The following is a 57,005-nucleotide window of genomic DNA, read 5'->3' as shown; positions in this document are numbered from 1 at the left end:
GCACCAGCATCAACAGCGCGGGCAGCAGCGCCGCCAGCACGCCCAGGCCCACACTGGGCGCAGCGATAGCCGAGCCATTTTCCGGCGTGACGGTGAATTGCTCCAACAGGGCTTCGTCGGGGCGCGTTGTCATGCGGGGCGTGATGAAAGCCCCGTATAGCGGGCCGCCCAGCACCATCGCGGGCAGCGCGGCCAGAAAGCCGTAGATCATCGTGGGGCCCACGGTGGTCTTCAGGGTAGCGATGGCCGTCAGCGGGCCGGGATGCGGCGGCACCATGCCGTGCATGGCGGCCAGCGCGGCAATAACGGGCACGCCCACATAGACGTAAGCCGAGCCCTTGAAGCGTTCCTGGCTTTCCAGCTTGCGCGCCACGCTGAAGATCAGCGGCAGCATGACGACCAGGCCCACTTCGAAGAACATGGGAATGCCGATGACGAAAGCCACCAGCGTCATCGCCCAGGGAATCAAGCGCACCGAGGTGCGCCGCAGGATGGCATTGGCCAGGCGTTCCGTCGTGCCGGAATCCGCCAGGATCTTGCCCAGCATCGCACCCAGCGCGATCACCACGCCCACCGCGCCCAGCGTTTTGCCGGCGCCGTCGGTCAGGTTTTTAACGATGGCAACCGGCGACATGCCCGTTGCAAAACCCACACCGATCGAAACGATCAATAGCGCCAGCAGCGGATGCATGCGAATGCGCGAGACGATGAGGGCGACCAGCACCAAGACGCTCACCAGGGCGGTGAGCAGCAATTGAATGTCAAACGAAGACATGGATTAACCCAGTAAAGACGAGAGAGGTCGCGAACCTTCTGGGTGCCATGATAAGGGATCGGCAAGCCGCGCGCCTCGCGCCTTGCCGCCCCCTCGCGCTCAGTCCGGCTTGATTCCCGCCGCCTTGATGACCGCCACATTGCGCGCCAGTTCGCTGTCGACCTTGGCGCGGAAGGCCGCCGGGTCCTGGTAGGTGGCGTCGAAACCCAGCTCTTGCAGCTTGGCGCGGGTATCGGGTTCGGCCATCACCGCCTGAATCTCCTTGGACATCCGATTGACGATGGGCGCGGGCGTGCCCTTGGGCATGACGACGCCAAACCAGGTTTCGAAGTCATAGCCCGACACGCCGCTTTCCGCGACGGTGGGCACCTCGGGCACCAGCTTCGATCGCGCGCTGCCCGTCAACGCCACCGCTCGCGCCTTGCCTGCCTTAATCTGCGGCAGGCTGGCCACCAGCGTGTCGATCGACAGCGGGATCTGGTTGCCGATCAGATCCGTCATGGCCGGCGCACTGCCGCGATAGGGCACGTGCAGCAGCTTGGCGCCGGTGCGTTGGGCCAGGGATTCCCCGGCGATATGCGGCGTGGAGCCATTGCCAAACGATCCAAAACTAAGTGCCTGCGCGGCCGACTTGCTGGTGATGTCCGCCACCGTGCCGATCCCGGTTTGCGGATTGGTCAGGATGACAAACGGCGTGCTGCCCGCGACGGCCACGTATTCGTAGCTTTTGACCGGGTCGTAGTTCAGGTTCGAATACAGCAGCGAATTCAGCGTGAAGGTAGGCGCGCCGGTAATCATCAGCGTGTAGCCGTCGGGCGCCGCGCGCGCCACGGCCACCGCGCCGATGCTGGTGTTGGCGCCCGGCTTGTTCTCGATCACCACCGTCTGGCCCAGGCGCGCACCGAGTTTGACCGCGAACAGGCGCCCGATCACATCGGTGGACCCGCCGGGCGGAAACGGCACCACCAGGGTGATGGGCTTGGACGGATACGTGTCGGCCGTGGCCAACATCGGCGTGGCGGCCAGAACGCACAGGGCCAGCGCGCGCGATATCGTTTTGTTCATGGATTTCCCCTTGTGTTGTTGGATGGGTCAGTTAGGCAGCGCCGGCGCGCGGCGCCAATGCTGTGTGGCGGATTCGAACGCGTGCGCCAGTTGCAGCAGCGCGTGTTCCTGGCGATAGCGTCCGACGATCTGGATGCCTACCGGCAAGCCGTCTTCGGTAAATCCGCAAGGCACCGAAATGGCGGGGTGGCCGGTCAGCGACAGGTAGTAGCCGGACCGCATCCAGTCGATGTAGTTGTGCATCGGCGTGTCGTCGATATGGCTCACCGTTTCTTCTTGCACCGGAAAGGGCACCACCTGGCTGACCGGGCCGATCAGAAATTCATGCGTCTGCATGAAGGCGTGCATGCGCGCGAACAGTGCGGCGCGGTCGCGTTCGGCCTGCACCACGGTGGCCGGCGCTTGGGTCAGCCCCAGTTCGATGTTCCAGATCACCGTGTCCTTGAGCCGATGCCGATGCTGGCGCAACGCGGCCTCGTAGCCGACGGCGAAGACCTGGGCGCGCAGCGCCTGGAAGGCATCGTTGGCGCCGGTGAAGTCCGGGCAGGCCTGCTCGACCTTGGCACCCAGATCCGCGAAGACCGGCAACTGGCTTTCCAGCACTTGCAACACGTCGCGCTGAACGGGCAGATCACCCCACGTGGGCGCGTACGCGATGCGCACGTCCTTGAAATCGCGCTCCAGGCTGGCCAGGAAGCGCGCGGGGTCCTGATCGACGGTCAAGGGGTCGCGCGCATCCGGACCGGCCGTGGCAGCCAGGAGCAGGGCCACATCGGCCACCGTGCGCGCCATGGGGCCCGCTACCGTTAACGCGTTGTAAGGGCTGGCCGTGGGCCACTGGGGCACGCGGCCGGGCGACGGGCGCAGGCCGACCACGTTGCAGAACGACGCGGGGTTGCGCAGCGAACCCCCCATGTCAGTGCCATCGGCCAACGGCGTCATGCGCGCGGCCAGGGCCGCCGCCGCGCCGCCACTGCTGCCGCCCGCCGTCATGCGCAAGTCGTAAGGGTTGCGGGTGGCGCCGAACACCGCGTTGAAGGTCTGCGAGCCCGCGCCAAACTCCGGCAGATTGCTCTTGCCCAGCGTGATGGCCCCGGCGGCGCGTTCCCGCGTGACGATCAGGCTATCGCGCTCGGGTACGAAATCGCGATACAGCGGCGAGCCGTAAGTGGTGCGCATGCCGGCCGTCAGAAACGAATCCTTGTGCACGATCGGCAAGCCGTGCAGCAATCCCAGCGCGCCCCCATGGGCCTGGTGTTCGTCGGCCAGCGCGGCACGCGCCATGGCTCCTTCAGCGTCCAGGGTCACGATGGCGTTGACCCGCGGGTTGCACGCATCGATACGCGCCAGGTGGGCCGCCATGACGTCACGCGCGCTGGCATTGCCGGCGACGATCTCGGCACGCAGCGCGACGGCGCTCAGGTCACAGAGCGATGAAGAATGCGTCATGGGTAGGGAAAACCGCGAAAATGGTGGGGCATCATGTGTATTGCCATGCGATACAAAGTATTGAATAATCAACTTTATAGTGGCTATTGGGCCCCCGGACAATTCGGGGAAACTAGCGTCGGACCCGTCTTTGGTCCTCGCCAGGCCCGTGCGCCATCACCGGTTCTCACCCGCGTCCCGCGCGTTCTTCCCGCGTACTCCCTCCGCTTTCAGCCATGACGACACGCACCGCTTCCCCGACCGACACCGCCACGCCCGACGCGGACGACCCGCTGTTTGTCGCGTCGCTGGAAAAAGGAATGCGCGTGCTGGACGCCTTTCGCGACGCCACGGATTCCCTCGGGTTGACCGATATCGCCACGTTGACCGGCTTGGGAAAAAGCGCCGCTCAGCGCTTCGTGCACACCTGGGAGCGCCTGGGCTATCTGGCCAAGGACCCGGTATCGCGGCGCTATCGCCTGGGTCCGCGCGTGGTGGAGCTGGGCTACTTCTTCCTGCGCAACGACCGGCTGGTATCGATGGCGGCGCCGCATCTGGTCGCGCTGCGCGACCGCTGTGGGCTGGCCGTGCACATGAGCGTGCTGGTCGCCACCGACATGATTTATCTGCTGCGCCTGCCCAGTCGGCAACTGACACTGGCCGAGATGCTGCCGGGGCGCCGCATGCCCGCCTGGTGCAACAGCGGCGGGCGCATGCTGCTGACCCAGCAGGACGACGACGCCATCTTGCAGGCATTGCACCAGGCGCCGCCGCGCGCGTTCACGCCGCGCACGGTGACAGACCCGGCCGCCTTGCTGGGTTTGATCCGCCAGGCGCGCGACGACGGCTATGCGCTGACTGAAGACCAGGTACTGCAAAACCAGGTTGGGGCGGCCGTGCTGTTACGCGATGCGCGTGACGTGCCGCTGGCCGCGATCAGCGTCAGCGCGCCGCGCCACGACTACCCCGGCGATCGCCTGCTGCGCGATATCGTGCCGCAACTGTTCCGCACCGCCCACGCGATCCAGCACGCGTGAACAGAATTTCCGCGGCCGCTTTGCATTCTTTCAATTTTTTGTGCATAATTCGGCCCCTCTACCTGTTCCCCGATAGCTCAGTCGGTAGAGCGACGGACTGTTAATCCGCAGGTCGCTGGTTCGAGCCCAGCTCGGGGAGCCAAAATTTCAGCAGTGCATGCCGTATCCGCACCGCTTGCAGTACCCCTAAAAAAGCCCGCAACTTGTTTGCGGGCTTTTTGCATTGGGGCGCGCCGTCTGCGTGCCTGCGCCAAGAGCGCGTAGGATAATCGCGCATCCCTGTCGACGGCCTCGTCTTGCCCCTCCATGCGATCCACGCGATCCCTGCCTGCCCTGGTTTCCCTGCGCGCTTTTGAAGCGGCCGCGCGCCGCTTGAGCTTTTCGCTGGCCGCGCAGGAACTGTTCGTCACGCAAAGCGCGGTCAGCCATCACATCCAGCGGCTGGAAAGCGAGCTGGGCGTGGCGCTGTTTGAGCGGCGCACGCGAGCCGTCGCGTTGACGCCGGCGGGGCAGGCCTATTTTGAACACGTGCACGCGGCCTTCGGGCTCTTGCGGCAGGGCACGGACAAGCTGCGCGCACCCGCCGCCGCGCGCGTAACGCTGAAGGTGGGCTTGCTGGCCTCGTTCGCCACGCGTTGGCTGGCGCCGCGCCTGCCGGCCTTTGCCGCCGCGCATCCCGAGATTGAATTGCAGCTGCTGCCCGACATCGGCCTGGCCGACGTGGCGGGCGGCGACGTGGACGTGGCCATCCGCTATGGCCGTGGCTCCTGGCCCGGCGTGGCCTCGCGCCTGCTCATGACCGAACAACTGTCGGTTGTTGGCGCGCCCGAGCGCATCGCCGGACGCAAGCGGCCGCGCACACCCGAAGACCTGTTGCGCCATCCGCTGCTGACCTCGCACGCCAAACAGCCTTTTGAATGGGATGCCTGGGCGCGCCGCTTTGGCATGGACCTGGGCCGCGCCCAGACGGTGCGCCTGCACGACTACAACATCGTGGTGGAAGCCGCGTTGGCCGGGCAGGGGCTGGCCATGGGTCGGCACCGACTGATCGCGCCGCACCTGGCCAGCGGCGCGCTGGTGCAAGCGCTGCCCGGCGCGATGTTGGAAGATCCGCGCATCGGCTGGTGGTTTGTCGCGCCACGTGGCGCGTTGCAGCCCGCTGCTGCCGCGTTGCGCGACTGGCTGGCGGACGCGGCGCAAAGGGACTAGCCGGCTTCCCCCACGACACATTAGTTTTACTCATGTGTCGTCGACAAGAATTGATTGGTCAGGCGGCGGCGCGGCCGATAGCATCAAGCCCTGCGTTACGCTTTTAAAGCGGCCTCGGCGTCCATCGGTTTTGGGCTCTCCGCTTTTGACACTCTGACATTTCACAGGACATCCGCTATGACCCGTACGATCTCCGGCCGTGTGGCCGAACTGGGCTACACCCTGGAAGCCGCCGCCGCGCCCGCCGCCAACTATGTGCCTTTCGTCCTTGAGGGCAATCTGCTGACCATCTCGGGCCAAATTTCACGCAAAGGTGGCAAGCCGCAATACCTGGGCCAGCTGGGCAACCAGGTGTCGGATGCCGACGGTGTCGAAGCGGCGCGTTTGTCTGCCCTGGGGCTGTTGGCGCAGATCGCCGCCGCCACCGGCGACCGCCTGGACCGCGTGGCTCGCGTCGTGCGTCTGGGTGTGTTCGTGGCCAGCACGCCGGATTTCAACCGCCAAAGCGCCATCGCCAACGGCGCCTCCGACCTGATGGTCGAGGTGTTCGGTGATGCCGGCCGCCATGCGCGCAGCGCGGTAGGCGTGGCATCCCTCCCGCAGGGCGTGTCGGTGGAAATCGAAGCCGTCGTCGCACTGACTCCCGCCTGAGTTCCACGCCGGGTCTTGGCCCTTTTGCCAGCGCCTTGCCGCGCGACACGCCCTGGCTGCGTGCCGCGCGCACCTCAACGGAATCGATCATGTCTGCCCCCCTGACCGCCGCCCCTCTGACCGCCGCCACCATCCAGACCCTGCGCGCCCAGACGCCCGGCGCCCAAACCAGCGTCCATTTCAATCACGCCGGTTCGTCGCTGCCGTCCTCCGGCACGCTAGAGGCGATCCACGCGCATCTGCAACGCGAGGCCATGCTTGGCCCCATGGAAGCCGGCGTGGCGTCCCGCGCGTTGACCGAAAACGCGCGCACGCTTGCCGCCCAGCTGCTGAACGCGCAGCCCGATGAAATTGCATTGACCACCGGCAATTCCGCCGGTTGGGGCGCGGCCTTCGCGGCGCTTGCCCCCTGGCGGCCCGGCGACCGCATCCTGGTTGGCCGCCACGAATGGGGGGGCAACCTGGCCGCCATGCGCCTGCACGCCGAACGCGCGGGCGCCGTGTTGGAAACCATCGCGTCGGATGACAGCGGTTGCGTGGACCCCGACGCGCTGGCCGACATGGTGGACGACCGGGTGCGCCTGATCGCGCTGACCTGGATGCCCGCCAATGGCGGCCTCATCAACCCGGCCGCCGCCATCGGCCGCGTGGCACGCCGGCATGGCATTCCTTACTTCGTGGACGCCGCGCAGGCCGTCGGGCAATTGCCCATCGATGTCGCCGAGGTGGGTTGTGACGTCTTGAGCGGCGTGGGACGCAAGGCGTTGCGCGGCCCGCGCGGCACGGGCCTGCTGTATGTGCGGCGCGGCTTCCTGGACCAGTTGACGCCCGCCTTCGTCGACACCTATTCCGCGCCGCTGGACGCCGACGGCCGCCCCGTGCTGCGCGCCGACGCCGGCCGCCTGGAATCGGCCGAAAACTCATTGGCGCTGCGTTGCGGCCTGGCCAATGCGCTGCAAGAGGCACTGGCACTGGGCTTGGGCTCGATCCGCGCCACGCTGGATGCCACCGCCCAGCGCGTGCGCACCGAACTAGCCGCCATCCCGGGGCTGACGGTGCTGGACCAGGGGCGCGAAAAATCAAGCCTGATCTCGTTCAACCTGCAAGGGCGAAACGCCGCCGACGTTCAGCGCGCGCTGGCGGCCGTGGGGGTAACGATCGGCAGCAATGGCGTACCGTACACGCCGCTGGATATGCAGGCGCGCGGCCTGACCCACATTGCCCGGGTATCGGTCAGCCCGTTGACCAGCGACAACGAGATTGATCGCTTGCTGGACGCCCTGCGCGACGTGGCGCGCGCGGCGCCGTAGCGCCTGGGGCTGGGCCAGGACCTGGACCTGGACCTGGACTTGGATACCCCACGATTACCCCTCACCCTTCAACCCGCCACGCGCCGCATGAACGGCGACCACTTAGTGAATACAAGCAGGTTGCCCACCATCACCAGCGCCAATCCCAGCAGCGCGGGCGGCGTCCACTGGTAGCCCTCGGCCACCGTGGACACGCCCAGCGCCACCACCGGAAACAGCACCGTGCAGTACGCGGCGCGCGCGGGCCCCATGCGCCCCACCAGCGTCAGGTACGCCGTAAAGCCGATCACCGACCCCGGGATCGCCAGGTAAAGCAGGGCGCCGACGTACTGCTCGGACGTGTCGAACTGGAACGGCAGGCCGGCCAACAAGCAGCCCGCCAGCAGGATCGCCGCCCCGTAGCACATGCTGTAGGCGTTGCCGGTCAACGGCCGCACGCCCGCGCGTTGTTGCAGCGACGACAGCATGTTGCCCGTTGAAAAGCAGAACGTGCCCAACAGCGCAAAGCCCAATCCCAACAGCGTTTCGTGGCTGGCCTCCTGGCCGGCAAGCTCGGGCCAGAACAGCAGCACCAGCCCGGAAAAGCCGACGGCGCCGGCCAACATCACGCGCGGCGCGATACGGGTGCCGAACCACAGACGGGCGTTCAACGCGTTCCACAAGGTTGCCGCCGAAAACACCACCGACACCAGGCCGCTGGGGATCCACTGCGTCGCCGTGTAGAAGCACAGAAAATTCAAGCAGAACAGGCACAGCCCCTGGCCCACGCACAGCCAATGCCCACGCCGATCCAATTTTTGTAGCTTGCGGGTCAGCAGCAGGATGGCAAACAGCACCAGCGCCGCCAGCGCGAAGCGGTAGAAGATCGATACCGGAATGGCCACCGCACCCAGTTGCAGCTTGATGGCGATCCAGGTGGTGCCCCAGATAACGACGGTCAGGAAATAGAGGAAGAGATTCACGGTGCAACCAGCAAGGGAAAAGGGGCGCGATGAAGGCGGAGACGACGCGGGCGGCAGTGGCCGCTTGCCTGGCCGCCAGTGTGCGCCGCAGGCGGACGACACGATTGCCGGATCTTGCGGTTTTTATGCCGCCTCGCGCGCGGCGCGCGCGAGATCGCAGTAGCATTTCGCCTCTATGGGAATCGTCGCTTCGGCCCCGGCCGACTTCTCCGTCTTTCGCACCTTGTCGCGTTCCACCGCCACGCTGGAACGCGCCGCCGGCTTGGGCGAAGGCATCGCCATTTCGCAATGGGCCCGCAGCGCACGCGAGACGCTGGGCTACGACACCCCCGGCCACCACACGCTGTCGCTCTACCTGCATGGCGGCGACAAATCGTTTCGTGTGGGCCGCGACACGCTGCACGGCGGCGCGGGCAAATTCTGCGTACTGCCGGCCGAACACTATTCGCGCTGGTGCATGAACGACACCGTGCATTTCCTGCACCTGTACATTGCCCCCGAACGCCTGGCCCGCGAAGCCGTCATGCGCCTGGATTGCGAGCCGCGCACGCTGGAATTGCGCGACCGCACCTACATCCAGGACGAATCGCTGATCGACGTCTGCCGGCAGCTGCTGGGCACCGACTGGGCGCAGCCCGCCGACCGCCTGGCCGCCAGCAGCGCGGCCGAAACGGTGTTGCACCATCTGCTGCAACAAGGCGTGGCGCGCAAGACGGTGCAGCCTTCGCGCGGCGGCCTGGCCCCGGCCGTACGCCGGCGCATCATGGATTACGTCGACGCGCACCTGCATGCCCCCTTGACGCTGGACGAGCTGGCGGGCGTGGCCGCCTTGTCCACCTACCATTTCGCCCGCATGTTCCACACCTCGTTCGGCGAACCGCCGCATGCCTGGGTGCGCGCGCGGCGGCTTGCGCACGCGCGTGGGCTGCTGGCAGCGGGCAAGGGCGACCTGGCCGGCGTTGCCCAGGCCAGCGGCTTTGGCAACGCCAGCCACTTGTCCCGCGTGTTTCGCGAGGCCGTGGGCGTCACCCCGGGCCAATACCGGCACGCCCGACGTCAGCACTGAACAGGCGTTGCCCCGGCCCCCGCGCGCGGGCGAAGTTCGCCACGTTCGCCAAATGCGCAGGTCTACAATGTCGCATCGCCCTTTGCGGCCTTACGCTGCGGCCCGTCCGCGCTGCCTACCAACGCGATGCCGCCTTCGACCTCTCGCGCTTTTGACCTGCCGACCGGCTCTGCCAGCCCCCGCCCGTTGCGCGCGCACTGGCTGGCCGAACTCATCCGCCTGCGCGAAACCCATTGGGGTCCGCTGGACGACGCCGATGCCGTGCGCCGCGTGCGGCAGCTGGACACCGATCTGCCTTCGCGCATCCTGGCCCGCGCCGACCTGCTGGCGCAGCGCGAGAATCTTGGCCCGCTGGTAGATGGCTGGCGCCGCAGCGCACAGGCCATCCTGGCGGCGTTGTTCGTGCTGGCCCTGATGTCGGGCATCGCCGTGGCGCTGGGCGCGCTGGGCGACGGCTCGCGCCCGGTCAACGTGCTGTGGGCGCTGGGCGCATTGCTGGGCTTGCATGCGTTGACCTTTCTGCTGTGGCTGGGCAGTTTTCTGCTCAAGCCCACCGCCGCCACCGGGCTGGGGCGGCTATGGCTGTGGGCCACCCGCAAGCTGGCGCGCGGCCCCGACAGCGCGCTGGTGCCGCAGGCCTTTCTGAATCTGCTGGCGCGCGCGGGCGCCTTGCGCTGGCTGTTCGGCGCGGTCAGCCATCTGCTGTGGTTGACCGCGCTATGCGCCGCGCTGGCCGCCTTGCTGGTGGTGCTGTCCACCGCCAGTTACCGCTTTGTCTGGGCCACCACGCTGCTGGCGCCCGACACCTTCGTCTGGCTGACGCAAGCCATCGGCTGGTTGCCGGCGCACCTGGGCTTTGCGATGCCGGACGCGGCGGTCATCCGCGCCAGCGACGGCAGCCAGACGCTGTCCGCCGACGCGCAGGTGCAATGGTCGTTGTGGCTGATCGGCGTCGTGGTGGTTTACGGCATCCTGCCCCGGCTGCTAGCCGCCGCGCTTTGCGTGGCCGCCACGCTGCGTGCGCTGCGCCGCTTGCGCATCGACCCCTTGCTGGCAGGCTTTTCGCCGTTGCGAGACCGCCTGGAGCCCGCCGCGCAGTCCACCGGCATCGACCGTCCGGTGGATGCGCTGCACCAGCCGCGCGTGCAATCCGCGCCGCTGTCCGGCCTGGCGGGGCAGCCCGTGCTGTTGGGGCTGGAGCTGCCGGGCGACCTGGCCTGGCCGCCCGCCAACCTGCCTGACACCGTGCAGATGGCGGGCAACCTGGACACGCGCGAAGAGCGCAACCGCGTGCTGGACGCGCTGGCGCAAGCGGCCGCTTCGCGTTTGCTGATTGCCTGCGATGCGCGTCAAACGCCGGATCGCGGCACCTTGTCGCTGATCGCCGAGCTGTCCGCCCACGCAGGTCATACGGCCGTCTGGCTCATTGCTTCGCGTGCAGGCGGTGATCAAGAGGGCGGTGATGGCAAACACGATACCGACGGCGGCGGGATCGGCCGCGGCGACGCCAGCCGCAGCAGCAGCAGCAGCAGCAGCAGCAGCAATCACAACACCCGCGCCGCGCTGTGGCGCGAGCGCCTGCTGGCGTTGGGCCTGCCTGCCGACGCCATCCTGCAAACGCCCAACGCGCCGCTAACGTGGCTACAGGCCGACCATGGCTGACGACATCATCAAGATCGCGCTGGTCGGCCACACCAACACCGGCAAGACATCGCTGCTGCGCACCCTGACGCGCGACACGACTTTTGGCGAAGTGGCCGACAGTCCCGGCACAACCCGCCACGTAGAAGGCGCGCGGCTGCGGCTGGACGGCCGCGCCGTGCTGGAATGGTTCGACACCCCCGGCATGGAAGACAGCATCGCGCTGCTGGAATACCTGGAACGCCTGGACCAACCAGCCGAACGGCTGGACGGCCCGGCGCGCATCCGGCGCTTTCTGGATACGCCCGAGGCGCACGGCCGCTTCGAGCAGGAAGCGCGCGTGCTGACGAAGATGCTGGAGTGCGACGCGGCGTTGTACGTGATCGACGCGCGCGACCCCGTGCTGGGCAAGCATCGCGACGAACTCTCCATCCTTGCGGCTTGCGGGCGGCCCCTGCTGCCCGTGCTTAATTTTGTGAACGCCCCCGCGCATCGCGCCAACGAATGGCGCGGCGCCATGGCGCGGCTGGGCCTGCACGCGGTGGTGGAGTTCGACACGGTAGCCCCGCCGCTGGACGGCGAGCAGCAGCTGTACGCCAAGCTGGGCGTGCTGCTGGACCGCCATGCCGGTGCGCTGGCGCGCCTGTCCGACAGCCTGTCCGCGCAACGCCGCGAACGTCACGCCGCCGCCTACGAACTGCTGGCCGATCTGCTGATCGACGTGGCGGCGCTGCGCCTGGCCAGCCTTAGCGACGACACCGCGTTAGCCGCCGCCTCGGCGCAGTTGCGCGACCACGTGCGCCAACGCGAACAAACCTGCGTGAACGCGCTGCTGGCGCTCTACAACTTTCGCGCGGCCGACTTCACCGACGACGCACTGCCTTTGCAAGGCGAACGTTGGGGCATGGACCTGTTCCACCCGCAGGCGCTCAAGGACATGGGCGTGCAGGTGGGCATGGGCGCCGCGGCCGGCGCCATGGCAGGCGCGGCCGTCGACCTGCTTAGCGCGGGCCTGAGCCTGGGCACCGGCATGCTGATCGGCGCGGCGGCGGGCGGCTTGTGGCAAGGCGTTGAAAAGCTGGGCAAGCGCGTGGCCGGCAAGCTGCGCGGTTGGCGCGAGATCAGCGTTGACGACGCCGTACTGCGCTTGCTGGCGCTGCGCCAGCGCCAGTTGATCGATGCGTTGGAGCGTCGCGGACACGCCGCACGAGAACCATTGAAACTAGCCCTTCCGGATGATGACGCCTGGCGCAAAGGCCCCTTGCCGGAGGCCCTGAAAGAAGCGCGCAGCCGCCCGGAATGGTCGGCACTGGGTAAACACTACGAAGACAGCGACCGGCGCAAACGCACTGTCCATGAGCTGGCTCGAACGCTTGCCGCCTCTGCCGCATCGCCCGGCCCGGCCATCGAATAGCCCGTCATTGCGCAGCGCGCAATGCCCCCTTTTTAGCCGCGAAAATGCACCATTCCAGGCGGACGGCAAGCGCGGACTAACCCCAATCCAAACCGATTGACGCTTAAACGAATGCGTCTATAAGATTCGATCTGCATCGGCGCGGGCTCGCCCCCGCCATGACAATCACAAGGGGTTGGATCTATCGTGAAGTCGAAGTCCTCTGCAGTGATTCCCGGCATCGCCTTTCACGGCCTGCGCGCGGTACACCCCGCGTGCCGCGCCACCCCGCACCGCCTTTCGTCGTAAGCAGCAACGCCATGCCCCGGAACCCGTTGGGGCTGGGGCCCTGTCACTTCTGTCGCGCAATCCGCGCACCACACGGAGCATGAGGGCTATGCGTACTTTTCCTCACTTGAAGCAAGCTGCGCTGGCGACCGCCATTGCCGCGTCGTTGGCGTTCAGCGCCGGCGCGACCGCCAAGACCTTTCACTGGGCGTACCAGGGCGACGCCACCTCGATGGACCCGATGGCGCTGAACGAGACCTTCACGCTAGGCTTCCAAGGCAACATCTACGAAACGCTGGCCGGCTATGACGGCAACTTGAAGCTGACGCCGCTGCTGGCCGAAAGCTGGGAAAACCCCGAGCCCACCAAATGGGTCTTCAAGCTGCGCAAAGGGGTGAAGTTTCACGACGGCTCGCCGTTCACCGCCGACGACGTGATCTTCTCGTGGAAGCGCAGCCTGACGCCCGGCTCGGACATGAAGGGCTACGGCGCCAAGGCCTCCGACATCAAGAAGGTTGACGACTACACCGTCGAGGTCACCACCCCCACGCCCAACCCCATCCTGCCGCGCGAATGGGTGTTCCTGTACATCATGAGCAAGACGTGGGCGGAAAAGAACAAGACCACCGAGGCCACCAACGTCAAGGGCGACAACCAGGGCAACTATGCCAACCTGAACGCCAATGGCACCGGCCCCTTCATGCTGGTGTCGCGCCAGCCCGATGTGAAGACGGTGCTCAAGCGTTATGACGGCTACTGGAACAAAGACATCAAGACCAATGTCGACGAAGTCATCTTCCAGCCGATCACCCAGGAAGCCACCCGCGTGGCCGCGCTGATCTCGGGCGAAATGGACCTGGTGCAGCCCGTGCCCGTGCAAGACTGGAAGCGCCTGGAAGACGCCAAGGGCGTCAAGCCGCTGACGGCGCCCGAAGCGCGCGCCATCTTCATCGGCATGGACCAGGACCGCGACGAACTGCTGTTCTCGGACGTCAAGGGCAAGAACCCGTTCAAGGATGCCAAGGTGCGCGAAGCCGTTGTGCTGGCCGTGGACACCAAGGCCATCAACGACAAGATCATGCGCGGCGCGGCCAAACCGCTGGGTTCGCTGGTGGCCACCGCCATCAACGGCTACGCGGATTCCTACGGCGCCCCGTACAAGCCCGACCCCGAACGCGCCAAGAAGCTGTTGGCCGAAGCGGGCTATCCGAAGGGCTTCACCGTCACCATGGACTGCCCGAACGACCGCTACGTCAACGACGAAAAGGTCTGCCAGGCAGTGGCCGGCATGTTGGCGCGCGTGGGCATCAAGATCAATCTGCTGGCGCAGACCAAGTCCAAGTACTTCGGCAAGATCCTGCTGCAAGCGGGCAACCAGACCAGCATGTACATGCTGGGTTGGACACCAAGTTCCACCGACGCGCACAACGCGCTGCTGAACCTGGCCGCGTGCCGCGATGCGAAGACGGCGGCCGGCCAGTTCAACCTGGGCGGCTACTGCAACAAGAAGGTGGACGAGCTGACCAACAAGATCGGCGTCGAAACCGATCAGACCAAGCGCAACGCCATGATCAAGGAAGCCTTCGAGATCGTGCGCAAGGACTACGGCTATCTGCCCTTGCACCAGCAGCCGATGTCCTGGGGCGTAAAGGACAACATCAAGGTCATCCAGCGCGCCGACGACGTGCTTGACCTGCGTGACGTGGTGTTGCCGTAACCGCCTGACCAACACGTCTGTTCAACATTTGTCTGACTAGTTCAGCCCCGGATGGCGCAAGCCATCCGGGCGCGCCCGGCCCAGCCCCGGTTCCGGCTGTCAACGGAAACGCGGCCCGGCGTTATCTGCAAACGAGGGCACCCGATAATGCTTTCCTTTATTGCGCAACGGCTTATCCAGTCGGTGCTGGTGATGTTGACGGTGGCGCTGATCGCGTTCTCCATGTTCCGCTATGTGGGCGACCCGATCGCCAGCATGGTCGGCCAGGACACCACCCCTGAACAACGCGCGCAGTTGCGCGAACAGCTGGGCCTGGACGACCCCTTCGTCGTGCAGTTTGCGCGCTTTGTCGGCAACGCCGCGCATGGCGACTTCGGCATTTCGTACCGGCAGCGCCGCCCCGTCAGCGAGCTGCTTGAAGAGCGCATGCCCGCTACGCTGGAACTGTCGTTCGTGTCTGCCGTGATGGCGCTGGCGTTGGGTATTCCGATGGGCATCTACACCGCGCTGCGCCGCCACGGCGTGCTGTCCAAGGCGTTCATGGCGTTGTCGCTGGCCGGCATCTCGCTGCCCACCTTCCTGATCGGCATCCTGCTCATTCTTGTCTTTGGCGTGCAGCTGCGATGGCTGCCCAGCTTCGGACGGGGCGACGTGGTCAGCCTGGGGTGGTGGACCACCGGCTTTCTGACCAAGTCCGGATGGCTGGCGCTGATCATGCCGGCGATCACACTGGCGCTGTTTCAGATGACGTTGATCATGCGGCTGGTGCGCGCGGAAATGTTGGAAGTGCTGCGCGCCGATTTCATCAAGTTCGCGCGGGCGCGCGGCTTGCCCGAACGGCTGATCAACTTTCGCCACGCCTTGAAGAACACGATGGTGCCGGTCATCACGATCACCGGCCTGCAACTGGGCTCGATCATCGCGTTCGCCATCATCACCGAAACCGTATTCCAGTGGCCCGGCATGGGGCTGTTGTTCATCCAGGCCATCAGCATGGTGGACATTCCGGTGATGGCGGCGTATCTGGTGCTGATCGCCTTCATGTTCGTGGTCATCAACCTGGTCGTCGACCTGCTGTATTTCGCCGTGGACCCGCGTCTGCGCGTGCAGAGCAAGTAAAGGAATCAACATGATTGCTCGCATCGCTCCCCTGTTTGCCCGCGCGGCCGACAGCGATATCTGGCACAGCTTCAAGCGCTCGCCCGGCGCCATCATCGCCGCCATCGTGACGCTGGCGATATTGCTGGGCGCGCTGTTCGCGCCCATCATCGCGCCCCACAACCCCTTCGACCTGGCGTCGCTGTCCATCATGGACGCCAACACGCCGCCCGCCTGGGAAGAGGGCGGTAGCCCAGACTTCCTGCTGGGCACTGACGATCAGGGCCGAGACATTCTTTCTGCCGTGTTGTATGGCTCGCGCGTGTCGCTGCTGGTGGGGTTTGCATCGGTGCTGTTCTCGATGGTGCTGGGCGTAACGCTGGGTCTTATCAGCGGTTACGCCGGCGGCCGCGTCGACAGCTTCATCATGCGCATCGCTGACGTGCAGCTGTCGTTTCCCGCCATCCTGGTGGCGCTGCTGATCGACGGCGTGGCGCGTGGCGTCTTGCCGCGCGACATGCACGATCAACTGGCGCTGTACGTGCTGATTTTCGCCATCGGGATCTCGGGCTGGGTGCAGTACGCGCGCACCGTGCGCGGCTCCACGCTGGTCGAACGCAACAAGGAATATGTGCAGGCGGCACGGCTGATCGGCATCGGCCCGATCACCATCCTGCGCCGCCACATCCTGCCCAACGTCATGGGCCCCGTGCTGGTCATTGCCACCATCCATTTGGCGATTGCCATCATCACGGAAGCCACGCTGTCGTTCCTGGGCGTGGGCGTGCCGCCGACGGCGCCGTCGCTGGGCACGTTGATTCGTATCGGCAACAGCTATCTGTTTTCGGGCATGTGGTGGATCTCGATTTTTCCGGGCATTGCGCTGGTGGCGCTGGTGCTATCGGTCAACCTGCTGGGCGACTGGCTGCGCGACGCGCTCAACCCCAAGCTGCGCTGAGGACGTCATGGCCCTGTTGAACATTGAAGACATCCGCATCGAATTCCCCAGCCGCCGTGGCACGCTGGTGGCGGTGGACGGCGTATCGCTATCGCTGGAAAAAGGCGAGATCCTGGGCGTGGTGGGCGAGTCCGGCGCGGGCAAGTCCACCATCGGCAACGCGGTGATCGGCCTGCTGGAAGCGCCCGGTCGTTTGGCCGGCGGCTCGGTGCTGCTGAACGGTGAACGCATCGACACACTGACGCCCGCGCAAAAGCGCAAGGTGCGCGGCCGCCGCATCGGCATGATTTTCCAAGACCCGCTGACGTCGCTGGACCCGCTGCAAACGGTGGAAAGCCAGCTGGTGGAAACCATGCAGGTGCACCTGAACCTGACGCACGCCGAAGCCAGGAAACGTGCGGTGCAACTGCTGGTCCAAGTCGGCATTGACCAGCCGGAACTGCGCGTCAAGCAATACCCGCATCAGTTCTCGGGCGGCATGCGCCAGCGCGTGGTGATTGCGCTGGCCTTGTGCTGCGAACCCGAAGTCATCATCGCCGACGAACCCACGACCGCGCTGGACGTTTCCATCCAGGCGCAGATTCTTGAGCTGTTGAAGAAGCTGTGCCGCGAAGAGCAGGTCGGCATGATCATCATCACGCACGACATGGGCGTGATTGCGGACGTGACGGATCGGGTGGCGGTGCTGTATCACGGCAAGCTGGTCGAACAAGGGCCCACCGCCAAGATCCTGGGCGACCCCGACCATCCCTACACGCGCAGCCTGATATCGGCCGTGCCGCGCCCGGACATCAAGCTCAAGCGCTTTCCGCTGGTCACCTACATCGAAGACGTCAAGACGCCGTCGCAACCGCTGGACCTGGCCACGCATTGGCTGGGGCAGCGGCGCGACTTTGGCGCGCAAACGGATGGCCCCTTGGTGCAGGTGCGTGACCTGTCCATGCGCTTCGTGCTCAAAAGCGCGCTGCTCAAGCGCAACCAACGCACGCTGGACGCCGTCAAGCGCGTGAACTTTTCCATTGGCGAAGGCGAGGTCTTCGGGCTGGTGGGCGAATCGGGCTCCGGCAAGTCCACGGTCGCAAGGTTGATCTCGGGCTTGTACACGCCGTCGGAAGGCTCGGTCACGTTCGGCGGCACCGACCTGACGGCGCTAAAGGGCGAGAAACAACTCAACCCGTTCCGGCGCCAGATCCAGATGATTTTCCAGGATCCGTTTTCGTCGCTGAACCCGCGCATGCGCGTGCTGGACATCATTGCCGAGCCCATCCGCTTTCATAAGCTGGCGGCATCCGAAGCCGAAGCGCGCCGCATCGTGGCGGATCTGCTGGACGTCGTGGGCTTGGGCGATCGCGCCGCCGAGCGCTTTCCGCACGAGTTCTCGGGCGGCCAACGCCAGCGCATCTGCATCGCCCGCGCGCTGGCCACGCGCCCGCGTTTTTTGATCTGCGACGAACCCACGTCCGCGCTGGACGTATCGATTCAGGCGCAGATCCTGAATCTGCTGAAAGACCTGCAAGAAGAACTGGGCCTGACCATGCTGTTCATCAGCCACGACCTGCCGGTGATTCGCCAGATGTGCGACCGCGTCGGCGTGATGCGCTATGGCGAATTGCTGGAAGTGGCGGAAACCGAAACGCTGTTCCAGCAGCCGCAACACCCCTACAGCCAGCACCTGCTTGGCCTGATGCCGCGCCTGCAAACCATGTCCCGCGAGGGGCTGGATGTGGTCGAAGGCTGACAGCGAAGCGCAACCGGAGCAAGACATGACGGCGACACGACAGACTCTCTTTATCGGCGGCCTGGTATTCGATGGCGAGGGCAAGGTATTGCGCGATCACGGTGTGCTGGTTGAAGACAAGCAGGTGGCGCGCGTGGCGCCGGCCGGCGCGTTTGAAGGCTATGCGGGGCTACAGGTCAACACCACCGGCATGACGCTGATGCCCAGCCTGGCCGACTGCCATGTGCACCTGGTCTACACCGGCGGCGCCGACCCCAACGCCTTGCTCAGCAAACAGGGCCCCGCGCAGATCACATTGACCGCGCTGGAAAATGCCCAGGCCAGCCTGCGCGGTGGCGTGACCGCTTTGCGCGACTGCGGCGGCAAGGACTACCTGGAATTTGGCGTGCGCGACGCGATTGCGCGCGGCGTGTTTCCCGGCCCCACCATCAAGGCGTCCGGCCGCATCATCTGCATGACGGGCGGACACGGCAACCGCATCGGCCGCGTTGCGGATGGCGTCGATGACGTCGTCAAGGCGGTGCGCGAGCAAGTCCACGCAGGCTGCGACCTGGTGAAGATCATGGCCACCGGCGGCGTCATGACGCCCGGCGTCAGCCCGATGGACGCGCACTACAGCTTCGATGAACTGAAGGCGGGCGTGCACGAAGCCAAGCGCTTTCGCAAAAGCACGGCCAGCCATGCGCAAGGCACCCAGGGCATTCTGAACGCCGTGCGCGCGGGCATCGATTCGATCGAACACGGCATCTTCATGGACGATGATTGCCTGCGCGAAATGCTGGAAGCCGAAACCTATCTGGTGCCCACCATCGCCGCGGTGCGCAATATCATCGCCAACGCCGACAACGGCATCCCGGCGTACGCGGTGGAGAAGGCGCGGGCGGTGGAACAACGCCATCGGGAATCGTTCCAGATGTACTACAAGGCCGGCGGCCGCATCGCGATGGGCACGGACGCGGGCACGCCGTTCAACCTGCACGGCGAAAACGCCATGGAGCTGGCGTACATGGTCGAATTCGGCATGACGCCTGTCGATGCGCTGATAGCGGGCACGTCGCGCGGCCACGACCTGATGGGCTTGACCCAGCACGGCGTCATCGCCGAGGGCAAGGTGGCCGACCTGCTGCTGGTGCAAGGCGACCCGACCGAAGACATCCTGAAAGCGGCCGACAAGCGCTTCCACGTGGCGGTGCTGCGCAACGGCGAGCCGGCGGCGGGTGCGTTGCCGTTCTGATCCTGGCAGGGATACAACGATAAAAAAGCCGCCGCGCCCAACGGCGCGGCGGCTTTTTACTTTGGCAACGACCGGGGTCGCGTGCTTTGCGGTGTGCGCCTTAGCGCGCGCCACCCATCGCGCCGCTCATCACCATCATCAGGAACTGTTCAACCGGCATCTTCTTGCCGTTGAAGTCGACTTGGCCGTCGGCGTAGTTCACGTAAGTAACGATGTTGTTGTTTTCGACCTTGGCAACGCCCATCGCGGCCGCCATGGTGCCAACCATTTCGGCCTGGCCCTTGGCGGTTTGCACGGCTTGTTCGGCCGGCACGCCACGCATTTGCGGTTCAACGGCCATCAAGTCGCTCAGGTTGCCCTTGGACAGCACCAGCTTGGCATCCAGCTTCTTCACGGCTTCGGTCAGCGTGTCGGCCACTTCGCCGTCCATCGAGGCCGGCTTGGCAAAGTCCAGGTTCAGGTTGAACGTGGACGTGCCATTGGCGGTGCGCACTTCCAGCGGCGACACGGCCAGCGTGGGGTTGCCTGCCAGGATCTGCGCGACGTTGGTCTTGATGACCTGCTGCTCTTCAGCGGTGAACTGCGGCAGTTGTTCCTGGCCGTTGCTTTGCATCATGCGGCGTGAGGCGGCTTCGTAGACGTCGTTCAGCGCCTTGAACGCCTTGGAGTCCAGCTTCTGCACATCCAGCGCCAGCTTCAGGCCGGCAACGTCCTTGGCTTGCACGTTGATCATGCCGAAGTCCAGGGCCATCTTGGCGCCCATGGCGGGGCCGTTTTCGGTCATGTCGACGGCGATCGAGGTGTCCTTGAACTGAACCGGCGGCTTTTCCTTGGACGTGATGGTCCAGTCCTTGAGCGTCAGCTTCTGGCTGCCCACGTACATGTCATTGGACGCTGGCGTCATGTCGCTGGTCAGCGAAATGCCTTGCAGGGCCATGCTGACGATGTCGCTGTTTTCGCTCTGGCCGGACAGCACCAGCTTGTCGGTCTTCAGGTCGAAGATGCCGTGCTTGTTCGACGTCGTGTAGTCGACGTTGCCCGTCATGCCCGAGAACGACAGGCTGGTGTCGCCCTTGGTGACGTCGGCGGGGGCCAGGTTGAACTTGCCGGTGATGTTCTTGGCGTAGCTGACGCTGTAGTGACCCGACAGCGGCGTTGCGCCCTTGGTGGCGGCAAACCATTCCTTGACGGTCGGGGTTTCTTCCAGCACGAAGTCGCTGGCGACCATGGCCGGCGCGAAAGAGCCGGACTTCAGGTTCGACAGCGGCAGGGGGCCGTGCGACAGGTGTTCCACAAACAGCACGTCGCGATCTTGCGCGGGCTTGCCTTGTTCGGCCGGCGTGGTGAACTTCACGCGGTAGCGGGCGGTGGACGAAAACACACCGCGCTCGAACGAAACCAGCTCCACGGACGAGGCGATGCCCCACTGATCGCTGAACTTCTTCAGTTCAACATTGGCCTCGCCAATGGACTGGTTGACGAAAGCCTCGGCCTTTTGGCCCGTGTACCAGGCGGTGCCGGTCCACGCCGCGCCCAGAACGACCACGAGGCCCACGATTGCCGATTTCTTCATAGCGACCCTTTATTCTTCAAATGGATAGATGCGCAGCGATTATAGGGAGAGCGCACTAGGGAAAACACGTATTTGGTTCATAAGCGCTGCAAGTTGTTACTTGGCGATACAGCACGGCTGAATCCAGTCCGCTGCTGCACCGCCACATCAGCTACAATCGCCGAGTGTGCTTTGCCAATCTGCACACGTCCGCTATGGCCCTTCGCTGCCAAGCTTCGCCCATCAGGGCGCTTCCCTTTTCTCCTTATTCGTCCGCCTGGATTGGAGTCTCTCAACTTGAGCGACGGGCTGCCGCTGGAGTTGTTTTGACTACCTCTTCCCCTTTCGCCGACCTCGGGCTGGCTGATTCCCTGTTGCGCGCCATTGCCGATACCGGCTACACCGCACCCACGCCTATTCAAGCCCAGGCGATTCCCCAAGTTTTGAAAGGCGGCGACCTGCTCGCCGCCGCGCAGACGGGTACCGGCAAGACCGCCGGCTTCACGCTGCCGATCCTGCATCTGCTGATGCAGCAAAAGCCCGAAGTGCGTAAGCCCGGCCGCCCCCGTTGCCTGATCCTGACCCCCACGCGCGAACTGACCGCGCAGGTGGCCGAATCGGTGCAGACGTACGGCAAGTACACCTCGTTGACGTCCATGGTGATGTTCGGCGGCGTCAACATCAACCCCCAGATTTCCGCGCTGCGCAAGCCGCTGGACATCCTGGTGGCAACGCCGGGTCGCCTGCTGGACCACTGCGGCCAGAAGACGGTTGACCTGTCGGGCGTTGAAATCCTGGTGCTGGACGAAGCCGACCGCATGCTGGACATGGGCTTCATCCGCGACATCCGCAAGATTCTTGCCCTGCTGCCCAAGCAACGCCAGAACCTGCTGTTCTCGGCCACGTTCTCGGACGAAATCCGCACGCTGGCGCGCGGCGTCCTGAACAACCCGGGCGAAGTGTCCGTCACCCCGCGCAACACCGCCACCGAACTGGTCACCCAGACGGTGCACATGGTGGAACAGCATCACAAGCGCGACCTGATCAGCCACATCATCCGTGAAAGCGGCTGGCACCAGGTGCTGGTGTTCACGCGCACCAAGCACGGCGCCAACCGCCTGGCTGAAAAGCTGGTCAAGGACGGCCTGACCGCCGCCGCCATTCACGGCAACAAGAGCCAATCGGCTCGCACCCGCGCGCTGGCCGGCTTCAAGGACAGCACCGTGACGGTGCTGGTGGCGACCGACATCGCCGCCCGTGGCCTGGACATCGACCAACTGCCGCAAGTGGTGAACTTTGAACTGCCGAACGTGCCGGAAGACTACGTGCACCGTATCGGCCGCACGGGCCGCGCGGGCGCCACGGGTGCTGCCGTCTCGCTGGTCGACAACAGCGAAATCAAGCTGCTGAAGGACATCGAGCGCCTGATCAAGAAGACGATCGAGCGCAAGCCCGTTGAAGGCTGGACCCCGTCGCCCACCAGCGCCGCCGCCTTCGAACGCCAGGAACGCGATGAAGACGCGCGCAGCCCGCGCGGTGGCAATCGCAATGGCGGTCGTGGTGGCAATGGCGGTAACGCCGGCCGTGGCGGCAACGCTGGCGCCGGCCGTTCGCGTCCGGCCCAAGGCCCGGCGCGCGCCGCTACCGGCGGCCGTGCCCCCGCACCGGCTCGCGCCGGCGGCGAAGGCCGTGGCAATGGTGGCCAACGCGACGCCAAGCCCGCCGACCGCCCGGCTCACGCCGGTCGTGGCGATGGCCGTCCGCAGCAGGCCCCGCGCCGTCCCGAAGGCGCGCAGCGCCCGGCGGGCAACGGCGGTTCGGGCCGTCCGCGCGCGGCGTTGCTGGGCAAGTAAAGCCAAGCGAGTAATATCCCGGCACCCCCATACTGCGATCCTAGGACCCGCGCCATCATGCCCTTATCCACCTGGTTGACGTTCTTCCTGGCCTCCTGGGCCATTTCGTTCTCACCCGGGGCGGGCGCGATTTCCGCGATGTCCTCTGGATTGAAATACGGCTTTGCACGCGGCTACTGGAACACGGCCGGCCTCATCATGGGCATCCTGTTCCAGTTCGTCGTGGTGGCCGTGGGCTTGGGCGCCGTGCTGGCCACGTCCGAAATGGCCTTCAATGTGGTCAAGTACCTGGGCGTGGCCTACCTGATCTACCTGGGCGTGCGCCAGATTCGTACTGACGCCGCGCCCGTGGCGGTGGACGCGGGCGACCCGAAGCAGGCGTCGATCCGCGACCTGGTCATGCGTGGCTTTCTGATCAACACCATGAATCCGAAGGGCACCGTGTTCCTGCTGGCCGTTGTGCCGCAGTTCGTGGACCCGGCGATGGCGTTGACGCCGCAGTACATGGCGCTGGCCGGCACGCTGGCGTTTACCGACCTGGTCGCCATGGGCGTGTACACGCTGCTGGCGGCCCGCGTGTTGCGCTTGCTGCGCGACGCCAAGCACATCCGCTGGATGAACCGCACCTTCGGGTCGCTGTTCATCCTGGCGGGCGTTTTCCTGGCGTCGTTCCGCCGCCATTCCTGAATTTTCCGGCCTTGGGGCGCTCGCTGGCGACGGCGGGTGCCCCACGGCTTTTTCATGCACGATGCCGTACCGCGCCGGCTCCAAAAGCGGCGTTAAGTACAATCCCCCGACCATGAACATCCCTCACGAAGTAGCGCGGCGCCGAACGTTCGCGATCATTTCCCACCCTGACGCGGGCAAGACCACGCTGACCGAAAAGCTGTTGCTGTTCGCAGGCGCGATTCAGATCGCCGGCAGCGTCAAGGCGCGCAAGGCCACGCGCCATGCGTCGTCCGACTGGATGGAAATCGAAAAGCAACGCGGCATTTCCGTGGCCTCGTCGGTCATGCAGATGGAATACCGCGACTGCGTCATCAACCTGCTCGACACCCCGGGCCACCAGGACTTCTCTGAAGACACCTACCGGGTGCTGACGGCGGTGGATGCCGCGCTGATGGTTATCGACGCCGCCAATGGCGTCGAGCCGCAAACGATCCGCCTGCTACAGGTTTGCCGCGCGCGCAACACGCCCATCATCACGTTCATCAACAAGATGGACCGCGAAGTGCGCGAGCCGCTGGAATTGCTGTCCGAGATCGAAGGCCACCTGGGCATGGACGCCGTGCCGTTCTCGTGGCCGGTGGGCATGGGCAAGTCGTTCGGCGGCGTGTTCGATATCCGCCGCGACCGCATGCGCGTGTTCCGCCCCGGGCAGGAACGCCGCTCGGACAATGATGATGTGATCGAAGGGCTGAGCAATCCTGAAATCGCCCGCCGTTTCGGCTCGGCGTTCGAACAGGCCAGCGGCGAGATCGAACTCATCAACGAAGCCGCGCCCGCGTTCGACCGTGAACAGTTCCTGGCCGGCAAGCAGACGCCCGTGTTCTTCGGCTCCGCCATCAACAACTTCGGCGTGCAGGAAGTGCTGGACGCGCTGGTCGACCACGCGCCGCCCCCGGGCCCGCGCGTCGCCCTGCAACGCGAAGTGCTGCCCGAAGAACCCAAGTTCACCGGCGTCGTGTTCAAGGTGCAGGCCAACATGGACCCTGCCCACCGTGACCGCGTGGCGTTCGTGCGCGTCAGCTCGGGCCGCTTTGAACGCGGCATGCGTTTGAAGGTGGCCCGCACCAACAAAGAAATGCGCCCCAACAACGTGGTGTCTTTCCTGTCGCAGCGGCGCGAGCTTCTGGACGAGGCGTATGCCGGCGACGTGATCGGTATCCCGAACCACGGCGTGCTGCAATTGGGCGACGTGCTGACCGAAGGTGAAACGCTGCAATTCACCGGCCTGCCGTTCTTCGCGCCGGAGCTCTTCCAGGCGGTTGAAGTGAAGGACCCGCTGCGCACCAAACAGCTGCGTACCGGCCTGACCCAATTGGGCGAAGAGGGCGCGATTCAGGTGTTCCGTCCGGAGGCTGCGGGCGGCTCTTTGCTGCTGGGCGCAATCGGCCAGTTGCAGTTTGAAGTGGTGGCTCACCGCCTCAAAACCGAGTACGGCGCGGACGCCAGAATGCTGCCTTCGCGCTACACAATGGCACGTTGGATTACGTCTGAAAACCCCAAGGCGCTGCGCAAGTTCATGGATGCCAATGCGGCTCATATCGCCTATGATGTCGTCGATGCGGCGGCGTTTTTGATCAGTTCCCCTGCGCAGTTGCGCGTAGCCGAGGACCTGTATCCCGAGGTGAAATTCCATGCCATGCGCGAACACGGCGGCAAGGTTTTCGGGGACAAGGCGTAGACCCGTTCGGGTTCCGCACGGCAGATGAGGGTAGCAATGTCTTGGCGTTTATTATTCGCAACGCTCCTGATCGCGCTTGGCGCGTCGGCCTGGGGCGGTATTCAATTGGGTGACTGGCTGGTGGCGCATGCGCCGCCCGCGGCACCGGCTCCTGGTCAGGACGCGGCAGCTTCGCAGCAGCCCGTTCTGGACGCCAACGGACGCCCTTACGTGGCGCAACCGCCGCAGCCGCGCATCGACGGTACCCTGGGCGTTCCCGACAAACCGGCCGACCGCCAATGGCAGGTCAATACGGTGTCACTGTTCGACACCGTCAGCGATCCCGCCGTGAAGCTTTCGCGCGAACGCATCACGCCCGAGCAAGCCCGCGAAATCGCGGCCGCCTCGGAAGTGCCGCTGCCTTCCGGCACCTCGGACGTCACCACCATGGACTTGCAAGTGCCCGGCACATCCACCGCCATCAACGGCGGCCAGATGCAGGCCAACGGCTACGGTACGCCGCAGATGGTGCAAGCGCCTCCGCCCCCGCCCAATACGTCGCCGGCGCCTGGCGCGCCGGGCTGGCAAGACGCGCTCAAGCGCGAACTGGCGCAGTGCGCCACGCAAGGCTTCTTCGAACGGCCTTCGTGCTCATGGAACGCGCGCAACAAATACTGTGCGCCGAACCGCGCCTGGGGCACGATGGCCGAATGTCCGGCCCGCCCGCAATAACCGTCTCAGATAACAATCAATACGCCGCGCGTTGTTTACGCGGATATGGCAAAGGCGCCCCAAGGGGCGCCTTTTTATTGCCTTGCGGCCCAGCCGATTACTCGGGCACGGACATCTGGCTTTGCAGGTAATTCTGGATGCCGACCTTGTCGATCAGATCGATCTGGGTTTCCAGGTAATCGATGTGCTCTTCGGTGTCGTCCAGGATGTCCTGGAACAGATCGCGCGAGACATAGTCACGCACCGATTCGCAATAGGCGATGGCTTCCACGACAGTGGTGTGCGCGGCTTGTTCCAGCTTCAGGTCACAGGCAAGCAGCTCGGGCACGTCTTCACCGATCAGCAGCTTGTGCAGGTCTTGCAGGTTGGGCAGGCCGTCCAGCATGAAGATGCGTGCGATCAGGCGATCCGCGTGCTTCATTTCACCGATGGATTCTTCGTATTCGTGCTTGCCCAGCTTGTCGAAGCCCCAATGGTTCAGCATGCGCGCATGCAGGAAATATTGGTTGATGGCCGTCAGTTCGTTGGTCAGTTGCTTGTTCAAGAACTGGATGACGGTTTTGTCGCCTTTCATAATGGACTCCTTGCAGTCAGGCGCGACGCGAGTGCATCGCGACAAAGGAGCGCACGATGCCGCGCGTACGCAACCCCGGCAGACTACCACCTGCCGGCGGGGCGCGGCTAGCCTTGCGCCGCATTTGGTAAACGGCTTTAGAACCGCTACCAGAAAGCGACAAGCCAATGAGAATGAGTATGCGTGCGTGATGCTTTGCGTGCACAACGCAGGCCCTATGCGGCGTAGCGCTGAGTCAGCTGGCGCATTCGTCCGGCACTTTCCTTTAATGGTGTCGATAAGCCCGTGATAAACGGCTGACATTCCATCGAAATCCCACTGATGCCGTCAGGTTGCATATCCGCAACCTTATTAGCGCTATTTTGCTTATTCAGTGGTTCAACGCGCTTTGCGCGTCGTCAACCAGATCCCAAAGGCGATTGGCACGATGCCCAAAAGATCCAGCCACGATACCGGCTCGCGCAGGACCAGCCAGCCAAACAACAAGCCCAGCGGCGGCATCAAGAAATGCAACGCACTGGCCGACGTGGCGCTGGCCCGGCTCAGGATCATGAACCACAAGTAGTAGCCGCCCATCGACACGGCCACGATCATGTAGGCCATGCTGGCCAGCAGGCTCGCCGTCAGGCGCGCATCACTCAGGCTTTCGTTCATCAGCGCGAACGGCAGCAACGCGGCAGCCGCTGCCAGGGATTGGATGCCAGTCGACGTCCATAGGCCTGCCGCCGGCTTGAGCCGCTTGTAGAGCAGCGTGCCGGCCACCAGCGCCACCAGGCCACCTGTGACCAGCAGCGTGCCGTGCATGTCTTCCTGCATGCCTGTCAGGCGTGATCGCAGCACCACGGCCACCCCGACCAGCCCCAGGCACAGGCCCAGCAACTTGCGCCACGTCAGCCGCTCGCCCAGTACAGGGCCGGCCAATACGCCGATCAGCAGCGGGTTGGTGCTGATCAGCACGGCGGTGAATGCCGACGACACGGTCGTCATGCCGGACCAGCTCAGCCCCAGGTACAGCGCGTTGTTCAAGACGCCCAGCAGGATGAGGGACGCGAGGTCGCGCCCTTGCAGTGGCCGGCCCCGGCGGCTGAAGGCGGCGATGCCCAGCATCAACACGCCGGCAATCAGGAAGCGGATGGTCAACAGGGTCAACGGGGGGCAATCGCGCACCGCGATCTTGGCCGCCGCAAAGGCCGAACTCCACAGAAAACAGAACGCGGCAATCGGCACCCAACTGATGCCCGAGGCGGCAGGAGCGTTCGGGGGGCAGGTGGCGGGCGTGGCCTTCATCGGGAGTCCATGAGAACGGCACGCCACGCATGGCGCAGGGATCAAGCATTCTGCTCGCGCCCTGGCGCAATGACAAATAGTTTGGGAAAGGCTGCGTCCGGAAAGCAGCACGGCCCGCCGAAGAACTCAGCGAGCCGGAGGGGACGGCAATGCGTTAGCCGGCGGCGACCAGCGGAATCGGGAAGCTGCTGTTGTTGGCAGCCGAACCCGATTCAACCAGGGTGGCGGGCGCATTGACCGGAACGGCGATGGAGCGAACGTCGCACACGCTGGAGCAGCGGCCGCCCGGCAGGTATTCGGCGGCGGTTGCCGCGCAGCAGCCGCAGCACGTGGCCACGCCCAGCTCGAATTGCAGGTCGGACAGCGTCGTCGCGCCACCGTCCACGCTGGCGCGGACTTGGCGTTCGGTGATGGCATTACATACGCAAATGTACATGCGAATGATTATCGAAAATTATTCGGCGGATGACAAGCCCTGAACGCAAAAAAATTTGTAGCGCAATTGTGACGCAAGCCCTTGAAACAAAGGACGAATCCTCAAAGATTCGTCCCCTATTTCAACGCGCCGAGGCTTGGGCCTTACGCAGCGTAGCCGGGGCAATTCGCAGCGCTTCTCGGTACTTTGCCACCGTCCGACGGGCGATAACTATCCCCTGATCGGCCAGTTTCTGCATGATCTGGCTGTCCGACAAGGGCTTGGCCCGGTTCTCTTCCGCGACCATTTGGCGGATGAAAGTCTGCACCGCCGTGGCCGACGTAGCGTCACCGCCGTCGGTGGAGACCCCCGTCCCGAAGAAGCGCTTGAGCTCCAGCGTGCCAAACGGAGTAAGCATGTACTTCTGCGTTGTGGCGCGCGAAATGGTCGATTCGTGCAGCCCGAGCTCACCCGCGATGTCTTTCAGGATCAGCGGACGCATGGCCGACGGCCCCTGGCTGAAAAACGCCGTCTGGCGTTCGACGATGGCCTGGGCGACACGCAGGATCGTGTCGAAGCGCTGCTCCACGTTACGTATCATCCATTTGGCTTGCTGCAACTGGGTTTGCAGGCCCGCGTGCGCGGATTCCTTTTGGTTGCCCAGCATCTGTGCATACAGCCCGTTGATTTGCAGCCGGGGAACGGCGGCGCTGTTCAGCGTGACCTGCCAGCCGCGCCGCGCCTTGCGCACGATGACGTCGGGCACAGCGTAGTCCGCCGCAGGCACGGTCCAGGCGCGTCCGGGCCGGGGCTCCAGCCGCAGGATCAGCGTGTGGGCCGCGCGGAAAATTGCCTCGTCGCAGCCCACGGCAGCGCACAGGCGTGCAGCGTTACCGGTGGCCAGCAAGGGCAGATGGCGCGCACAGATTTCGCGGGCGCAGGCCAGGACGGCCGGATCGGCCGCTTCGGGCAAACGCGAGAGGTCGGGGTGGCGCAATTGCAACACCAGGCAATCCGCCATGTCGCGCGCGCCGATGCCGACGGGGTCGAACGATTGCAGCAGCGACAGCGCCGCCCGCAACTCATCCAGGTCGGGTTCCATTTCGGCCGGCAGCCACGTCAGGATTTCCTCAAGCGGCGAGCCCAGGTAGCCGTTTTCATCCAGCTCGTCGATCAGCAAGGCCGCCAGGGCAGCATCGCGCGGCGCCGCCCGCGTCAGCATCAGCTGGCCCAGCAGGTGTTCGCGCAACGTGTCCGGGCGCGCCGCTTCGGGCAGCCCGGAGTCATCATCCGAATACACGCCGCCCGAGCCAGGCATTTCTTCGACGGGGGCATCGCGTTCCGCTGCGGGGGTGTCGTCATCGACCGAGGATTCGCGTTCGGATTCGGCTTGCGCCTCGGCGGCGGGGGTGTCGTCTTCCCGTTCCAGCAGGGGGTTGTCCGCGAGCACTTGCGAGATCTCGGCTTCCAGGTCGAGCGTGGACAACTGCAACAATCGTATCGATTGCTGCAATTGAGGGGTCAGCGTCAGGTGCTGGCCAGGTCGCAGTTCTAAAATTGGACGGGTCATAGGTACAATATTTTGCATGATGAATCTGACTTCGCCCGCAAGCGTTCGCCAGGACAGCCGACTTATCGGCCAGACCCTGCTCAAACTGGCGCTACCCCGAATCGTTGTGCGCGCGATAGTCATCGCCGTCGCCGTCGTCCTTTGGTATCTCGTTGCCTCGTGGATACTGGATTTCGGCAAACGCATGAACTATGACTTCCTGCATACGCTGGGCCAGCCAACCCAGGATATGGCGCAGAAAGTCAATCCCTATATCTGGTGGGTCGTTGCCGGCATCTGGACGCTGATCGTCTTCTTCTCGGTCCGCGCCTGGTTTGCAGCCAGCCTGGCCTCGGGCGCGGCAACCCCGGTGGGCACGGATACGCTGGCCGATCTGGCGCCGAACCTGTCGGAAGAATCGTTGGGCGTGCTGCGCTGGACCTGGGGTGACCGCCAAGAACCCTTCACTGTAGGCGACTTGCGGCGCGCACTGTCTGAAATTCGCCACAATCGCAGCGGCAAGATCGCCATGGTGGCCGAACAGGCGCAAATTTTGGAAGGCACGGCCATCCCGCCGTCGCGCGATCCGCGCGATGACGGCCGCCGAGCCCCGCGTACCGAAGTCCGGGGCGAGACCCGCGGCGACCGCTACGTCGAACCTCGCATCGGCCCGGCCCGCTAACGCGGCGCGGACTTTTTTGCCACACAGGCCGCCGATCTGGCGGCCTTTTTTGTTTCAGTCCGGCGCCAGCTCCGCCTTCTATACTGACCCGTCCAGGCTCGCGCAACCGCAGGCCGCGCAACAGACCCAGCAAAACCATAACGGCAGCCGAGACCTGCCGATGCGCGGCCGGCCCCTGGAGAGAAAATCATGTTCCGCACCCCCATCCGGTATGCCGCCGGTTTGCTCGTGGCCTGCTCGGCCGTATTCGCCGCCACGCCCGCCATGGCCGCATGGCCCGACAAACCCATCACCTTCGTCGCGCCGTTCAGCGCCGGCGGCGCCAACGACCTGGTCGCCCGCATCATCGCCAAGGCAGTGGGCACGACGCTGAAGCAATCCGTCATTGTGGAAAACCGACCCGGCGCCGGCGGGGTCGTGGGCGCCGCGCACGTCGCTCGCAGCGCGGCAGATGGCTACACCTATCTGGTGGGTAGCAATGGCACCGTTACCAACAGCCTGATCCGCTCGGACCAGCCCTACAAGGACGACGAGCTGACCCCCGTCGCGCTGTTGACCATCACGCCCTCGGTGATCGTGGCCAACCCGTCCAACCCGGCCAAGGACCTGAAGGACTTCGTCGAGCGCGCCAAGAAAGCCAAGACCGACCGCATCACCTTTTCCACCGCCGGCAACGGCAGCACGCCGCATTTCGTGGCGGAAATGGTCAAGGAAGCCACGGGCCTGCCCATCGAGCCCATCGCCTACAAGAGCGGCTCGGAAGGCGTGACGGCGGTGATCGGCAACCAGGTCGACGCCACGTCGGAAGCCAGCATCGTGACGTTGCCGCTGATCCAAAGCGGCAAGTTGAAGGCGCTGGCCACCACGTGGGACAAGCGCATGGCCAGCGCGCCGGACATTCCCACCACCGCCGAAGCCGGCTTTCCCGCCGTGCGCATCGGGCACTGGGCGGGCTTGTACGCGCCCGCCGGCACGCCGGCGGACGTGTTGGACAAAATGAACGCAGCGGTCGAGCAGTCGCTCCAGACCAAAGAAGTGCAGGACGCGTTGCGCCAGAGCAGCATCGAACCGGGTGGCGGCTCGCGCGCGAGCTTTGTGGAATTCGCAGCCAGTGAACGCGAACGCCTGGGCAAGATCGTGAAAAACGGCCACATGCAAACGCAGTAGACGCACGCCACCGCCCGATGCCGCAGCGGCATGCTGCGACCTCGGGCGCGGGCCGGATTTTCGGTCTCGCGCCGCTGTCGATCAAAGATCGCGGCGCGCTCTGCCCCCGGTTTTTTTCAACGTTTTCGTTTGCGCTGGCAAAGAAAATATGTTTGACTAGCACCCTATGGCCGCTCACCGCACCCTCCCCGCGATTGCCACCGGACGCTTCGTCGCTCCGGTCGCCGGCCTGCGCGCTCGTTCCTTCTTCGCTGCCGCGCTATCGCTATACCTACCGATCGGTTGCCGGGCCTAGTGTCCCCGTGGTAGCTCGGCAGCCACGTTTGCCACACGCGATTTCCCCCTTTTATTTGTGAATCCTGCCGGTTAATCACGGCAACCCCTGGCGCAAAACCGTCATCCGGTCATCGCGCCGCCGAGACTCAGTGCTCACGGGATTCAAAAGAAACCGATTGATCGAGGTGTAGTCATGATGCTTGCCAACCCCGCCACCAAATACGTCCCCTTCGCGCCGTTCACCCGCGACTTCTCCGAACGCACGTGGCCCAGCCGCCGCATCACCAAGGCGCCGATCTGGATGAGCACCGACCTGCGTGACGGCAACCAGGCGTTGATCGAACCCATGAGCGTCGAGCGCAAGCTCCGCTTTTTTGAACAACTGGTGAAGATCGGCTTCAAGGAAATCGAAGTCGGCTTCCCGTCCGCGTCGCAGACGGACTTCGATTTCGTGCGCAAGCTGATCGACGAAAAGCGCATCCCCGATGACGTCACCATCATCGTGTTGACGCAGTCGCGTGAAGACCTGATCAGCCGCACGGTGGAAGCCGCGGCGGGCGCCAAGCAAGCCATCGTCCATATGTACAACGCTTGCGCACCGGCCTTCCGCAAGGTGGTGTTCAACATGTCCAAGGACGAAATCAAGGGCATCGCCACGACCGGCACGCGCCTCATCAAGCAATACACCTCGCAGCGCCCCGAAACCAAATGGAGCTACGAGTATTCGCCCGAAGTGTTCAGCACCACCGAGCCCGAATTTGCCTTGGAAGTGTCCAACGCCGTCGCCGATGTCTGGCAGCCCACGCCCGACCACAAGATGGTGTTGAACCTGCCCGCCACGATCGAGGCCACCAGCCCCAACCTGTACGCCGACCAGATCGAATGGATGCACAAGAACCTGGCGCGCCGCGACAGCATCGTGCTTAGCGTGCACCCGCATAACGATCGCGGCACCGCCGTGGCCGCCGCTGAATTTGCCGTGATGGCCGGCGCCGACCGTATCGAAGGCTGCCTGTTCGGCAGCGGCGAACGCACCGGCAACGTCGACCTCGTCACGCTTGCCTTGAACCTGTACACGCAAGGCGTGCATCCCGGTTTGGACTTCTCCGACATCGACGAAGTGCGCCGCTGCGCGGAATACTGCAACCAGTTGCCGGTGCACCCGCGCCATCCGTATGCCGGCGACCTCGTCTTCACCGCGTTCTCCGGCTCGCACCAGGACGCCATCAAGAAGGGCTTCGCGCTGCAACAGGCCGACGCCGTCTGGGAAGTGCCGTACTTGCCGATCGACCCGGCCGACCTGGGCCGCAGCTACGACGCCGTGATCCGCGTGAACAGCCAGTCGGGCAAGGGCGGCGTGTCGTACCTGCTTGAGCAGGAACACGGCCTGGTCTTGCCGCGCCGCCTGCAAATCGAATTCAGCCGCGCCATCCAGCGCGTGACGGACGAGACGGGCAGCGAAGTCACCGCCGACGACGTGCACACCATCTTCAATCGCGAATACCTGGAACAAAAGGCGCCCTGGAAGTTGATCCGCCACCGCATCGACGGCAACCCGTCGGCCGGCGAAGGCCAGCATTTCAGCATCGAAGCCGAACTCGAATACAACGGCGAACGCCGCATCGTGACGGGCAAGGGCGATGGCGCCATCTCGGCATTCGTGGCGGCGCTGGACGTGCCCGTGCGCATCATGGACTACCACGAGCACGCCATCGGCACCGGCACCGACACGCGCGCCGCCTCCTATGTCGAACTGCGCGTGGGCGAGTCCTCCACGGGCTTTGGCGTAGGCATCGACCGCGACATCGTGACGGCCTCGTTCCAGGCCGTCCTTAGCGCCGTGAACCGCCACATCAACGCGGGCGCCGTGGCGTCCGCCGAGCAAGAAGCCGCCGAGGCCGCGTGATCCGCGCTCTCCTTCTGAACTGAACGCCCGAAGCCGGCCCGAAACATGGGCCGGCCAACAACCAGGAACACACCTCTTCCTGGCGCGACCGGCACAAAAAAGCCCGCCTTATCGGCGGGCTTTCTGCTTTCTGCTTTCTGCTTTCTGCATTTGATTGAACGCGCGCCGCGTTCAGCCTCGCGGCCACATGTCCGACGCACCGATATCCGGCGCATTGGCCTCAAGCAGGCGCTCATGCACCCACGCCCCAATCGCCAGCGTGCGGTAGTCGTCATAGCGCTGCCCGATCAGCTGCAACCCCACGGGCAGCCCTTGCGGGCCCGTGGCGAAGGGCAGGTTCAGGCAGGGCAGGCCGAACAGCGTCCAGGGCCGCGAGAACTGCGGATCGCCCGTGCCCAGGTCGGCGAATGGCGCCTCGCCGGCGGCGCTGGGCGCCAGCAACACGTCGCAGTCGTCAAACCAGCTGTTCACCCGAATGCGCGACTCTTCGGCGCGCGCCAGGTTCTTGATGTGTTGCTCGGCCGATATCTGCGCGCCCGCTTCCAGCACCGCCTGGATCTTCGGGCTAAGTTGGCCGGCGTGTTGCAGGCGCTCGAAAGCCAGCGACTGCGACGCCTCGTACGCCATGATGTCGGCGTGCAGCTGCACCAGCATGCAATCCTGCGACGGCAGCGGCACCTCTTTCACGGTGGCGCCCGCGCGCGACAAGGTCGCCGCCGCCTGGGCGAACGCTTCCTTCGTTTCGGCCTGCGCGTGCCGCCACTGCAACGTGCGGCACATGCCCACGCGCGGCTTGGCGTCGTAGGACAGGTCCTGCATGCGGGCATCGCGCATCATCACGGACGCAAACAAGGCCACGTCGGGCACCGAACGGGCAAAGCCGCCCACCGTGTCCAGCGATTCGGCCAGGCTTTTTACGCCCGCGCGGGGAATGGCGCCGAACGTGGGCTTGAAGCCGACGATGCCGCAATAAGACGCCGGGCGGATGATGGAACCCGCCGTTTGCGAGCCCAATGCGAAGGGCACCATGTCGTCCGCGACCGCGGCGGCCGAGCCACTGGAGGAGCCCCCAGGCGTGTAGGCCTCGTTGCGCGGATTGCGGGTCGGGCCGGCTTGATAGGTCGCAAATTCAGTGGTGACCGTCTTGCCCACCACGATGGCGCCCGCGCCACGGCAAAGCGCCACGGCGGCGGCGTCCAGGCCGGGGCGGTGGCGTTCATAAATAGGCGAGCCGTAGCGGGTAGGGAGATCGACGGTGTCGAACAGGTCTTTCACGCCGATCGGCAGGCCATGCAGCGGACCCTGCAAAGGGCCATCGTCCAGGGCCTGTGCAACGTCCAGCGCCGCCTGTTTTTGCAGGGCGGTCCAGGCGTGGATGGTATTTTCGCGCTGCTCGATACGGGCAAAACAGGCTCGTACCAATTGCACCGCGGTTAACTCGCGCCGTTGCAGCTTGCGCGCGGCTTGAACCGCGCCAAGGCTGTTTAAGGCAGTAGACATTTTCCTTTCCTCTTTACCGGCGCCGCGCAAGGCGTGGCAGCTGATTACGCACCCGGTCCCCTTGACCGAGGGGTCTGCCCTGGCGTTGCCGGCGGCGTTGTTGCGCCGTGGGGCTATGCGGACCGATCCCTGCCATTGTGCGCGCCGCGTCAATTAGGAAAAACACCAAAAACACCGTGTTTTCCCGGGTAAAACGACTGCAACGCGCCTAGGCTTTATGTTGTTGCGTTCACACCAGCATAGCGCAAACCCGTGCAACACAAAGGTCATATTTGTCTTGTAAGATGAAAACGTTTTCAGCAAACAGACAGCAATCCCGGTATGGCTACGCGCCCGTCGCCCCGCTTTTCCATCATTGAAGTGGCCCGCAAGGCAGGCGTATCGCCGGCGACGGTTTCGCGCGCATTCAATCAACCCGAGATCGTCCATCCCGACACGTTGGCGCACATCCGCAACGTGGCCAAGCGCGCGGGGTTCCGGCCGAACCGCGTTGGCCGCAGCCTGCGCTCCGGCAGCACCCGCACCATCGGGTTGATCCTGCCCACCCTGTCCAATCCCGTGTTCGCCGAGTGCTTTGAAGGCGCCGAGCGCCGTGCGCGCGAATCGGGCTACAGCGTCATGTTGACCGCCACCGGGTATGACCCCGCCGTTGAATCCGCCGCGGTCCAAGGCCTGATCGACCATCAAGTCGACGGCCTGATCCTGACCGTGGCCGACGTCAACAAAAGCGCCACGCTGGACGATCTGGACAGCGCCGGCATGCCATATGTGCTGGTCTACAACGAGTCGTCCACGCACCCGTTTGCGTCGGTGGACAACCGCGCCGCTGCCAGCGACATGGTCGCGCATCTGGCCGCGCTGGGGCACCGCCGCATTGCGCTGGTGACCGGGCCGCTGACCGCCTCGGATCGCGCCCGCCGCCGTTTGACCGGCGCCCGCGCCTGCGCCAAGAAGCTGAACCTGGACACCGTGCAGCACATCGCCATGAGCTCGCACACCGGCAGCGATGCCGACGTGCTAAAGGCCGCGCTGCGCGGCAAACAGGCGCCTACCGCCCTGTTCTGCTCGAACGACCTGCTGGCCACTGCCGTCATCGCCGATCTGGTGGCGCTGGGCCTGCGCGTACCCACCGACATTTCGGTGTGCGGCTTTGACGGCATGCGCTTCGGCGCCTTGCTGACGCCGCCGCTGACGACCGTGGCGCAACCCAGCGACGGCATCGGCCAGACGGCGTGCTCGAACCTGCTGGCGCAGATCCATGGCCAACCTGCCCAATCGAACCGCTTGCCGCATTGCATCGTGGTAGGCGGTACCGCGGCGTCCGTACGCCGCTGATCTCTTCAATTACGACAACGCACGCATCATGCTCATTGCCCAAATCACCGACCTGCACATGCGCACCCCGGGCGACAAGGCCTACGGCATCATCGACCCGGCCGCATTCCTGGCGCCGGCCGTGCGCGCGCTGAACGCGCTGACGCCGCGCCCCGACTGCGTACTGATCACAGGCGACTTGACCGACCTGGGCCGCCCGCACGAATACCAGGTGCTGCGCGACCATCTGCAAGCGCTGGAGATTCCGTACTTTCTGCTGCCCGGCAACCATGACGACCGCGCGCAACTGCGCGCCGCCTTTCCCGACCACGATTACCTGCAAGGCGGCGGGCCGTTCATTCAGTACGCCATCGAAACCTATCCGCTGCGCCTGTTGGCGCTGGACACGGTGGTGCCGATGAAAAGCCATGGCGAACTTTGCCAGGACCGCCTGGACTGGCTGGCCGCGCGCCTGGCCGAACAGCCAGACCGGCCGACGCTGGTGTTGATGCACCACCCGCCGTTCCTGACCGGCATCGAACACATGGACGCCATCGGCCTTCTGGCCGGCGCGCCAGAGCTGGAACGCGTGGTGTCGCGCTTTCCCAATGTAGAACGGGTGCTGTGCGGGCATTTGCATCGCACCATCTTCCAGCGCTTCGGCGGCACGATCGCGTCAACCTGCCCGGGCACGGCACACCAGTTGGCGCTGGAGCTGGGGCCGCGTCCCACGCTGCAATACATCATGGAACCGCCGGGCTACCAGCTGCATTGGTGGCAAGGCACGAACCTGGTTACGCACCACGCGGTGCTTGGGGAATATCCCGGGCCTTATCCGTTTGCCTGAGCGCTGCGCCGAAGGGGCGCGCAGCGTTGCTTGTAGCCGTTTGGCTTGCCACGAATCCGTCATGTTTGCGCTGCACAATGAAAAGGTTTTCATAACAGGCAACAATGCGGATCTAACAATTAGATCGTCGAGACAGCATGTCATCCATCGTTCTGGATAACCTCACCAAACAGTACGGCGGCGCCGCCGCCATCCACGGCGTCAGCTTCACGGTGCCGGCGGGCAGCTTCACGGTGCTGCTGGGCCCGTCCGGCTGCGGCAAGTCGACCACCCTGCGCATGATCGCCGGCCTGGACACGCCCACATCGGGCACCATCCGCATCGGCGATCGCGACGTTACGCAACTGCCGCCGGCCAAGCGCCGCATATCCATGGTGTTCCAGTCATACGCGCTGTTCCCGCATTTGTCGGTGCGCGAGAACATCCTGTTCGGCCTCAAGGTCCGCAAGGAACCCGCGCGCGACTTCGACCGCCGCTTGCAGCGTGTGGCCGGGCTGCTGGGCCTGGAGCATCTGCTGGACCGCAAGCCGTCGCAGTTGTCGGGCGGCCAGCAGCAGCGCGTGGCGCTGGGGCGCGCGGTGATTTCCGAAGCGCCGGTGTGCCTGATGGACGAGCCGCTATCCAATCTGGATGCGCAGCTGCGCCACGAGATGCGCCGCGAGATCCGCGCCTTGCAGCAGGACCTGGGCATCACGATGGTGTACGTCACGCACGACCAGACCGAGGCGATGAGCATGGCCGATCAGGTGGTGCTGTTGCGCGGCGGTCAGATCGAACAACACGACACGCCCGACGGCCTGTACGCACGGCCGGCCACCGAGTTCGCCGCGCGTTTCATCGGCACGCCGCCCATGAATCTGATCGGGCTTGCCGCCGCGAACGGCGCCGCCGTTATCGCCGGCACGCAAGGCCCCGTGATCGCCAACGCACCGGCCGGCGCCATCAAGCTGGGCGTGCGCCCGGAACACATCCGGATCGACAGCACCGGCATACCGGCCATTGTCGAAAGCGTTGAATACTTCGGCGCGGATTCCATCGTGGTGTGCCGGGTAGGCGACACCAGCGGCGTGGCCGTACGAGTGGGCGGCCATTTGCGCGCCCGCGCCGGCGAGGCCCTGAACCTGTCCTGGCAGGACGGGCAACAGCATTTCTTTGCCGCCGATTCGGCGGTGATCAACACCGTCGGGCGCTAGAAGACGCCCATTGCACAGGAAAGGAAACGCCACCATGCGACGCATCGTACTGAAGACCCTGGCCGCCAGCCTGGCCGCCGCTTGCCTGTCCCTGCCGGCACAGGCGCAAAACAAACCCGTCGAGGTCGAGTTCTATTACCCGGTTGCCGTCGGCGGCCCGATCACCAAGATCGTCGACGACATGGTCGCGGACTTCCAGAAGGAAAATCCCGACATCAAGATCAAGCCGATCTACGCCGGCTCGTATCAGGATTCGATCGCCAAGGCGCTGACGGCGCTCAAGGGCGGCACGCCGCCGCAACTGGCCGTGCTGCTGTCCACCGACATGTTCACGCTGATTGATGAAGACGCCATCGTGCCGATCGATTCGCTGGCGAAAAGCGACGCCGACAAGAAGTGGCTGGGCAGCTTCTACGACGCGTTCATGCAGAACAGCCGCTCGGGCGGCCACACCTGGGGCGTGCCGTTCCAGCGTTCGACCATCGTGATGTACTACAACAAGGACCTGTTCAAGGCAGCGGGCCTGGACCCCGAACGCGCGCCCGCCACCTGGGCCGAGCTGGTCGATTACGGCAAGAAGCTGACCAAGCAGGACGCCTCGGGCAACACCACGCAGTGGGGCATCGAGATCCCGTCGGGCGGCGCGTTTGCGTACTGGCTGTTCCAGGCGCTGACCACGCCGAACGGCGCGATCCTGATGAACGAAGCCGGTAACGAGGTCTACCTGGACAAGCCGGCGGTGGTGGAAGCCGCGCAGTTCTGGCGCGACCTGTCGGCCAAGCACAAGATCATGCCCACCGGCACCATTGACTGGGGCACCACGCCCAAGGACTTCCTGGAAAAGAAGGCCGCCATGGTCTGGACCACCACCGGCAACCTGACCAACATCCGCAAGAACGCCGACTTCCCGTTCGGCGTGGCGATGATGCCGCAGCAAAAGCGCGGCGGCAGCCCCACGGGCGGCGGCAACTTCTATATCTTCAAAAGCGGCACGCCGGCGCAGCAGCAGGCCGCGCTGAAGTTCGCGCAGTGGGTCACCACGCCGGAACGCGCGGCCGACTGGAGCATCGCCACGGGCTACGTGGCCGTGACGCCGGCCGCCTGGCAAACCGAAAAGATGAAGAAGTACGCGCAGGAAGTGCCGGCCGCCACGGTCGCGCGCGACCAGCTGGAAGTCAGCGTGGCGGAGTTTTCCACGCATGAAAACCAGCGCGTCACCAAGACCCTGAACGACGCGCTGCAAGCGGCGTTGACGGGTTCGAAGACGCCGCAGCAGGCGCTGACCGACGCACAGCGCGAGGCCGACCGCATCCTGCGTTCCTACAAATAAACCGACAAGCACGATGAGCCGCTCTTTACATGCGCTTTATGGCTGGCTGCTGTTGCTGCCAGCCATCGTGCTGCTCGCCGCCTTCACGCATTACCCGGCGGTGGCGACGCTTTGGCACAGCTTTTTTTCCACGCCCAAGGGCGCGCGTCCGGCGCGTTTCGTGGGCCTGGAGAACTACGCCGTCATGCGTGACGACCCGGTGTTCTGGCAGTCGCTGTGGAACAACCTGTGGTTTGCGCTGGGCACGATCCCCACGTCCATCGGCATCGCGCTGATCATGGCGTTGTGGGTGAACCGCAACCTGAGCGGCCGCGGCTTTTTGCGCATGGCGTACTTCACGCCCACCGTGCTGCCGATGGTGGCGGTGGCCAACATCTGGCTGTTCTTCTACACGCCGCAGTACGGGCTGATCGCGCAGGTGATGGGGTGGTTCGGTTCGCCCGGCCCGAACTGGCTGGGCAACCGCGAAACTGCCTTGCCCGCGCTGATGCTGGTCACGGTGTGGAAAGAATCCGGCTTCTTCATGATCTTCTACCTGGCCGCCTTGCAGACCGTGTCGCCGTCGCTGCGCGAGGCCGCGATGCTGGAAGGCGCCTCGCGCTGGCAGTATTTCCGCCGCATCCTGTGGCCGCTGTTGATGCCCACCACGCTGTTCGTGCTGATCAATGCGCTGATCAACGCCTTCCGCCTGGTGGACCATGTGGTCGTCATGACGCGCGGCGGGCCGGATAACGCCAGCACCCTGCTGCTGTACTACATCTACCAGGTGGGTTTCAGTTTCTGGGACACGGCTTACGCCGCCACGCTGACCGTCGTGTTGCTGGTGGTACTGGCGCTGACCGCGCTGTTCAAGTTCCGCTGGCTGGATCGCAGGACGCACTATCAATGAAAGACAAGCTAGATACCCTGGGCGCCTGGGCGCTTGGCCTGTTGTGGATCCTGCCGCTGGCCTACGCGATGTGGGCGGCTTTCCACCCGCCCGCCTACGCAACCCGCTTCGAGCTGTTCGCGCCGTTGACGCTGGATAACTTCGTGCGTGCCTGGCACGCGGCGCCGTTTCCGCGCTATTTCCTGAACACCTTCCTGCTGGTGACGATGGTGTTGGCAGCGCAGTTGGTGCTGTCCACGCTGGCGGGCTACGCGTTCGCGCGATTCGAATTCCGGGGCCGCGATTTCGTCTTCATGCTGGTGCTGCTACAGCTGATGATCATGCCCGACGTGCTGCTGGTAGAGAACTACCGGTCCATGAGCCAGCTGGGCGTCCGCGACACCGTGTTCGCCATCGGCCTGCCGTACTTCGCGTCGGCGTTCGGCATTTTCCTGTTGCGCCAGACCTTCAAGACGGTGCCGCGCGAACTGGAAGAGGCGGCGCGCATGGAAGGCGCGGGCCCCATGCAGATTCTGTGGAAGGTGTATGTGCCGTTGGCCAAACCGATCTACGTGGCGTACGGGCTGGTGTCGGTCAGCCACCACTGGAACAATTTCCTGTGGCCGCTCATCATCACCAACTCGGTGGAATCCCGGCCGCTGACGGTGGGCTTGCAGGTGTTCTCGTCCACGGACCAGGGCATCGACTGGTCGGTCATTACCGCCGCCACGCTGATGTCGGCGGCGCCGCTGCTGATTGCCTTCCTGCTGTTCCAACGGCAATTCGTGCAGTCGTTCATGCGGGCGGGGATCCGCTAGCCTGGGGTTTGTGGCCTGCGGTCTGTGGTCTGCGGTCTGTGCGGCTGGCGCCGCGCACCCGAAAAAATCCCCGCCTTGAGCGGGGATTTGTTTTTTTAGCGCTTGCCGAGAGCCGCGCCATCAGTAGCCGACGGTCAGCCCCGGCAGGTCCACCGTGATGCGTGGGCGTTCCAGCGCCAGCGCCAGGTGCTCGGCGAACTCGCGGGCTTCCTTGGTGTCGGTGGACAGGGTGTCGTAGCCCAGGGCATCGGCCACGCCCAGCACCTTATCCAGCAACAACACTTTGCCGCTGGGCCGCAAGGGTTCGCAGCCCAGGGTTTCCCAGGCGCCGTCGAACCAATCGCGCGCGTCGCTCTGGCGCTGCGGGGACGGCTCTACCGTGGCGGTCAGGTCCAGCGACCGGCGGGGGTCGAAAACAATGGTGATGTCGCTGCGCATAAGGGTTTCCTTGAAAGGGCGTCAGGCCGCAAGGGTAAGGCAAAAAACACCGGTCGGATTGTCCGCCCGGCGACATTGCTTACCACCCGCGCGAGGCTTCCCAGGTGACTTCGACGCCCGCTGCCTGCGATTGCCGCAGCATGTCCAGCAGCGGAAACGCGCGTTCCTTCAGGCCCACCGTGCGCGCCATGGCCGCACGGGGCGCCTTGTCTTCGTCGTCTTCGTCGTCAAGCGGGCGCTCGGCGACCTCGATGGCGTGTTCGATGCCGGCGATGGCGGGGCCCAGTTGCTCCACCGTGAAAACGCCGCGTTCGGGGATCTTGTCGCCGATGGGTTTGCCCGCTGCCTGCAGAATGGGGCCGGCGTGGTCGGACAGCATCAGGACCTCGGCCACGACCTTGGAGTGAAAGGTAATCAGCATATTGCGGTCTCCCTTATTGAATACGTTACATACACTACCGCAACGCCCCAGGGATGCCAACTGGCGCCCTCGCGCGCGCGACACGGCCCGGACACCGGGCACCCGCGCCGCTGGCTAGGCATTTGATTTTGTTCAGAGTTCCGCCCGCCGCGCGAACGCTTGCCGGACGGTTTGCACGCCCGATCCGCCCGATTGGGCCGCCAAATCAACTATCATTCCGGATGATTCCCGTGACACTGCCGGCCCGGACACCGTCCGTTTGATTCCCGCCTTGGTCACTCACCCAGAACTTCTTCAGACGCCCATGCTCCCCGAGCAACAAAAACAGCTTATCTCCCTGATCCAGGCCGCCGTTGCGCAGAGCCTTCCCGACGCCCAGGCCAATGTGCTGCTTGAGCGCCCCAAGGTCGCCGCCCACGGCGACGTCGCCACCAACGTAGCCATGCAGCTGGCCAAGCCGGCCCGCCGCAACCCGCGCGAACTGGCCCAGGCCATCGTGGACGCGCTGATGGCCGCCCCCGGTGCCCGAGATCTGGTCGACAGCGCTGAAATCGCCGGCCCTGGCTTCATCAACCTGCGTATCACCGCCGCCGCGCGCCAGGCCGTCATCGCCGCCGTGGCCGAGCAGGGCGCAAGCTTTGGCCGCGCCCCGCGCAGCGGCGAGAAGATCCTGGTTGAATTCGTGTCGGCCAACCCCACCGGCCCGCTGCACGTGGGCCACGCGCGCCAAGCCGCGCTGGGCGACGCCCTGTGCCGCCTGTACGACGCCATCGGCTGGGACGTCACCCGCGAGTTCTACTACAACGACGCCGGCAACCAGATCCACAACCTGGCCATCAGCGTGCAGGCGCGTGCCCGTGGCCTGACGACGGAATCCCCCGACTGGCCGGAAGACGGCTACAAGGGCGACTACATCGCCGACATCGCGCGCGACTTCCAGGCCGGCAAGACCATCCAGCCGTCCGACGGCGAACCCGTCACCGCCACCGGCAACATCGACAACCTGGACGACATCCGCGTTTTCGCCGTAGCGTACCTGCGCCGCGAACAAGACCTGGACTTGCAGGCGTTCGGCCTGGCGTTCGACAACTACTACCTGGAAAGCTCGCTGTACACGTCGGGCCGCGTCGAAGCCACCGTCAAGGCGCTGGTTGCCGGCGGTCATACCTATGAAGAAGGCGGCGCGCTGTGGCTGCGCACCACCGAACTGGGCACGGGCGACGACAAAGACCGCGTCATGCGCAAAAGCGAAGGCGGCTACACCTACTTCGTGCCGGACGTGGCGTATCACAAGGCCAAATGGGAACGCGGCTTTCACCGCGCCGTGAACATCCAGGGCAGCGACCACCACGGCACCGTGGCCCGCGTGCGCGCCGGCTTGCAGGCGCTGGAAGAGGGCATCCCCAAGGATTACCCGTCGTACGTGCTGCACAAGATGGTCAAGGTGATGCGCGGGGGCGAAGAGGTCAAGATCTCCAAGCGCGCCGGCAGCTACGTCACCATGCGCGACCTGATCGACTGGGTCGGGCGCGACGCCGTGCGCTACTTCCTGATCCAGCGCCGCGCCGACACCGAATTTGTATTTGACGTGGACCTGGCCTTGTCGAAAAGCGACGAGAACCCCGTCTATTACATCCAGTACGCGCACGCTCGCATCTGCACGATGATCAACAACGCCGGCATGCCCGCCGCTGACGTGGCCGCCGCCGATACGTCCTTGCTGACCGCGCCGTCCGAATTCGCGCTGATGCAACGCCTGGCCGAATTCCCCAACGTGGTGGCGTTGGCGGCGCAAGACCTGTCGCCGCACCACATCGCGTTCTGGCTGCGCGACTGCGCCTCGGACTTCCACGCCTGGTACAGCGCCGAACGCGTGCTGGTTGACGACGTGGCCCTGAAGCTGGCCCGCCTGCGCCTGGCCGCCACCACGCGTCAGGTCCTGGCCAACGGCCTGGAACTGATGGGCGTATCCGCGCCCGAGCGGATGTAACATCGGTTCATGGCAACAAAGCGCAAAACCACCCGCCGTTCCTCCGGCGAAAGCGGCAGCACCCTTTACGGGGCGCTCGCCGGCCTGCTCATCGGTCTGATCGTGGCCGCCGTCGTGGCCTTCTACGTCACCAAGGCGCCGATCCCCTTCGTGGACCGGGCCACTCGCCAGGGCGACCCCGGCAAGCTGCCCGATCCGCGTCAGGCACCGGACCCCAACGCGGGCCTGTACGGGCGCGACGGCGCGGCGGGCGCGCCACCCACCGGCCCCACCGCCACCGCTCCGGCGCCGCTACCGGGCGCCGGCACGGGATCGGGCGCCGCGTCCAAGCCTGACGAGACCCCGTCCCGGCTGGACGATCTGGGCGCGCTGATCGCCACGCTACCGTCCACCGCCAAACCGCAAGCCGCCGCGCCTGCGGCCAGCACCCCCGGCACCGCGCCCACGCCTTTGTCCAAGCCCGCGCCAGCGCCCACGCCGGCTCCTGCCGCCAAGGCCGCCGCGCCGGCCGCAACCGGCACGTACTACCTGCAAGCCGGCGCATTCCGAGGCGAAAACGACGCGGAATCGCTCAAGGCCCGCATTATTCTGCTGGGCTTGCCGGTTGCCGTGCAAAAGGCCGAAGTGAACGGCAAGCCGCTGAACCGCGTGCGCGTCGGCCCGTTTGCGCGGCTGGACGACATGAACCGGGCGCGCGGCCGCCTGGGCGAAAACAAGATCGAAACCGCCGTGGTGCGCCAGTAGCGCGATGCGGCGCCATTTTTTTCATTGAACTAATCCGGCCCCGGGCCTGTCTGTAACTTTTTACTCAGGAACCTCTCATCCATGTTGTCCCCCAAGATCGTTCGCATCATGGCCGCGGCCGCGCTGACCGCCTCCGCGTTCTTCAGCCCGGTTAGCCACGCCCAAGGCACCCAAGCCTACGTGGCCATCAACCCGCCGCTGCCCTCCGATACCCCGGGCAAAGTGGAAGTGCTGGAATTCTTCGCCTACACCTGCCCGCACTGCGCCGCCATGGAACCCATGGTTGAAGCCTGGGCCAAGACCGCGCCGTCGGACGTCGTCCTCAAGCAAGTGCCCATCGCCTTCAATGCCGGCATGAAACCGCTGCAACAGGTTTACTACACGTTCATGGCCCTGGAACGCCCCGACCTGCACGCCAAGTTCTTCACCGCCATCCACGGCGAAAACAAGCGCCTGTTCGACAAGAAGTCGATGGGCGAATGGGCCGCCTCGCAAGGCGTGGACCGCGCCAAGTTCGATTCCGTGTTTGACTCGTTCAGCGTGCAAACCCAAGTGCAGCGTGCCACGCAGCTGGCCGACGCCTACCGCATCGACGGCACCCCGTCGTTTGCCGTCGGCGGCAAGTTCATGACCTCGCCGGTCATGGCCGGCAACAGCTATGAAGGCGCCCTGAAGGAAGTCGACAAGCTGGTCCCGATGGCGCGCAACAAGTAAGTCACGCGCCCCCCTTCGCTTCATCGTGCAAAACGCCTCGGCCACATGGCCGGGGCGTTTTTCTTTGGGAAATCGTTGAGAAAGTCTTCCCTCTTTCTGATTTGCCGGGGCTACACTTTTGCCACAAGAATTCGCCGCGACGACGGCATCAAAAGGGTGGAAGACAAATGAAGCAGCAATTCCTGCGTAAACGCGCGGCACAAGCGCTTGGCCTGTGCCTGGCATTGACCGCCATCGCCACGCACGCCAACACGGCGGACGGCGTGAAGATCGGCGTACTGACGGACATGGCGGGCGTTACCGCCGACGCCACCGGCAAGGGCTCGGTGGAAGCCGCCCGACTGGCTATCGAAGAAATGGGCGGCACGGTGCTGGGCAAACCCATCTCGCTGGTCTCGGGCGACCACCAACACCGCCCCGACATCGGCAGCAGCATGGTCCGCAAGTGGTACGACACCGACGGCGTGGACGTTGTGGTGGACGTGCCCAATTCCTCGGTCGCGCTGGCGGTGCAGGGCATCGCGCGTGAAAAGAAAAAACTGGTGCTGTTCTCCAGCCCCGGCACCACGGCGCTGTCGCAGGCGCAGTGCTCGCCTTACGGCGTGCAGTGGACGTACACCACCTACGCCTTGTCGCGCGGCACCGCCACCGCCGTGGTGAACGAAGGCAACAAGCGCTGGTTCATCCTGGCGTCGGACTACGCCTTCGGCAAACAGCTGGCGGCGGACACGGAAACCGTCGTGAAAACCAATGGCGGCGAAGTCGCAGGCACCGTGTTCCACCCCCTGAACGCGTCGGACTTTGCGTCGTTCCTGTTGCAGGCGCAGGGGTCAAAGGCGCAGATCATTGCCATTGCGAATGCGGGCGGCGACACGATTTCGGCTATCAAGCAGGCGGCGGAATTCGGCATTGGCGGCGCACAACAGCTGGCGGCGATGCTGCTGCTGATCACGGACGTGCACAGCCTGGGGCTGCAAGCGGCGCAGAAAACCTACCTGACGGTGCCGTCGTACTGGGACATGAACGAGGGCACGCGCGCCTTCACCAAGAAGTTCGAGGCGCGCGTCGGCCGCCCGCCCACCTTCCTGCAAGCCGGTGTGTACGGCCAGGTGCGGCACTACCTGCAAGCGGTGAAGGCGGCCGGCACGGCGGACTCGGACGCAGTGATGGCCAAGATGAAATCGCTGCCTATCGATGACCCGTTCAGCATGAACGCACGCATCCGCGAAGACGGCCTGGTGGTGCGCGACATGATGCTGGCGCAAGTGAAGACCCCCGCGCAGTCCAAGGCCCCGTGGGACTACTACAACATCGTGCGCAGCATTCCCGGCGACACGCTGGCCTGGCCGCTGTCGGACAGCCAATGCCCGCTGGTCAAGCGATGACGCGGCCCAAGCCTGACGCCGGGGCTGCCCCGCGCGCGCAGCCCCGGGGCGATGCCGTCACGCTGGCCGACTTCGGCAGCTTCTACGCGGGCGGCAGGCCGGTGCGCGTGGCCGGGCTGCCGCAGCGCGAGATTGCTTTCACAAAAAGCGCGTCGCTGGCGTATGACCCGAACGGCCTGTACCACTTCGAGCAGGCGTATGTGCAGTACTTCATCCCGGCGCGCTTGGCGCATCCGCTGCCCATCGTGCTGCTGCACGGCGGCGGCATGACGGGCGCGATGTGGGAACAGACGCCGGACGGTCGCGCGGGCTGGATGCAGCACTTTCTGCGCCAGGGCCACGCGGTGTATGTGGTGGACAACGTCGAACGCGGCCGCGCCGGCTGGGCGCCGTTTGAGCAGGTGTGGCCCGAGGCGCCCATCATGCGTACCGCCGAAGAAAGCTGGTCGTTGTTCCGTCTGGGCCGCGCCGAGGATTTCGGGATGCGCCGCCCCTTCGCGGGGCAGCGCTTTCCGGTGGGTGCGTTCGACGATTTCATCCGGCACGCGGTGCCGCGCTGGCTGAGCAACAACGAGGCGGCGTTGCACGGTTTTTGCGCGGCGCTGGATCGCATCGGACCCTGCGTGGTCGTGGCGCACAGCCATGGCGGCGAGGTCGCTTACCGGGCGCTTCATGCGCGGCCCGATCTGGTGCGTGGTGTGATCGGCATCGAACCGTCGGGCTACTCCGCCGACGTCACGGCCGCCGCCGTGGCGAACAAGCCGTTCCTGTTCGTCTATGGCGACTATCTGGACGCCACGCCGCTATGGCAACGCCTGTGCGCAAGCGGGCGGGACTATGCAGAATCGTTGGCACGCCACGGCGCCCGGGTAGACACGTGGCGGCTGGCCGACATGGGTATCGCCGGCAATTCGCACATGCCGATGATGGACGACAACAGCGACGACATCGCCGCCCGCATCGGCGCGTGGATCCGCGGCGGCGTCACATAAGCCGGCGGCGCTATGCGCTGACCGCCGCCGCTTTTTCCAGCGCCTGGGTCAGGTCAGCGATGATGTCCTCGGGCGCTTCCAGGCCGATGTGCAAGCGCACCACCGCGTTCTCGCCTTCGCCCCAATAGCGGTGCTTGGACAAATCCTTGGGCGACACCAGCTGCACCAGGCTTTCGTAGCCGCCCCACGAAAAGCCGATGCCGAACAACGTCAGGGCATCCACGAACGCGCGCGCGGCGGCGGGCGACAAGCGCAACTCAACCGACAGCATGCCGTTGGACCCGGAGCAATCGCGCTGCCACAACGCGTGGCCGGGATCTTCGGGCAACGCCGGGTGGAAAAGGCGCACGGTTTCGGGGCGACTCTTGAAGAATTCGCACACCTGCAAGGCATGGCGCGCGTGCTGCGCCATGCGGATCGGCATCGTGCGCACCCCGCGCAGCGCCAGCCAGGCGTCGTCGGCGCTGATGGAATAACCCATCGCGTACTGCGTGCGGTTCAGCTTTTTGGCAATGCCTTCGTCGTTGGTCACCACCGCGCCCAGCATCAGGTCCGAGTGCCCGCCCACGTACTTCGTGCCGGCAATGATCGACACCTGCGCCCCCAGCGTCAACGGACGGTAGATGTAGCCCGAGCCCCAGGTGTTATCGGTGGCCAGCACCAACCCGTGGCGCTTGGCGAAGGCGGCCATGGCGCCCATGTCCAGCATTTCAAACAGCAGCGAGCCGGGCGATTCCACGTACAGCAGTTTCGTGTTGGGCTGCACCAGCGCGTCCAGGTCGTCGTCGGCCGCGAAGTAGGTGATGTCGATGTTCATGCGCTTGAGCACGGCGTCGTCCAGTTCCCGCATCGGGCCGTAGACGCAATCGGAGATCAGAGCATGGTCGCCGGCCGAGCACAGCGCCATCATCACCATCGTCATCGCGGACAAGCCCGAGGGCGCCAGGTAGCAATGCGTGCCGCCTTCCAGCTGCGTAAAGACCTGTTCCAGCGCGGCGTGGGTGTCCATGCCCATGCGGCCATAGGTGGTGGCGCGACCGCCTTCGGCCTTGCTGCGCTGCGCCTGTTCCAGCGCGGCCAGGTTCTGGAACCGCACGGTGCTGGCGCGCATCGGCGGCAGCGGCACGGGCGCGGTACCGGTCTGGGGGTCGAACGGGGCGGTGCCCGCGTGCTGCAAAACCGTATCGATGTGTTTGGAGGTCATCTTCGAAGGAACGCTGGAGAAATGAACAGGGCCGGACTCGGGGCGAACAGGGTGAACCATATCAGGCGTGGCGGCGCCTGTCCCTAGGCGGTGACCCAACTGACCGTTTCGGGCAGGTCGGCACGGCGCGTGCGGTAGCTGTTGGCCGGATGATCGGCGTCGGCATAGCCGAACGAGATGCCGCAGACCACGCGCCGGTCGGCGTCGATGCCCAGCACGTCGCGCAACACCTCGGGGTACATCGCCAGCGACGCCTGGGCCACCGTGGCCACGCCGTTGGCCTGCGCCGCCAGCAGGAAGTTGGCGACGTAGCCGCCGCAATCCATCGCGCCGTATTCGCCCAGCGCCTCGTCGGTGGTGATGATGGCTACGTGCGGCGCATCAAACAGCTGGAAGTTGCGCAACTCTTGCCTGCGATAGGCGTCGCGATCACCGCGCGCCACGCCCACCGCGCCGTACAGCTGAAAGCCCGATTCGCGGCGGCGCGCCAGGTATTCGTTGCGGTATTCGCGGGGGAAGGGGAAGTCGGGGGTAAAGCCTGACGCCGCATCGGCTTGTTGCGCGCGCGCCAGCAGCGCGGCGCGCAAGCGCTCGGTACCCGCGCCTTCGGTCACCGCGACCCGCCAGGGCTGGCAGTTGCACCATGACGCCGTGCGCTGGGCCAGCGTCAGGATGCGTTCGATGACGTCGCGCGGCACGGGCGCGGGCAGGAAGGCACGGCAGCTGTGCCGGGCCAGCAGCAGGGCGTGCAGCGCGGCGTCGGGGCCGGCTGCGGTGTCGAGGCCGGGGCCAGCGTGGGAGGCATGTCGGGCCGGGGCGGCTTGCGATGCTTGGGACGCTTGCGATGTTTCTGGCGCTTGCGATGCTTGCGATGCCTGCGCGGCGTTTGTCGTCATGGCGTGTCTCTCTCTGTCCTTGGGGTTCCGTGGCAGCGCTGAACTGCGGGGAATTTGCCCTTATGATGCCATTCTCCGGGCTACCCGGCGCCCACCTCCACCAGGCCACGTCCCATGCTGCCCTTCGACACCCTGATCGCTTTTTTCGGCATTGCCGTGCTGCTGGCGCTGACGCCCGGGCCGGACAATGTGTTCGTGCTGATGCAGTCCGCTATCTGGGGACGCAAGGCGGGCATGCTGGTGGTGCTGGGGCTGTGCACCGGTCTGCTGGGCCACACGGCCGCCGTCGCCCTCGGGCTTGCCGCCGTGTTCGCGGCCTCGCCCATGGCGTTCACGGCGCTTAAGCTGGCGGGTGCGGCGTACCTGACATACCTGGCGTGGCAGATCCTGCGCGCCCCCGTGGAATCGGAAGACGGCAAACGGCCCGAACCGCTCAAGCCCGGCGCGCTGTACCGGCGCGGCATCGTCATGAACCTGACCAACCCCAAGGTGCTGCTGTTCTTCTTCGCCTTCCTGCCGCAATTCACCACGCCCGCGCTGGGCCCGGTCGGCTTGCAGGTCATGCAGCTGGGCGCCGTGTTCATGGTGTCGACGTTGCTGGTGTTCGGCGCCATCGCGTTCTTTTCCGGCGCGTTCGGCGAACTGCTGCAACGCTCGGTCACGGCCAAGCGTTGGCTCAATCGCATCGCCGCCCTGGTGTTCGTGGGCCTTGCCGTCAGGCTGGCCACGGCGACACGCTGACGGGTCCGGTCATGAACCCGCCGCGCTTGTCGATCACGCAGCCGTGAACCGCACAATGCCGTCGTCGCCGGTGGCACGACGCAGCTTGCCCTCGAAATACAGCGCATGCAGGTGCGCCAGCGCTTCACCCATGGCGAAGGTCAGCTGATGCAGGTCCAGCTTGCGCTTGAACAGCACCGGCAAGATGTCCGTCGTTGACTGCGGCTGCGCGGCGCATGCCTCAAGCACTTCGGCCAGACGATCGCGGTGGTGTTCGTGCTGCTGCGCAATGCGCTCGTGCAGGCCCTTGAACGGCCGCCCGTGCGAGGGCAGCACCAGCGCGTCGCGGGGCAGGCCGGCGTAGCCGTCCAGCGACCGCAGGTACAGCGGCAAGGGGTTGGCGTCGGGCTCGTAATCGAACACGCTGATGTTGGTGGAAATGCGCGGCAGCACCATGTCGCCCGAGATCAGCACGTTCAGGTCGGCGCTGTATAGCGAGGCGTGTTCCGGCGCGTGGCCGTAACCCACGATCACGCGCCAGTCGTGGTCACCGATGCGCACCTGATCGCCGTGCATGATGCGCGTGTAGCGGGCGGGCACCGCCGGCACCAGGTTGGGGTAGTAGTTGGCGCGCTGGCGGATCTGCTCTTGCGCGCCCAGGTCCGTCAGGCCATGGCGCGCAAAGTGTTCGACGGCGGATTGGCCGCCCGGGCCGCCGCCCGCTTCGTTACGGCGCGACGACCACAACGAGGCCACCATGAAGTCCGTCATCGTCATCCACAGCCGCGCGTCCCAGCGTTCGCACAGCCAATGCGCCAGGCCGATGTGGTCGGGGTGCATATGCGTGACCAGGACGCGCAGCACGGGCAGGCCTTCAAGTTCGTTCTTGAAGACGTCTTCCCACAAGGCCTTGACCTCGTCGCGCGAGATGCCACAGTCAACGATGGTCCAGCCGTCCTGGCCGTCGATGCGGTCGCGCAGCAGCCAGAGGTTGATATGATCCAGCGCGAACGGCAGCGGCATCCGGATCCACTTGACGCCTTCCGCCACCACATGGGCCCGGCCGGCTTCGGGCTGGAAGTCCGCCCAGGGGTACTGCAATTTCTGTTCGTTGGGGTTCATTGCCTCTTGCTCCACGCTTGACGTTGACGTCAAGTCATCATAATTTACGTTTACGTAAACTGCCACACGCCGCATGCCCTCGTCAACCTGGACCATCTCTGAGCTCGCCCGCGAGTTCGACGTTACGCCCCGCACGATCCGCTTCTATGAAGACCAGGGTATCGTCAGCCCGGCGCGCGAGGGCCGCAACCGCATCTTTGGCCCGCGCGACCGCACGCGCCTGAAACTGGCGCTACGCGGCAAACGCCTGGGCTTGCAGCTGTCTGAAATCCTGACGCTGATCGACATGTACGACGGCCCCGGCGATACCGAAGTGCAATTGCGCCAGTACCTCAGCGTGCTGGAGCAGCACCGCGACACGCTGGAACAACAGCGCCGCGACATCGAAGACACCTTGCAGGAAATTGCGCAGCAGGAACGCGAATGCCGCGCGCTGCTGGCGCAAAAACCCTGAGGGCGCGCACGTGGCGGCCCTGCAAACCCTTGCGCTGTTCGTCCTGACGGCGCTGGCCGAAATCATCGGCTGCTACCTTCCATACCTGTGGTTGCGCAAGGGCCATTCCATCTGGCTACTTGCCCCGGCGGGGGCCAGCCTGGCGCTTTTCGCGTGGCTGCTGACGCTGCACCCCGCCGCCTCCGGCCGCGTCTACGCCGCTTACGGCGGCGTGTACATCGGCATGGCGTTGATGTGGTTGTGGGCGGTTGACGGCGTGCGGCCCAGCGCAAGCGACTGGCTGGGCGTGGGCCTGTGCCTGGCCGGCATGCTTGTGATCATGTTCGGACCCCGCCCGACCTGACGCGGCGCGGCCTGCGCGGCCCGACCTCCCCCGTCTGCGCCTCAGAAAGTTCCGATCAAAAATAAGACTTATCCAATATCTTTGCGTCCGACAGGAAGGCAAGATCGGCAATCGCCATCCCCGCTGCATCGCGGCCGTGATTGCCCGAAGCCCTTGCGCGCCTTCCTTCGGCTTTGCTTCTGTCTTGCCGGGTTCTTGCGGCGGCGCACGGTGGTCAATGGCGGTGTCTCTGGCAACAGGATTCCTCATGCACACGAAGCCCCAACACCCCATCCTCGACCGCCAACCGCAATTGCGCATCGCCGCCGACGCGGCCGGCTTTGAATGCCTGGATACGCATTGGCGGGGCTTGTCGGCGATGTACCGTTTCCAATGCACCGCAGGGCACCAATTCCAGCGCACGCTGCAAACGTTCGGCCGCGCGCTGCAAGTCAAATGCCCGTTATGCGCGGCCGAGGCCAACTTCACACGCCTGGGCGAACTGGCGCAGAAGAACGGGGTCACCTGCCTGGAGCCGCACTGGCTGGGCTGGGATGTACCGCATCGCTTTCAATGCGACGCCGGCCACGCCTGGAACCGCAAGGGCAACAAGGCGCTGCAACGTATCGGTTGCGCCGTGTGTGGCCGTGACGCGGGCTACCGGCGCCGGCGCGACGACCTGCTGGTGCGTATCCAGAAGACCGCCATCGCGCGCGGCGGGCAGTGCCTGGATACCGCCAGCCCGCGCGGGCAAAAGAGCTTTCAGTTCCGCTGCGGCGCGGGGCACGAATGGGAAGCGGCGGGTGCGGATGTGCTGCGTCGAACCTGGTGCCCGGAATGCGCGCGCCTGCGCAAGGTCGAAGGCTATCGGCATCCCGACGGCCTGGCCCGCCTGCAACGCAAGGCCAAAGAGCGGGGCGGCCTGTGCCTGTCGGACGCGTATCGCGGGCTGGGCGTGCGGTATCGATTCCGCTGCGCCGACGGCCACGAATGGCTGACCACCGGCGGCAAAATTCTGCTGGGCAGTTGGTGCGGCGTTTGCGCCAACTTGAACAAGCGGCTGGGCATCGAGGCCGCGCATCAGGCGGCCCGCGATCGCGGTGGCGAATGCCTGACGTCCATGTACTTGAACACCACCCGAAAAATGCACTGGCTGTGTCATCGCGGTCACGATTGGCATGCGCCGTTCGCGTCGATTCGCGCGGGCCATTGGTGCGCGCAGTGCGCCCACATGGCCCGCATCACCAATGCCAAATCGTTGGCCGCCATGCGTTATCGGGTCATGGGGCTGCCGGTGGATGACCGCGGGCTGCCCCACAAGCCCAGGCTTAATCGGCCTTGATATTGCCTTCTTTGATCAGGCGGGCGTTGTTGGTGAATTCCGCCTGCACCTGCTTGGCAAACGCCTCGCCGGTCGCGGTGCCCGGTTGCAGATACGACTTGGCCAGCAGGTCCTGGAAATCAGCGCTGGCCACCGCGCGCGTCAGCGCCGCCAGCAGCGGCTGGGACACGGTGGGCGGCAAGTTGGCGGGCGCAAACACGCCGAAGTTCGAGTAGTACTGCGCCTGCGGCAGTTTCAGTTCGGCCATCGTCGGCACGTCGGGCCATGCGGCCAGGCGTTGCGGCGCCATCACCGCCAGCGGCTTTAACGCGCCGTTTGCCACGTGCGGCAGCACCACGTCGCTATTGACCACCAGCAATTCCACCACGCCGCCCAGCCCGTCGGTCAGCGCCTGACTGTTGCCCCGATAGGGCACGTGCAGCATCTGCGTGCCGGTCTGCCTGGTGACGGCGGCCATGCCGATATGCGCCACGGTGCCCTGGCCCGGCGTGCCGTAACGCACGCCTTCCGGATGCGACTTGGCGTAGTCGATCAAGCCCGCAAAGTCCTTGACCGGCAGGGCCTTGGTGGCAACGATGGCCACCGGCGCGACGGCCACGCTGGCCACCGGCGTCAGGTCCTTCATCGGGTCGTAGTTGGTCTTGGCCAGATGCGGGAAGATCGTCAGCGGGCTGGTCGACGCCAGCAGCAGCGTCGTGCCGTCCGGCTGCGAACGCGCGACGAAGTCAGTGCCCACCGAAGCGCCCGCGCCCGGCTTGTTTTCAACGATGACCGTAACGTTGGCTTCCTTGCGCAGCACGTCGCCCAAACGGCGACCGATGGCGTCCGCGCTACCGCCCGCCGTGTACGGCACCACCAGCGTGATGGGTTTGGCGGGCCAGCCTTGGGCCATGGCGCCGCTTGCCACGATTGCCAGAGCCGCCCCCGCGGCCTTGATCAGCAAAGTCTTCTTTTTCATATTGTCCTGGTGATGTTGCGTAGCACTGCGTGAGGTAAAGCGTCGGGCGAACAGGCCCGTCAGGCCGTCAGATAGCGTTGCGCCAGGCGAACCCAGTACGACGCGCCCGCCGGAATCAAGGAATCATTGAAGTCATAGCTGGCGTTGTGCAACATGCACGGACCCAGCCCGTGGCCGGCCAGGCGGTGTTCGCCATCGCCGTTGCCCAGGAAGACATAGCAACCCGGCTTTTCCTGCAACAGGAACGCGAAGTCTTCCGATGCCATGGCGGGTTCGATCGTCAGCGCGCGTTCGTCGCCGACCACATCGCGCATGACCTGCATGCAGAATTCCGTTTCGGCCACGGTGTTGACCAGCGCCGGGTAGCGGCGTTCGAAGAACACGTCGGCCTCGCAGCCATGCGCGGCGGCGATGTTGCCGGCTATTTCGTTCATGCGGCGTTCGATCAGGTCGACGACCTCGGTGCGATACGCCCGCACCGAGCCGCCCAGCCACGCCGTGTTCGGAATGACGTTGATGACGCTGCCGCCGGCCTGCACCTGCGTGATCGACAGCACCGCCGCGTCCAGCGGACGCTTGCTGCGGGTCAGGATGGTTTGCAGCGCCTGGCCGATGGCGAACAGCGCGGGCACCGGGTCGTTGCAATCCTGCGGCGCGGCGGCGTGGCCACCCTTGCCCTTGACGGTGATCTTGAAGCCATTGGCCGCCGCCATCATCGGGCCGGCGCATACGCCGAACGCACCGGCCGGCAGGCCCGGCCAGTTGTGCATGCCAAATACGGCTTCACAGGGAAAGCGCGTGAACAGGCCGTCCTGGATCATGGCGCGGCCGCCGGCGCCGCCTTCCTCGGCAGGCTGGAAACACAGGTAGACGGTGCCATCAAAGCCGCCGGCCGTCTGCAAGTGCCGCGCCGCCGCCAGCAGCATGGCGGTGTGGCCGTCGTGGCCGCAACCGTGCATCTTGCCGTCATGGCGCGAGCGGTGTTCAAACTGGTTTTCTTCCTGCATGGGCAGGGCGTCCATGTCGGCGCGCAACATGATGGCCCGGTCCGACGTGCCACGCTTGATCACGCCCACCACACCGGTCTTGGCGATGCCCGTATGCGTCTCGATGCCCCAGCCGCGCAGCGTGTCCGCCACCACTTTGGCGGTTCGGTGCTCTTCGTAGCACAGCTCCGGGTGCATATGGATATCGCGCCGCAGCGCCACAATTTCGTCCAGATTGGATAGTTCAAGCACGGCACACTCCGCTTCGGTCAGGCAAATTCGGGGGACAGGCAGGCATAGTAAACAGCGTTCTTCCCCATGAAAGCGGCAAATTCCTAGGGATAACCCGACTCCAATTTACGTTTACGTAAACGTAATATTTGCGGTGCATCATTGCGCGGCGACACCGGATCGGCGCATGATGAGCCACACGATGGCGGCACGGCGCTGGCCACAGGCGCCCATAAGAATGTAAGCACCCACTATCACGGAGACATC

The 57,005-nt window shown here is 65.2% G+C and carries 51 protein-coding genes and 1 tRNA gene (1 of these 52 running past the window's edge); 35 read left to right on the top strand and 17 right to left on the bottom strand.

Annotation, left to right across the window (positions count from 1 at the left end):
• From DVB37_RS00785 to DVB37_RS00775, 3 genes are all read right to left on the bottom strand, one after another.
• Positions 1-775 carry the 5' portion of a GntP family permease gene (locus DVB37_RS00785; RefSeq protein WP_046803910.1) on the bottom strand. Its footprint begins 614 nt before the window's first position, so 775 of the gene's 1,389 nt are visible here — the first part of the coding sequence; the start codon lies at positions 773-775; its stop codon lies off the left edge, out of view.
• 99 nt (positions 776-874) lie between these two features.
• Complete coding sequence (locus DVB37_RS00780) at positions 875-1,840, bottom strand: tripartite tricarboxylate transporter substrate binding protein (RefSeq protein WP_120153424.1); 966 nt, start codon at positions 1,838-1,840, stop codon at positions 875-877.
• A 27-nt stretch (positions 1,841-1,867) separates the two neighbouring features.
• Positions 1,868-3,289, bottom strand: a complete 1,422-nt coding sequence (locus tag DVB37_RS00775; protein WP_120153422.1) for an amidase — start codon at positions 3,287-3,289, stop codon at positions 1,868-1,870.
• A 215-nt stretch (positions 3,290-3,504) separates the two neighbouring features.
• Here DVB37_RS00775 and DVB37_RS00770 point away from each other — a divergent pair, with 215 nt between their 5' ends.
• The 5 genes from DVB37_RS00770 (at position 3,505) to DVB37_RS00750 (ending at position 7,475) form a co-directional block, all read left to right on the top strand.
• Positions 3,505-4,305: an IclR family transcriptional regulator gene (locus DVB37_RS00770; RefSeq protein ID WP_104144691.1), complete on the top strand. Its 801-nt coding sequence runs from the start codon at positions 3,505-3,507 to the stop codon at positions 4,303-4,305.
• A 66-nt stretch (positions 4,306-4,371) separates the two neighbouring features.
• Positions 4,372-4,447 (top strand) — tRNA-Asn (locus tag DVB37_RS00765).
• A 164-nt stretch (positions 4,448-4,611) separates the two neighbouring features.
• Complete coding sequence (locus DVB37_RS00760; protein WP_120153420.1) at positions 4,612-5,514, top strand: LysR substrate-binding domain-containing protein; 903 nt, start codon at positions 4,612-4,614, stop codon at positions 5,512-5,514.
• Positions 5,515-5,691: 177 nt separating this feature from the next.
• Positions 5,692-6,165 (top strand): RidA family protein, encoded by a 474-nt coding sequence (locus DVB37_RS00755; protein WP_046803914.1) that lies wholly within the window; start codon positions 5,692-5,694, stop codon positions 6,163-6,165.
• A gap of 89 nt (positions 6,166-6,254) precedes the next feature.
• Positions 6,255-7,475 (top strand): aminotransferase class V-fold PLP-dependent enzyme, encoded by a 1,221-nt coding sequence (locus DVB37_RS00750; protein WP_120157364.1) that lies wholly within the window; start codon positions 6,255-6,257, stop codon positions 7,473-7,475.
• A 68-nt stretch (positions 7,476-7,543) separates the two neighbouring features.
• Here the strand turns inward: DVB37_RS00750 and DVB37_RS00745 are convergent, their stop codons facing one another.
• Positions 7,544-8,437 (bottom strand): DMT family transporter, encoded by an 894-nt coding sequence (locus tag DVB37_RS00745; protein WP_104144689.1) that lies wholly within the window; start codon positions 8,435-8,437, stop codon positions 7,544-7,546.
• A 175-nt stretch (positions 8,438-8,612) separates the two neighbouring features.
• Between DVB37_RS00745 and DVB37_RS00740 the strand changes: the two genes are divergently transcribed.
• From DVB37_RS00740 to DVB37_RS00705, 8 genes are all read left to right on the top strand, one after another.
• Complete coding sequence (locus DVB37_RS00740; RefSeq protein WP_120153418.1) at positions 8,613-9,503, top strand: helix-turn-helix domain-containing protein; 891 nt, start codon at positions 8,613-8,615, stop codon at positions 9,501-9,503.
• Between the two features lie 126 nt (positions 9,504-9,629).
• On the top strand, positions 9,630-11,165 hold the full coding sequence (locus tag DVB37_RS00735) for a DUF2868 domain-containing protein (RefSeq protein WP_240434019.1): 1,536 nt from the start codon (positions 9,630-9,632) through the stop codon (positions 11,163-11,165).
• On the top strand, positions 11,158-12,558 hold the full coding sequence (locus DVB37_RS00730; RefSeq protein WP_120153414.1) for a GTPase/DUF3482 domain-containing protein: 1,401 nt from the start codon (positions 11,158-11,160) through the stop codon (positions 12,556-12,558). The genes DVB37_RS00735 and DVB37_RS00730 overlap by 8 nt, the downstream gene beginning before the upstream one ends.
• Before the next feature lie 376 nt (positions 12,559-12,934).
• Positions 12,935-14,542 (top strand): ABC transporter substrate-binding protein, encoded by a 1,608-nt coding sequence (locus tag DVB37_RS00725; RefSeq protein ID WP_120153412.1) that lies wholly within the window; start codon positions 12,935-12,937, stop codon positions 14,540-14,542.
• Between the two features lie 147 nt (positions 14,543-14,689).
• Positions 14,690-15,661 carry an ABC transporter permease gene (locus DVB37_RS00720; protein ID WP_046803920.1) on the top strand — a complete coding sequence of 324 codons (972 nt, stop codon included), beginning with the start codon at positions 14,690-14,692 and terminating at the stop codon, positions 15,659-15,661.
• Positions 15,662-15,671: 10 nt separating this feature from the next.
• Positions 15,672-16,598 carry an ABC transporter permease gene (locus DVB37_RS00715; protein WP_120153410.1) on the top strand — a complete coding sequence of 309 codons (927 nt, stop codon included), beginning with the start codon at positions 15,672-15,674 and terminating at the stop codon, positions 16,596-16,598.
• Positions 16,599-16,605: 7 nt separating this feature from the next.
• A complete protein-coding gene (locus DVB37_RS00710; protein ID WP_046803922.1) occupies positions 16,606-18,336 on the top strand; it encodes an ABC transporter ATP-binding protein in 1,731 nt (576 codons plus the stop codon).
• A 25-nt stretch (positions 18,337-18,361) separates the two neighbouring features.
• Positions 18,362-19,570, top strand: a complete 1,209-nt coding sequence (locus DVB37_RS00705; RefSeq protein WP_120157363.1) for an amidohydrolase family protein — start codon at positions 18,362-18,364, stop codon at positions 19,568-19,570.
• Positions 19,571-19,670: 100 nt separating this feature from the next.
• On the opposite strand, the gene DVB37_RS00700 is transcribed toward DVB37_RS00705, so the two are convergent.
• Entirely contained in the window at positions 19,671-21,143 is a 1,473-nt protein-coding gene (locus DVB37_RS00700; protein ID WP_046803923.1) for a YdgA family protein, read from the bottom strand.
• 305 nt (positions 21,144-21,448) lie between these two features.
• Here DVB37_RS00700 and DVB37_RS00695 point away from each other — a divergent pair, with 305 nt between their 5' ends.
• The 4 genes from DVB37_RS00695 (at position 21,449) to DVB37_RS00680 (ending at position 26,093) form a co-directional block, all read left to right on the top strand.
• A complete protein-coding gene (locus tag DVB37_RS00695; protein WP_046803924.1) occupies positions 21,449-22,975 on the top strand; it encodes a DEAD/DEAH box helicase in 1,527 nt (508 codons plus the stop codon).
• 57 nt (positions 22,976-23,032) lie between these two features.
• On the top strand, positions 23,033-23,662 hold the full coding sequence (locus DVB37_RS00690) for a LysE family translocator (protein ID WP_046803925.1): 630 nt from the start codon (positions 23,033-23,035) through the stop codon (positions 23,660-23,662).
• A 112-nt stretch (positions 23,663-23,774) separates the two neighbouring features.
• Positions 23,775-25,382 (top strand): peptide chain release factor 3, encoded by a 1,608-nt coding sequence (locus DVB37_RS00685; RefSeq protein ID WP_046803926.1) that lies wholly within the window; start codon positions 23,775-23,777, stop codon positions 25,380-25,382.
• Positions 25,383-25,406: 24 nt separating this feature from the next.
• Positions 25,407-26,093: a hypothetical protein gene (locus DVB37_RS00680; protein WP_104144683.1), complete on the top strand. Its 687-nt coding sequence runs from the start codon at positions 25,407-25,409 to the stop codon at positions 26,091-26,093.
• A gap of 97 nt (positions 26,094-26,190) precedes the next feature.
• On the opposite strand, the gene bfr is transcribed toward DVB37_RS00680, so the two are convergent.
• The 4 genes from bfr to rpoN all read right to left on the bottom strand — a co-directional run bounded on the left by bfr (position 26,191) and on the right by rpoN (position 29,957).
• Positions 26,191-26,667 carry a bacterioferritin gene (bfr, locus tag DVB37_RS00675; protein WP_046803928.1) on the bottom strand — a complete coding sequence of 159 codons (477 nt, stop codon included), beginning with the start codon at positions 26,665-26,667 and terminating at the stop codon, positions 26,191-26,193.
• A 378-nt stretch (positions 26,668-27,045) separates the two neighbouring features.
• Positions 27,046-27,954, bottom strand: a complete 909-nt coding sequence (locus DVB37_RS00670) for a DMT family transporter (protein ID WP_120153408.1) — start codon at positions 27,952-27,954, stop codon at positions 27,046-27,048.
• Between the two features lie 154 nt (positions 27,955-28,108).
• The gene (locus DVB37_RS00665) at positions 28,109-28,390 is read right to left on the bottom strand and encodes a bacterioferritin-associated ferredoxin (RefSeq protein ID WP_006216781.1); all 282 of its coding nucleotides are present in this window, start codon (positions 28,388-28,390) and stop codon (positions 28,109-28,111) included.
• Positions 28,391-28,511: 121 nt separating this feature from the next.
• Entirely contained in the window at positions 28,512-29,957 is a 1,446-nt protein-coding gene (rpoN, locus tag DVB37_RS00660; RefSeq protein ID WP_104144682.1) for an RNA polymerase factor sigma-54, read from the bottom strand.
• On the opposite strand from rpoN, the gene DVB37_RS00655 reads away from it, so the two are divergent.
• The 3 genes from DVB37_RS00655 to leuA all read left to right on the top strand — a co-directional run bounded on the left by DVB37_RS00655 (position 29,956) and on the right by leuA (position 33,949).
• Positions 29,956-30,600, top strand: coding sequence for a hypothetical protein (locus DVB37_RS00655; RefSeq protein ID WP_046803931.1), 645 nt, complete (start codon positions 29,956-29,958; stop codon positions 30,598-30,600). The two genes, rpoN and DVB37_RS00655, sit on opposite strands and share 2 nt — an antisense overlap.
• A gap of 189 nt (positions 30,601-30,789) precedes the next feature.
• Positions 30,790-31,767 carry a tripartite tricarboxylate transporter substrate binding protein gene (locus DVB37_RS00650; RefSeq protein WP_120153406.1) on the top strand — a complete coding sequence of 326 codons (978 nt, stop codon included), beginning with the start codon at positions 30,790-30,792 and terminating at the stop codon, positions 31,765-31,767.
• A gap of 469 nt (positions 31,768-32,236) precedes the next feature.
• On the top strand, positions 32,237-33,949 hold the full coding sequence (gene leuA, locus DVB37_RS00645; protein ID WP_046803933.1) for a 2-isopropylmalate synthase: 1,713 nt from the start codon (positions 32,237-32,239) through the stop codon (positions 33,947-33,949).
• Between the two features lie 171 nt (positions 33,950-34,120).
• On the opposite strand, the gene DVB37_RS00640 is transcribed toward leuA, so the two are convergent.
• The gene (locus DVB37_RS00640) at positions 34,121-35,449 is read right to left on the bottom strand and encodes an amidase (RefSeq protein WP_120153403.1); all 1,329 of its coding nucleotides are present in this window, start codon (positions 35,447-35,449) and stop codon (positions 34,121-34,123) included.
• Positions 35,450-35,770: 321 nt separating this feature from the next.
• On the opposite strand from DVB37_RS00640, the gene DVB37_RS00635 reads away from it, so the two are divergent.
• The 6 genes from DVB37_RS00635 (at position 35,771) to DVB37_RS00610 (ending at position 41,819) form a co-directional block, all read left to right on the top strand.
• The gene (locus DVB37_RS00635) at positions 35,771-36,784 is read left to right on the top strand and encodes a substrate-binding domain-containing protein (RefSeq protein WP_046803935.1); all 1,014 of its coding nucleotides are present in this window, start codon (positions 35,771-35,773) and stop codon (positions 36,782-36,784) included.
• A gap of 28 nt (positions 36,785-36,812) precedes the next feature.
• Positions 36,813-37,610: a phosphodiesterase gene (locus DVB37_RS00630; RefSeq protein ID WP_046803936.1), complete on the top strand. Its 798-nt coding sequence runs from the start codon at positions 36,813-36,815 to the stop codon at positions 37,608-37,610.
• Between the two features lie 137 nt (positions 37,611-37,747).
• Positions 37,748-38,803, top strand: coding sequence for an ABC transporter ATP-binding protein (locus tag DVB37_RS00625; protein WP_120153402.1), 1,056 nt, complete (start codon positions 37,748-37,750; stop codon positions 38,801-38,803).
• 34 nt (positions 38,804-38,837) lie between these two features.
• Complete coding sequence (locus DVB37_RS00620) at positions 38,838-40,133, top strand: ABC transporter substrate-binding protein (RefSeq protein ID WP_104144678.1); 1,296 nt, start codon at positions 38,838-38,840, stop codon at positions 40,131-40,133.
• Between the two features lie 13 nt (positions 40,134-40,146).
• Positions 40,147-41,022, top strand: a complete 876-nt coding sequence (locus tag DVB37_RS00615) for a carbohydrate ABC transporter permease (RefSeq protein ID WP_046803939.1) — start codon at positions 40,147-40,149, stop codon at positions 41,020-41,022.
• A complete protein-coding gene (locus DVB37_RS00610) occupies positions 41,019-41,819 on the top strand; it encodes a carbohydrate ABC transporter permease (RefSeq protein WP_046803940.1) in 801 nt (266 codons plus the stop codon). The genes DVB37_RS00615 and DVB37_RS00610 overlap by 4 nt, the downstream gene beginning before the upstream one ends.
• A 120-nt stretch (positions 41,820-41,939) precedes the next feature.
• On the opposite strand, the gene DVB37_RS00605 is transcribed toward DVB37_RS00610, so the two are convergent.
• Together DVB37_RS00605 and DVB37_RS00600 are read right to left on the bottom strand one after the other, a co-directional pair.
• Entirely contained in the window at positions 41,940-42,257 is a 318-nt protein-coding gene (locus DVB37_RS00605) for a hypothetical protein (RefSeq protein ID WP_046803941.1), read from the bottom strand.
• A gap of 79 nt (positions 42,258-42,336) precedes the next feature.
• On the bottom strand, positions 42,337-42,678 hold the full coding sequence (locus tag DVB37_RS00600; RefSeq protein WP_046803942.1) for a DUF1840 domain-containing protein: 342 nt from the start codon (positions 42,676-42,678) through the stop codon (positions 42,337-42,339).
• Positions 42,679-42,982: 304 nt separating this feature from the next.
• Here DVB37_RS00600 and argS point away from each other — a divergent pair, with 304 nt between their 5' ends.
• From argS to DVB37_RS00575, 5 genes are all read left to right on the top strand, one after another.
• Positions 42,983-44,668 carry an arginine--tRNA ligase gene (argS, locus tag DVB37_RS00595; RefSeq protein WP_104144676.1) on the top strand — a complete coding sequence of 562 codons (1,686 nt, stop codon included), beginning with the start codon at positions 42,983-42,985 and terminating at the stop codon, positions 44,666-44,668.
• 9 nt (positions 44,669-44,677) lie between these two features.
• Positions 44,678-45,412 carry an SPOR domain-containing protein gene (locus tag DVB37_RS00590; protein WP_046803944.1) on the top strand — a complete coding sequence of 245 codons (735 nt, stop codon included), beginning with the start codon at positions 44,678-44,680 and terminating at the stop codon, positions 45,410-45,412.
• Positions 45,413-45,493: 81 nt separating this feature from the next.
• Entirely contained in the window at positions 45,494-46,126 is a 633-nt protein-coding gene (locus DVB37_RS00585) for a thiol:disulfide interchange protein DsbA/DsbL (RefSeq protein WP_046803945.1), read from the top strand.
• Between the two features lie 167 nt (positions 46,127-46,293).
• A complete protein-coding gene (locus DVB37_RS00580) occupies positions 46,294-47,511 on the top strand; it encodes an ABC transporter substrate-binding protein (RefSeq protein ID WP_120153399.1) in 1,218 nt (405 codons plus the stop codon).
• Positions 47,490-48,503: an alpha/beta fold hydrolase gene (locus DVB37_RS00575; RefSeq protein WP_240434018.1), complete on the top strand. Its 1,014-nt coding sequence runs from the start codon at positions 47,490-47,492 to the stop codon at positions 48,501-48,503. Before DVB37_RS00580 ends, DVB37_RS00575 begins: the two co-directional genes overlap by 22 nt.
• Before the next feature lie 10 nt (positions 48,504-48,513).
• Here the strand turns inward: DVB37_RS00575 and metC are convergent, their stop codons facing one another.
• Both metC and DVB37_RS00565 read right to left on the bottom strand, forming a co-directional pair.
• Positions 48,514-49,707, bottom strand: a complete 1,194-nt coding sequence (metC, locus tag DVB37_RS00570; protein WP_120153397.1) for a cystathionine beta-lyase — start codon at positions 49,705-49,707, stop codon at positions 48,514-48,516.
• Between the two features lie 83 nt (positions 49,708-49,790).
• Positions 49,791-50,603: a nitroreductase gene (locus DVB37_RS00565; RefSeq protein ID WP_120153395.1), complete on the bottom strand. Its 813-nt coding sequence runs from the start codon at positions 50,601-50,603 to the stop codon at positions 49,791-49,793.
• 114 nt (positions 50,604-50,717) lie between these two features.
• Between DVB37_RS00565 and DVB37_RS00560 the strand changes: the two genes are divergently transcribed.
• Positions 50,718-51,344, top strand: coding sequence for a LysE family translocator (locus DVB37_RS00560; RefSeq protein ID WP_046803949.1), 627 nt, complete (start codon positions 50,718-50,720; stop codon positions 51,342-51,344).
• A 33-nt stretch (positions 51,345-51,377) separates the two neighbouring features.
• Here the strand turns inward: DVB37_RS00560 and DVB37_RS00555 are convergent, their stop codons facing one another.
• Positions 51,378-52,445, bottom strand: coding sequence for an MBL fold metallo-hydrolase (locus DVB37_RS00555; RefSeq protein ID WP_120153392.1), 1,068 nt, complete (start codon positions 52,443-52,445; stop codon positions 51,378-51,380).
• Positions 52,446-52,518: 73 nt separating this feature from the next.
• On the opposite strand from DVB37_RS00555, the gene DVB37_RS00550 reads away from it, so the two are divergent.
• The 3 genes from DVB37_RS00550 (at position 52,519) to DVB37_RS00540 (ending at position 54,563) form a co-directional block, all read left to right on the top strand.
• Positions 52,519-52,899 carry a MerR family DNA-binding transcriptional regulator gene (locus tag DVB37_RS00550; RefSeq protein ID WP_046803951.1) on the top strand — a complete coding sequence of 127 codons (381 nt, stop codon included), beginning with the start codon at positions 52,519-52,521 and terminating at the stop codon, positions 52,897-52,899.
• Between the two features lie 10 nt (positions 52,900-52,909).
• Positions 52,910-53,242 (top strand): YnfA family protein, encoded by a 333-nt coding sequence (locus tag DVB37_RS00545; RefSeq protein WP_205571598.1) that lies wholly within the window; start codon positions 52,910-52,912, stop codon positions 53,240-53,242.
• Between the two features lie 247 nt (positions 53,243-53,489).
• Positions 53,490-54,563 (top strand): hypothetical protein, encoded by a 1,074-nt coding sequence (locus tag DVB37_RS00540; RefSeq protein ID WP_120153390.1) that lies wholly within the window; start codon positions 53,490-53,492, stop codon positions 54,561-54,563.
• Here DVB37_RS00540 and DVB37_RS00535 read toward each other — a convergent pair.
• On the bottom strand, positions 54,550-55,521 hold the full coding sequence (locus DVB37_RS00535) for a tripartite tricarboxylate transporter substrate binding protein (protein ID WP_046803952.1): 972 nt from the start codon (positions 55,519-55,521) through the stop codon (positions 54,550-54,552). The two genes, DVB37_RS00540 and DVB37_RS00535, sit on opposite strands and share 14 nt — an antisense overlap.
• A 59-nt stretch (positions 55,522-55,580) precedes the next feature.
• On the bottom strand, positions 55,581-56,759 hold the full coding sequence (locus tag DVB37_RS00530) for a M20 aminoacylase family protein (protein WP_120153388.1): 1,179 nt from the start codon (positions 56,757-56,759) through the stop codon (positions 55,581-55,583).
• Positions 56,760-57,005: the final 246 nt, after the last annotated feature.

The sequence above is a fragment of the Achromobacter sp. B7 genome (assembly GCF_003600685.1).
Classification (GTDB): Bacteria; Pseudomonadota; Gammaproteobacteria; order Burkholderiales; family Burkholderiaceae_B; genus Achromobacter; species Achromobacter spanius_B.
This window is presented reverse-complemented; position numbering and strand designations above follow the sequence as displayed.

Excerpts from the sequence above, each read along its gene's own strand:
- DVB37_RS00780 (WP_120153424.1), bottom strand. The coding sequence starts at position 1,840 with ATGAACAAAACGATATCGCGCGCGCTGGCCCTGTGCGTTCTGGCCGCC.
- DVB37_RS00775 (WP_120153422.1), bottom strand. The coding sequence starts at position 3,289 with ATGACGCATTCTTCATCGCTCTGTGACCTGAGCGCCGTCGCGCTGCGT.
- DVB37_RS00770 (WP_104144691.1), top strand. The coding sequence starts at position 3,505 with ATGACGACACGCACCGCTTCCCCGACCGACACCGCCACGCCCGACGCG.
- DVB37_RS00760 (WP_120153420.1), top strand. The coding sequence starts at position 4,612 with ATGCGATCCACGCGATCCCTGCCTGCCCTGGTTTCCCTGCGCGCTTTT.
- DVB37_RS00755 (WP_046803914.1), top strand. The coding sequence starts at position 5,692 with ATGACCCGTACGATCTCCGGCCGTGTGGCCGAACTGGGCTACACCCTG.
- DVB37_RS00750 (WP_120157364.1), top strand. The coding sequence starts at position 6,255 with ATGTCTGCCCCCCTGACCGCCGCCCCTCTGACCGCCGCCACCATCCAG.
- DVB37_RS00740 (WP_120153418.1), top strand. The coding sequence starts at position 8,613 with ATGGGAATCGTCGCTTCGGCCCCGGCCGACTTCTCCGTCTTTCGCACC.
- DVB37_RS00735 (WP_240434019.1), top strand. The coding sequence starts at position 9,630 with ATGCCGCCTTCGACCTCTCGCGCTTTTGACCTGCCGACCGGCTCTGCC.
- DVB37_RS00730 (WP_120153414.1), top strand. The coding sequence starts at position 11,158 with ATGGCTGACGACATCATCAAGATCGCGCTGGTCGGCCACACCAACACC.
- DVB37_RS00725 (WP_120153412.1), top strand. The coding sequence starts at position 12,935 with ATGCGTACTTTTCCTCACTTGAAGCAAGCTGCGCTGGCGACCGCCATT.
- DVB37_RS00720 (WP_046803920.1), top strand. The coding sequence starts at position 14,690 with ATGCTTTCCTTTATTGCGCAACGGCTTATCCAGTCGGTGCTGGTGATG.
- DVB37_RS00715 (WP_120153410.1), top strand. The coding sequence starts at position 15,672 with ATGATTGCTCGCATCGCTCCCCTGTTTGCCCGCGCGGCCGACAGCGAT.
- DVB37_RS00710 (WP_046803922.1), top strand. The coding sequence starts at position 16,606 with ATGGCCCTGTTGAACATTGAAGACATCCGCATCGAATTCCCCAGCCGC.
- DVB37_RS00705 (WP_120157363.1), top strand. The coding sequence starts at position 18,362 with ATGACGGCGACACGACAGACTCTCTTTATCGGCGGCCTGGTATTCGAT.
- DVB37_RS00700 (WP_046803923.1), bottom strand. The coding sequence starts at position 21,143 with ATGAAGAAATCGGCAATCGTGGGCCTCGTGGTCGTTCTGGGCGCGGCG.
- DVB37_RS00690 (WP_046803925.1), top strand. The coding sequence starts at position 23,033 with ATGCCCTTATCCACCTGGTTGACGTTCTTCCTGGCCTCCTGGGCCATT.
- DVB37_RS00685 (WP_046803926.1), top strand. The coding sequence starts at position 23,775 with ATGAACATCCCTCACGAAGTAGCGCGGCGCCGAACGTTCGCGATCATT.
- DVB37_RS00680 (WP_104144683.1), top strand. The coding sequence starts at position 25,407 with ATGAGGGTAGCAATGTCTTGGCGTTTATTATTCGCAACGCTCCTGATC.
- bfr (WP_046803928.1), bottom strand. The coding sequence starts at position 26,667 with ATGAAAGGCGACAAAACCGTCATCCAGTTCTTGAACAAGCAACTGACC.
- DVB37_RS00670 (WP_120153408.1), bottom strand. The coding sequence starts at position 27,954 with ATGAAGGCCACGCCCGCCACCTGCCCCCCGAACGCTCCTGCCGCCTCG.
- DVB37_RS00665 (WP_006216781.1), bottom strand. The coding sequence starts at position 28,390 with ATGTACATTTGCGTATGTAATGCCATCACCGAACGCCAAGTCCGCGCC.
- DVB37_RS00655 (WP_046803931.1), top strand. The coding sequence starts at position 29,956 with ATGATGAATCTGACTTCGCCCGCAAGCGTTCGCCAGGACAGCCGACTT.
- rpoN (WP_104144682.1), bottom strand. The coding sequence starts at position 29,957 with ATGCAAAATATTGTACCTATGACCCGTCCAATTTTAGAACTGCGACCT.
- DVB37_RS00650 (WP_120153406.1), top strand. The coding sequence starts at position 30,790 with ATGTTCCGCACCCCCATCCGGTATGCCGCCGGTTTGCTCGTGGCCTGC.
- leuA (WP_046803933.1), top strand. The coding sequence starts at position 32,237 with ATGATGCTTGCCAACCCCGCCACCAAATACGTCCCCTTCGCGCCGTTC.
- DVB37_RS00640 (WP_120153403.1), bottom strand. The coding sequence starts at position 35,449 with ATGTCTACTGCCTTAAACAGCCTTGGCGCGGTTCAAGCCGCGCGCAAG.
- DVB37_RS00635 (WP_046803935.1), top strand. The coding sequence starts at position 35,771 with ATGGCTACGCGCCCGTCGCCCCGCTTTTCCATCATTGAAGTGGCCCGC.
- DVB37_RS00630 (WP_046803936.1), top strand. The coding sequence starts at position 36,813 with ATGCTCATTGCCCAAATCACCGACCTGCACATGCGCACCCCGGGCGAC.
- DVB37_RS00625 (WP_120153402.1), top strand. The coding sequence starts at position 37,748 with ATGTCATCCATCGTTCTGGATAACCTCACCAAACAGTACGGCGGCGCC.
- DVB37_RS00620 (WP_104144678.1), top strand. The coding sequence starts at position 38,838 with ATGCGACGCATCGTACTGAAGACCCTGGCCGCCAGCCTGGCCGCCGCT.
- DVB37_RS00615 (WP_046803939.1), top strand. The coding sequence starts at position 40,147 with ATGAGCCGCTCTTTACATGCGCTTTATGGCTGGCTGCTGTTGCTGCCA.
- DVB37_RS00610 (WP_046803940.1), top strand. The coding sequence starts at position 41,019 with ATGAAAGACAAGCTAGATACCCTGGGCGCCTGGGCGCTTGGCCTGTTG.
- DVB37_RS00605 (WP_046803941.1), bottom strand. The coding sequence starts at position 42,257 with ATGCGCAGCGACATCACCATTGTTTTCGACCCCCGCCGGTCGCTGGAC.
- DVB37_RS00600 (WP_046803942.1), bottom strand. The coding sequence starts at position 42,678 with ATGCTGATTACCTTTCACTCCAAGGTCGTGGCCGAGGTCCTGATGCTG.
- argS (WP_104144676.1), top strand. The coding sequence starts at position 42,983 with ATGCTCCCCGAGCAACAAAAACAGCTTATCTCCCTGATCCAGGCCGCC.
- DVB37_RS00590 (WP_046803944.1), top strand. The coding sequence starts at position 44,678 with ATGGCAACAAAGCGCAAAACCACCCGCCGTTCCTCCGGCGAAAGCGGC.
- DVB37_RS00585 (WP_046803945.1), top strand. The coding sequence starts at position 45,494 with ATGTTGTCCCCCAAGATCGTTCGCATCATGGCCGCGGCCGCGCTGACC.
- DVB37_RS00580 (WP_120153399.1), top strand. The coding sequence starts at position 46,294 with ATGAAGCAGCAATTCCTGCGTAAACGCGCGGCACAAGCGCTTGGCCTG.
- DVB37_RS00575 (WP_240434018.1), top strand. The coding sequence starts at position 47,490 with ATGCCCGCTGGTCAAGCGATGACGCGGCCCAAGCCTGACGCCGGGGCT.
- metC (WP_120153397.1), bottom strand. The coding sequence starts at position 49,707 with ATGACCTCCAAACACATCGATACGGTTTTGCAGCACGCGGGCACCGCC.
- DVB37_RS00565 (WP_120153395.1), bottom strand. The coding sequence starts at position 50,603 with ATGACGACAAACGCCGCGCAGGCATCGCAAGCATCGCAAGCGCCAGAA.
- DVB37_RS00560 (WP_046803949.1), top strand. The coding sequence starts at position 50,718 with ATGCTGCCCTTCGACACCCTGATCGCTTTTTTCGGCATTGCCGTGCTG.
- DVB37_RS00555 (WP_120153392.1), bottom strand. The coding sequence starts at position 52,445 with ATGAACCCCAACGAACAGAAATTGCAGTACCCCTGGGCGGACTTCCAG.
- DVB37_RS00550 (WP_046803951.1), top strand. The coding sequence starts at position 52,519 with ATGCCCTCGTCAACCTGGACCATCTCTGAGCTCGCCCGCGAGTTCGAC.
- DVB37_RS00540 (WP_120153390.1), top strand. The coding sequence starts at position 53,490 with ATGCACACGAAGCCCCAACACCCCATCCTCGACCGCCAACCGCAATTG.
- DVB37_RS00535 (WP_046803952.1), bottom strand. The coding sequence starts at position 55,521 with ATGAAAAAGAAGACTTTGCTGATCAAGGCCGCGGGGGCGGCTCTGGCA.